Here is a 57671-nt window from a genome sequence, read left to right on the forward strand (position 1 = left end):
CGGCGGACGTCCAGTACGGCCTCGTACAGCTCGGGCCCGAGCGCCTCCCGCAGCACTGCCGACTCAGCCAGGAAGGGGATATGGCTACGACCAAGGCTTTCTGTCAGGTGCTCTTACGCATGGGCTTCTACGCCTGCCGCGTGGTAGCCATTGAGCCGTGATCGGTCGCCTCCCGCTCGACGAGCAGCTCGCTGCCCTGAAGTCCGTGCTGTCCCGCAACGAGGTGCTGTTGGAGGTGCTGAACCGCACGGCAGCGCTGGGGCTGCCCGGCTGGTACCTGACGGCGGGTTGCCTGTTCCAGACTGTCTGGAACGTGGTCACGGACAGGCACCCCACCAGCGGCATCAAGGATTACGACGTCTTCTACTTTGACAACCACGACCTCTCGTGGGAGGCGGAGGACGTGGTGATCAAGGCCGCCGGCGAAGCCTTCGCCGGGCTGCCGGCAGAGGTCGAGATTCGTAACGAGGCCCGCGTCCACCTCTGGTACGAGCAGAAGTTCGGCGTCCCGTGCACTCCCTATACCTCCACGGAGGCTGCCATCGACAGCTTCGCGGCCACCACCTGTTGCCTGGGCGTGCGCTTTGAGCCGGACGGGCAATGGCGCGTCTATGCGCCGCACGGGCTCGCCGACGTGTTCAATCTCGTCGTCCGTCCCAATCCGGTGCTTGCCCCGCGCGAGGTGTACGAGACCAAGACGGCCCGATGGCGACAGCAGTGGCCCGAACTGACCGTACTCGGCTGGCCTTCGGAGTCCACCGTCCTGACCCCTTCCTCATCCTGATGGGCACTCATCCTGATGGGCACAGCCGACGCAGGCAGACAATGCTGCACGCGAGTTGAAGCAGACCGACGTGGAGATCAGCACGCCGCGACACCTCGTCGGGCGATCACCGGTTCGATGCCGCGCTCCCACAGTAGGCGGCGGTACTTGTCGAAGTCATAGCCCCCGACCGGCCTGCGGGTCCCGGCCGTGGTGGTCTCGAAATGCCATGTCTCGGACGGTGCCCGGTCGTTGATACCCCAGGTCAGTTCGACGTGACCACCGGAGCGGTGCTCCGCCGAGAGGGTCAGGTCGTAGGAGAGGGAGTGCCAGGTACGCACTCCTTCCCAACCCCGGAAATCTTCGGAAGTCGAGCGTTGGCTCGTCGATCACGTGGACAGACTAGCGGTGAGTGCCCGTCAGTACGGGTGGTGGTTCGGCTTGTTCTGCCAGGTCTGGTAGGCCTGGGCGCCCAGTTCGGGGTACATCTGCTGGAGGCTGATGCTCCGCTGGTCCGGCGGCCGCTGGAAGTCCTCGTACTGGAAGTCGTCGCTGAACCCGATCTCCTGAGTGGCTTTCCAGTCGCAGCTGTAGTAAACGGCTTCGATTCGCGCCCAGTAGATGGCGCTCATGCACATGGGACAGGGCGCGCCGCTGGTGTAGATCGAGCATCCCTGGAGCATGCGGGCACGCTCCGGCAAGATGTCCGGGGACCCTTCGGGACGGGGCACCAACTCCAGCGTGTACTCGTTCTGGTGGTCCTCCGAGACCGTGGGGGCATCAGGGTTCAGGTACTGCACGGCCTTGCGTATGGCCTCCACCTCGCCGTGCGCGGTCGGGTCCGCCGTGAGCAGCACGCGGTTCTGGCCGCGAGCGATCACTTCGTCACCATGGGTGATCACCGCGCCGAACGGGCCTCCCCAGCCGTTCTCGACCGATTCGGTGGCCAACTGCGCCGCTTCGGCCAGGTGCTCCCTGTGTCCCATCCCGGCGCCTCCGATCCCACGCAACTTTTGCGGCACTTACGCCTTTTATCTACTCTAGGAGGCGTGAGTCCTCGTGCAACTCCTGGCTCCCACGATGACAGCGCGACCGTGGTGATCTCGCAGAAGGTCCGGCCGGGATGCGAGGACGACTACCGTCGCTGGCAGGATCGGACCAACGAGGTCGCAGGTGAATTCGACGGGTTCGAGGGCGCGGAGCAGTACCCTCCGCCCTCCGCCGAGGGAAACGAGTGGATCGTCGTCTTCCGCTTCTCCCATCTGGATCAGCTGACCGCATGGATGGGCTCTGACACGCGCCGTGAACTCCTCGAACAGGGGCGCGACCTGTTCGAGGAGGCCCCCACACAGGAAGTTCTCGCGGGCGGCACGCCCGTCCGTGACGCCGTCACCGCGGTGGTCTCGCACGACGTGCGACCCGACCAGGAGCGGGTATTCGTGAGCTGGCAGGAGAAGATCCTGTCGGCTCAGCGGAAGTTCCCTGGCTTCATGGGCTCGGAGTTGTTCCGGCCCGTGAAGGGGGTCCAGGACAAGTGGGTCGCCGTCTTCCGCTTCGACACCCGTCAACACCTGGACAGGTGGCTCGAGTCCACCACTCGTCGAAAGCTCCTCGACGAAGGGCGGGAAACCTTCGTCTCCTACGACGTGCGCAAGGTCGGATCCGCGTTCGGCAGCTGGTTCCGCTTCGAGCAGGGTACGGAAGAGGGCGCTCCGCCCAACTGGAAGCAGGCCATGTCCGTGGTGCTGGCCCTCTATCCCACCGTCGAGATCCTCAACCTCGTGGTGGGCCCCCGACTTGCCGCTCTCGGCCTGCCCGGATACGCCGCCTTGTTCATCTCGAACGTGTTGAGCGTGAGCATCCTGACCTGGCTGCTGATGCCGTTGGTGAACAGAGCCCTCGCCTTCTGGCTGATGCCCGGCAAGGCACGATCCCTGCGCATCGACGTGGCAGGTGCCGCACTGGTGGCGATCTGCTGGCTGGCATTCGTCGTGATCTTCGGCCTGACCACCGGCTGACAGCCGGCCCCGGGAGATGCTCACGACGAGGAGGCCGTCATGAGCGAACACACCTGGCGCTCACGTATCGAAGGCACGCTCAGTTCAGGAAGCCGTCAGGCAGGCCGTGTCCAGCGGACCGCGACTGGCCTACCGCGGGCGGACACAGCTGGTGCGGTTCACCCCTGAGGGACGGCGGCGTAGCCGTTGACGCCCTGCGTCCGCTGCGGAACTGCCCTCTCTGCCTCGCAGGAGGACGAGTTGCTGCGGAACATGGCGTTCTCCGTACTCGGGGAGAGCTATGTCGTTCCCTACGCCGTCTGGGCCGATCCCGTGCATGATGACGTCAACGTGTACTGGCTGCGCGACGCCATGCGCACGTTGGAGCCGTTCGGGACCGGCCACTGCATCGCCGAAACCAACCTGACCGCCGACCCGTCGCGTGCCAGGCGATCGTTCACAGCCGCCGATTGGGATCGTCTGCGATCCCTGCGAGCGGAGTACGACCCGCGGAGTGATCGTCCCCGGCGGTCAGCCGGCGCAGCAGTTTGGGCAGAGCGGTGCCGATCGGCTCGCGCACGATCTCGTCGGCGATGTCGTCGTACGGGGTCGGCTCGGCGTTGACGATGATCAGCCGTGCGCCGTGGTCGGCGGCCACGCCCGCGAGTCCGGCGGCCACGCCCGCGAGTCCGGCGGCCACGCCCGCGAGTCCGGCGGCCGGCTGTACCTGGAGGCTGGTGCCGACCGCGATGAACACCGTGCAGGCCTTGGTGATCGCGACCGCCTCGCCGAGCACCACCGGGTCGAGCCGCTCGCCGAACATCACGGTGGCCGACTTCAGGATCCCGCCGCAGTCCAGGCACGGCGGATCGTCCTCGCCGGCGTCGACGCGGGCGAGGGCGTCCTCCATGGGCCCGCGTGCATGACACCGCGTGCACACCACACTCCGCACGCTGCCGTGCAGTTCCAGCACTTAGCGGGCGGGCATCCCGGCGAGCTGGTGCAGTCCGTCGACGTTCTGTGTGATCACCCTGACCGGGACCCCGGCCCGCTCGAGCTCGGCCACGGCCCGGTGCGCGGCGTTCGGCTCGGCGGCGAGCGCGCGGTTCTTCCGCCGCATCTGCCAGGATCGCCGCCGGATCTCCGGATCGCCCATGTAGTACTCGTACGTCACAAGCTTCTCGGCCTCGGGATCCCGCCGCCACAGCCCGTTCGGCCCGCGGTAGTCAGGGATCCGCGAATCGCAAGGCATCGGTGGGTGTAACGCAACAGAGTCGGGTCTCTGCAGCCGACGTCGACCGCTGGTCCCCATACCGATGGTGGCGCGCTGCCGGCGAGGTCGGGGAACCCGCATCCGCCAATACCGCCGGACGATGAAACGGCGGCTCGCTCGGATGGCTTGAGCTCGATCTGTCCGCTGCGTCGGTGGAGGCGATTGCCGGTCAGCTGTCGGGGTCGTACTGAAAGGCGCGCACCTCCTGCGCGCATCGGCAGGCGACCGCGATCTTCGCTGCCCACTCCAACGCCGCCTCGCGGGAGGGCAGCTCCAGCACCGAGTAGCCGCCTTCGATCTGCTTCGTCTGATCGTAGGTGCCCTCGGTCACAGTCCCGTCGCCACCGACCATGACAGGCGGCACGCTCTCGTCGATGCCACCACCGAACACCCACACGCCGGCGTCCTTCGCCTCCTTCACGACCGCGTGAGCCGCATCCGAGACGGACTGCAGATCCTCGTCGGGAAAGACCATGGCGGCACTGGGGAACGAGATGAGGTACTTCGTCATCGCCTCGACTCCTTCTTCGCGTTTCGGGGATCGGACTCGTTCTGACGGACGCCGTCGCGCTGAAGAGTCGGCAATGATGCCAACCGCAAAGTGCGGCCCGCCGGAACCAGAAACCTAAAGGGATTATTTACTCTCCGGGCTCAGTCGACGCAGAAGTTGGGGCAGGGCTGTGCCGATTGGTTCGCGGATCACCTCGTCGGCGTGATCGTCGTACGGGGTCGGCTCGGCGTTGACGATGATCAGCCGTGCCCCGTGGTCGGCGGCCACGCCGGCGAGCCCGGCGGCGGGCTGGACCTGCAGGCTGGTGCCGACGGCGATGAAGACCTGGCATGCCTTGGTGATCGCGACCGCCTCCCCGAGCACCTGCGGATCGAGGCGCTCGCCGAACATCACGGTGGCCGACTTCAGGATGCCGCCGCATTCCCGGCAGGGCGGGTCCTCTTCTCCGGCTTCGACCCGGGCGAGGGCGTCCTCCGTGGGTCCGCGTGCGTGACACTGAGTGCACACCACACTGCGTACGCTGCCGTGCAGTTCCAGCACCTTGCGGGCGGGCATCCCGGCGAGCTGGTGCAGTCCGTCCACGTTCTGTGTGATCACCCTGACCGGCACCGCGGCCCGCTCCAGCTCGGCCACGGCCCGGTGCGCGGCGTTCGGCTCGGCCGTGAGCGCGCGGTTCTTCCGCCACATCCCCCAGGACCGCCGCCGGATCTCCGGATCGCCCATGTAGTACTCGTAGGTCACGAGCTTCTCGGCCTCGGGATCCTTCCGCCACAGCCCGTTCGGGCCGCGATAATCAGAGATTCCGGAATCAGTGGAAATGCCTGCACCGCTGAGGATTGCGACGAGTGGCCCATTCATGTGCCGAGAGTAGGACGCTTGCCCGTTCGGGGCGAACGGATACCCGGCATGCCCATCTGGCGACACCGTGACGAGACGCTTCGCGGAAGAATCACGACTTTTGCCTCGGAGAGCTGTACCACCAGCAGTACCTTTCGGACAGCGAAAACCCAGGCGGGTACTGCGGGCTGGGCGGGACGGGGGTCAAGCTAAGTGACCCCTTCGAGACGAACTGGGGGGCGTCCTGCCCGACGGGCCTAGCTCCGGCTCCCACTGAGGAATAACAGGCCGCCAGGGACCTTGGTCGTTCCCTCAACGCCAAGGTCCTGGCACATCACACGCTGCAGCAATGCGGTTGCGGCCGACGCGGCTACGCGTACTGGGACCCGTTGTCAGTCCCCGATCGACGCTGGACTCTTCATACCAACTGCCTCGTGAGCATAGGGGACTCCGCGAGGAACTCGGCATCACCGACGTCACCCTCGGCCCCGAGCTCGCGATCCGGACCAAGGAGCACTTGGTCGGGGGCAAGCCGGCGCGCCTGCGAAATGATCTATGCGAAGCTCTGCGTGAACTCGTCGTGCGTGAGCAAGCCGCACAAGTCGTCCGACAGGGTAGATCGTCTTTGAGGCCCTGCGGATGTCGGTGATGGTCCACCAGTGCCAGGAACGGATCGCATCCGGCTGGGTGGCAAGCGCGGGATCGACGGTGTCCGGCGCCACAACCGTCACAAAGTAGCGTTCGATCTTGAGTTCACTGCCTAAGCGTTGCCCGTAATCGATCTTCGAGTTGGGGTGAACGCGGTCGGCCGGGGGGTGGCAGCTACGCTTCCACCGGCGCAGCCGATGATGAGCATGGCAGGGGGAGACCGTGAGCCGACCACTCTTGTTCCTCGATGTGGACTTTACCGACCGCGGGTAGTGCTGCCCGTGATGTCCGTCTGGGCCTGTGACTTGGGCGTCATGGGCTCGTTTACCGACCGGGACCGTGACGTCAGTCATGTTCCGGAGTCGGTACGGAGGACAAGTGGTACGGCACGTCGTGGTCGGGGACTTGAGGGTCCAGCGGATCGAGAGGAAGGACGGGCGGAGATCATGGACGATCGTCTGGCCCGAGGGCACGCTGCACACGGAGGCGGACCGGTTCCTGCGTGAGCACGAGGGCTCGGGCACGCAGAAGACCTACGCGTACTACCTGGTGGACCACCTGCGGTGGCTGGAGCGAGAGTGCCTGGCCTTCGAAACGGTCCAACTGCGCGATCTGGAAAGGTACATGGGGATCGTCGGTGCCGAGGTCCGCATGCCTCTCGGAGAACCGTGGCGGGTGGGTAAGCGCCCTTACGGCCGCTCGGCGCTGTCGACCGCGGCGGCCTGCTTGAAGGGCTTCTACCTGCACCAAGCCGCGCTCGGCGTAAACGGCGAACTCGGCAAGAAACTCGACAGGTCCCGGCTGCCGTCGCGGGTGGACCGCCGTCGCTCGTTCCTCGGTCATGTGAAGTCGCCGCTGCCCACGAATCCGCTGGCGCCGAAGGGGGCGCACCGCCGGCACCCGAAGATGTTGCCGGACGGGGCGAGGGAGAGGCTGCTGGAGACGGTGAACGCCGCCCGGGACCGGCTGGTCGTGGACTGGCTCGCTGACGGGGGCCTGCGGATCGGCGAGCTGTGCGGGCTGCACTTGGTCGACCTGCACCTTCGGGAGAACGCTGCCTGCGGCGAGTGCCGCACCCCGCATCTGCATGTCTGCCACCGGCCTGGCAACCCGAACGGGGCAGAGGCCAAGACCAAGCACCCGTGGCGGGTCGAGCGCGGGATGGTCACCGGCGGGCTGATCAAGCGTGTCAGCCCGGCGATGGTGCACTCCTACTTTGAGTACATCACCACCGAGTACCCGCGCAGCGTCCGGCACGGGATGCTCCTGGTCCAACTGCACGGCGCCGATACGGGCCAGCCGTGGACCCCGGTCGGCGCCCGCCGGATGCTCGGCCGGGCCGGGAAACGTGCTGGGCTGGGGCTGGTGAAACCCCATGCCTTCCGGCACACCTTTACCTCGGCGGTTCTCGACGCCGCGGGCGGCAACACCCTGATCGCCCGGGACGCGGGCGGCTGGGCCTCGGCTGCGATGGTCGACGAGGTCTACGGGCACGTCGACATCCACGATCCGGTCTTCGACGCCGCTCTGCGCACGGTCTGGGGTGAGGACCGGTGAAGCGCCGGGACGCGTTTCTGCTGCCCTTGCTGAACACGCACCAGGACCACACGCGAATCGGCAGGGATCGCCTGGAGATCCTCACCGCGCTGACGAGCTCGCCCTCCTTCGACCCTCTGTTCCGCGACGACATCGTCCAGATCCCGCGAGGGCACCAGACCTACCGGTGGTTCTGCCGGGTCACCGACTGCCAGCGCGTCACCGGTCTCGGCGACTTCTGCCACGCCCATCGCCAGGAGTGGCTCACGGCCGCAAAAGAAGGCGTCAGCAGGTCAGCATTCCTCAGCGCTGCTGAACCATTGAGCCAGACAACCGAGCATGACGGGAATCTGGCCTGTCTGATCTGCCCCGGACGACCCGCGCGGGCAGGCCAGTACCGTCTCTGCAAATATCACCTCCAGAAATGGAGTCGGACGCGAGCCGGGGGCGCCACACCCGACTTCGATGGGTGGGCCGCCGAGCAAAGCCCTGTTCCGGGGTTCGGGACCTGCGCGGTGCTGGTCTGTCCTCTGCTGGCAGAGTCGCCGCTGGGACTGTGCCAGCGACACGCTCACGCCTACCGGAGGGCGGGTTCTCCCGGCGGCGCGTCCATTCCGGGCGGATCGTGGCGCGAAGGGCGAGTCGCTGTCAGCTACATCGACCACGTCCAGTTCCGTGCGTGGTGCGCCAGGGAGATCGCGGCCTCTGTGCCCGCTCAGCTGAACTTGCGCGGGCTGAGGCCGCTGCCGCGAGCGGAAATCCAGTGGGGGTTGTTCACTCATACACAGCGACCGCGTCCGGCCCGCTGGGATGTCACCGCGCTCCGCATGGTGGTGAACGCCTGCCGCGAGCAGGATGCGACCTCGATCGTCGATCTGGACCTTGCTTGCCTGTCCAAGGCCGCCAGCGGGATCGCGAAAGAGATCCTCCACGAGTTGCGCCTGGTCTACTTCACACCTGAGGAGGCCAAAGAGGCCGGATTCCTCGAAACGAGGCACTTCGGTATCAGTTACGAGAACCGGCTCGGGCACATCAGCCTCACCGCGATCTCTCAACGGTGGCTGCGGGACATCACGTGGGACTACTTCGCGGAACTTCTGCGCTCCCCGCGCTGCCCCAACAGTGCCCACACGCTTGACCAGATTCGTCGAGCGATGATCGAGTTGAGCGCTTTCATCGAGGCCGACGCCCCCGGCGGGGGCCACGACCCCGCAGTCCTGGCGAAGGAACACGCCGACCGCTTCGTCGCAGATCAGCGACATCGCGAGCGCCACGCGCTCCCGTCTTTGGCCATGGTCCGGGTCGATGGGAAGGCGAGCATCGTCACGACCGGCACGCGATCGTTGGTCTTCAACCACACCCGCAGGATCCTCCGCAAGGCGATGGACGATGGCGTGACCGGCGCCATCGGTCTGGCCAGGGAGTTCGTCATCGCGTTGCCGAACGCCGGCGGCACCGCCTACCAGAAGCGGCGACGCCCCTTCGCCGACGAGGTGGCACGCGCACTGGCCGACGAACACAATCTCGCCGAGTTCACACGCGTCCACGATCCGGATGACGAGGGCGCCCGGGACATCTGGGAGACCCTCGTGGTCACCGGACGGCGGTTGGGGGAGGTCATCGAGCTCCGCTGGAACTGTATCGGTCGGCTCAGCGGGCTCGCGATGCTCTGGCACGACCAGACCAAGGTAGGCAACTACGACGCGGCTATCCGCATCCCCGAGTCCCTCTACGCCCTCATCGCCGACCGGCAGCGCAAAACGCTCAGCCGGTTCGCCGACGAACACGGCTACACCCCCACGGGCAAGGAACGCGAGGGACTTGCGCTGTTCCCCACCAGCTACCGCAGCACCGACGGAACGGTCGCGCTGAGCAGACCGTGGTTCTACAGCCGTTTCCGTCCCTGGGTCGACGCTATGGACATCGGCCATTGCGTCCCCCACCAGGCCCGCCACACGCTGGCCACCAGCCTCCTGCGTCAAGGCGCCACCCTCACCCACATCCGCCGCTACCTCGGACACGTCTCGGACCGGATGGCCGAGCACTACGTCCACCTCTCCAACACCGATCTGGAGAACGTGCTCCAGCACGTCTGGGTCGCCGGCCCCGGCACGACCGCTCCTGGGGAGCTCCTTGCAGGGGACTCAGCCGAGGCGCTCACGAAGGAGCAGGCCCTCGCCATCGCCGTCGACCTCGCCCGCCGCAGCACCCCGGCCGAGGGTGGCTTCTGCACCTTCCAGCCGGTCGTCGACGGCGGTGCCTGTCCCTGGAACCTCGACTGCCACAACTGCGACAAGTTCGTCCTCTCCGGCGCGGATCTCCTCTACTGGCGGCGGAAACGGGAACAGTGGCGGCAACTGGCCGAAGGCGCCTCGGACGACGCCACCGCCGACTACCTCCACCGCTACTTCGAGCCGACCGCCCGCGCCATCGACGGCTTGGAGAAAGCCCTGGCCGGCCTCGGGCTGCTCGATGACGCCCTCGCCCTGGACCTGCGCAAACCGCAGGACTACTTCCACCGCGTGTGGTCCACCGCCTTCCGCGCCGCCGACCTCGCCGCCGCGGGCAGCGAAGACGAGCAGAGCGAGTACAGCGATACGCGTACAACCGACAACGACCCTGATCAGGACATCGCATGAAGACCGCTGCCGTCCCAGAACCCCGCACGGCCGCCGCCCTGGCGGCCCGCCGCCACAAGACCGAGACCGCACTCCAGCGGGTCCGCGAAGCCATCATCCGACTCCAGCGCGAGAAAACCCCGGTCAGCGTCGCCGCCGTCGCCCGGCGCGCGGACGTCTCGCGCACCTTCCTCTACGACAACGCCGAGGCCCGAGCCACGATCACCAGCGCGATGGCCGAGTCCGGAAGCCGCCGGGCACAGTTGCTCGCCGACCAGGACGACGAGCGCGAGGCGACCTGGCGCGAACGTGCCCTGAACGCCGAAGAAGGTCTCAAGGCCGCCCAGGCCGAGATCCTCACCCAGCGGACCCGAATTGGCGAACTCCTTGGCCAGATCCGGGACTTGGAAGCCGAGTGGACCGAGGAAGCCATCCAGCGGATCACCACTGAGAACACCACCCTCAAACAGCGGGTCCGCCAACTCACGACCGACAACCGCACCCTCGACGAGCGGCTCAAGGCCGCCCGCTCCAACCTCCGCTTCCAGGACCGGCGCGTCGCCGACCTCGAAGCCCAGATCACGGCCACCTGACAACCCGGGGATGCCGCTCAGTCCGGTCCGGTGACCAGGGGAAACCCGTGGTCACCGGACCATCCCGTATGCCAGGCTCCGGCATATGGAGCCCCACAACGAGCAGGCCGCAGGCGAGGTCCTGCGTCAACGCGGCTGGCGCAAGGCATTCACCGTCCGAGAGATGATCGACAAGTGGGCCTGGCTCGTGGACAAAGTCGAGGACGGTTACAGCGACCTGGTGGACGAATACACCAACGACCTCTACAGCCGGAACTGGCTCCATGAGGCGTGGCCGATCCTCACTGAGCGTGTGATCGTCCTATGGACCCCCCAGGTCAAAGCCCTCGACGATCGTTTCCGGGCCGCCACCGTCTTCGACGACGGCATCTCGTTGTCACAGTTCCACCGGATCAGCGGATTCGACCCCATCGACATGTGGTGGTGGCGGCGCCACCCTCGTCTACTCGTCGGCGATCTCGGCCGTTCGCTCCGCTCGGCGGGCGCTACCGACTGATCCTCGACAGGACAAGGCACGAGAACCCACCGAGCCGTGGTTGCCCCGAGTGTCTTCGTTGACTCCGCAACGGAGCCCTCTACAAATCGCGGCCGGTGGCCGCAATCACCTGACCAGTGGCTCAGCCAAGAGTGCGACGCGATCGGCCTCGATATCGAAGCCGAGTACCGGATGGCCACGATCACCCTCCGGGTCCATCAGCACCGGCTTGCCCAAGTATCGCCCGATCTCCCGCAAGAAGTCACAGAACACATCAAGTCGCTCTTGGCCCTGCAACTCCCGCAGGTCGACATCGAAGTCGATTTCATCATCGTCATGGAAGCGGAAGATCGCCAGAACATCAACAGTCGGCCACACCCGCAGGTTCGGGCACTCAGCGTCCTCCGGGCGAGACAGCACGGTCTCCGCCCGAGGGACCGGCAGCACGGTCTCACCTTCGGAGTACTGGCGCTGCCAACCTCTCGCCTCGACAAGATCGAGGACCGCCTGCCAGTCCTCCACCGAGGCGTCTGGGGGACACGCAGGTCCGGCAGAGACCCCATCAGGTCCGGGTCGAAGAAACAGCTCACGTCATCCCACAGCAGATCAGCCACACCGTCATGCTGCCCGGCTCCCCGATCCAACGCAGCCTCGTTTCCCTTGGCCACAGACACGGGGCCAACGTTCCCTCGGACGGACGACATTATCGATCCCAACTCGCCGTCACGGACATGTACTCTATGAATCGTCGCAGTTCAGAGCCGATATCCAAGCTCCTGCGGTCGGTAAAGTGGACGGGCCCCTCAACCCTTACGCGGCCAAGCCGGAGAAGCGCCCCGCCGGCTACACCACCCTAAGAGTGCCGCGAGACGGCGGGGCCCCAGAGGAACACCGAGCACTCTCGTTCCGTCAGCGGCCCCTGCGGGTCTGGCTCAACCCAGAGCACGGACGAGACCTGCTCCGGCTCGACTACGAGCTGTGCTGGGCCACCACATGGATGGCGGATGCCAATCGGTGGATTGCCCCGGTGCTCGGCCTTCCCGAACTCCCCTTCGTCGACTTCGGTGACGTTTTGCTTCAAGACCGCCCCGACGGAGTTCATTGGAAGACTGCTCCCCTGGTGGACTACGCCAACGGCCGCGCCTTCGCGTGGGTGGACGACGAACAGAGCGACCTGGACCAGGCGTACGTGACCACCCACCACCGCGCACGTGGCCTTCTGCACCACGTCAACCCGCGGATCGGCCTGAGAGAGGTCGACTTCCGGTCTCTTGCCAACTTCGCCCGTTCTTTGGGTACTTCACAAGCCACCGGCTGAGCCTGTCCTCAGCCCATCGGGGAGCTCTGCCCCGGACTCCGTGATCATTGCGAGACAGCCCTTAGAGGCCCTTAGAGGTTGTCTCACGTGGCAAGTTCCGCGAGCTTCTTGTAGCAGGTCAGGGCGGCGGCCATGGCCAGGCCGCGGCTCTGCCAGTCGTTGCGGACCATGTACGGGATCTTGAGACCACGAGCAGCCCATGGCAGGCTCATGCCGCATGATCGATGAATTCGCGAAAGGCAACCTGCACGGGAGGCTGCGGCGGGACCGCAAGGCGCTGCTCTGGAAACTCGACGGCCTGTCCGAATACGACGCCCGCCGGCCTTTGACAGCGACCGGGACCAACCTCCTCGGCCTGGTCAAACACGTGGCCAGCGTCGAGGCCAGGTACTTCGGCGAGGTCTTCGACCGCCCTTCCCCGGAACCGCTGCCCCGGTGGCAGGACTCCGACGGCAGCGATCTGTGGGCGACAGAGGACGAGACCCGCGATCAGATCATCGGGTTCTACCGGCGCACGTGGGAGCACTCGGACGCGACGATCAACGAGCTTCCCCTGGACGCCCCCGGCCACGTGCCGTGGTGGCCGGAGCCTTATGCCGACACGAACCTGTTCGCCGTCATGGTCCATGTCCTCGGCGAATCCATCCGGCATGCCGGGCACGCCGATATCCTGCGCGAGGGCCTCGACGGCCGGACCGGGCTGCGCGCCGAACACGAGAAGCAGATCGACGAGGAAGCCCGTGCCGCCTACCGCGCGAAGATCGAGCAGGCCGCCAGGTCGGCCGCACCAATCAAGGCTCAGTCCTCGCCCCGGTAGATGGGCGTGAGCCGGTTCCAGACCGGGCCGCCGGGCCTGACCGCTGGACCGACCAGGACCGTCAAGATCGTTATTTCCACGTACGCGCGCTGCTCCACGAAGTCGGGACCGGTTCGGGGGCGGCGGGTGGTCAGCCGGGGCGGTGGCCGTTCTCCAGTTCCGCCGTGCCCGTGCCGTCGGCGAGGACGTCGAGGGCGATCAGGACGCGGCGGCCCAGGGCGCCCGGCAGGTGGGCGGCGAGGTCGTCGCGGGCGACCAGGCGCCAGGACAGGAGTTCCTCCTCCTGGAGGCGGATCGCCTTGAGGTCGTCGTCGGTGAGGAGCCCGCCGTCGTAGACGTACGCCACCAGCGGCGGCCGTCCGGTCCCGGGGACCCAGTCCACGGTGAGCAGCCGCCCCGGCTCGCGGTCGAGACCGATCTCCTCCAGCGTCTCGCGGCGTGCGCCCTGGCGCGGGGTCTCCCCGTCGTCGGACTCGACGGTGCCGCCGGGCAGCGTCCAGCCGTCCCGGTAGTTGGGCTCGACGAGGAGCACGCGCCCCTCCGCGTCACGGAAGACGCAGGCGGCGCCGGCGAGGACTCGGGGGAGGCCGGCGATGTACGTGGCGTAGTCGGCAGTGGTCATCCAAGAAGGGTAACGAGCCTCGTGACAGTCGGTGCGACGCGCCGAAGCGCCGGTCCCGCACCCCAGGCGCCGGGACCGGCGCTTCGGCGTGCTCACATGCGGGCGGCGACCTTTCGGGCCAGCTCCTCCAGACGCCGGTCGTTGTCCGCCCGGTCCGCCACCACGGTCATCGCGACCCAGGTGCCCGACTTGCGGAACAGGAGCCCGAACGTCCCGTGGTCCTTGTCGTCGTAGGCGGTCGCCTCGTCGCCGATGCCGGCGAGCGGCTTGCGATCGGCTGCCCGGAGCATGTCGTCCATGAACTGCCGGGCCTCGTCCCCCTGGATGGTGGACGCGATCGGAACCCCCTCGTGGATGTATCTGCAGCCGCCCGCGGTGTCCTCGCTCTTCTGTCCCTCGACGGATGTGCCTCCCAGCTCCTTTGCCTCCTGAAGGGAGATGAGCGCGCAGGGGTCCGCCGGGGCCTTCTTCGGCGGAGCGGAGGGGGCGGATCCCTCCTGTGAAACGGTCGCGGAAGGCGCGGTGCCGGCCGCGGGCGCCTTCTCGCCGGAGCCGCCGCAGCCTGCCAGGCCGAGGACGGCGAGCAGAGTCGTGGACAGCAGTGCCGAGCCTCGGTGCACACGGGTCAGGGTCATGGCGTTCTCCTGGTTTCTGGCGTCGTTTCTGGAGTCGCTGCGCGTTTCTGTGTTTCTGCCGACCGTCAGGGCTGGTGGGGACGTTGCCGGACCAGGATCCCGGCTCGCGGGGTGAGAGTCCGCGTGTGTGCGGATTGGTGACCATGGCGTGTTCATGTTGTGAAGAAGGGTGAGAAGACCGGACGGAACGCACCATGCCGTAGCAGAAGTCGGCGGGAACCGGGCTCCGCCTGTCCGGTTCCGTCAGGCGTCGAGGAGGGCCAGACGCAGGGTGCGTTCGGCGAGTTCGCTGACGCTGATGCCGTCGAAGCCGAAGACCGCGCTGCGGACCGTGTCCTCGAGCGGGTCCTTCCACTGGGCCGGGACGGCCGCCGCGCCCGTCATGACGCCGGCCACCGAGCCGGCCGTCGCGCCGTTGGAGTCGGTGTCCAGGCCGGCGCGGACGGTCAGCGCGAGGGTGCGGGTGAAGTCGCCGCCGCCGTAGAGCAGACCGGCCGTGATGACGGCGGCGTTCGGGACCGTGTGGATCCAGCCGAGGCCCGCGGTCTCGTCCGCGAGCACGTCGAGCGTGTCCTCCCAGGGCAGGCCGGCCTCGTGCAGGGCGACCGTCCGGCGCACCGTGCGGGCCAGGCGGCTGCCGGCCGGGATCACCGTCAGCGCGGTGTCGACGGCGGCGCGGACGGTCGGCGTGGTGAAGGCCGCCGCGATCAGTGCCGCCGCCCACATGGCGCCGTAGACGCCGTTGCCGGTGTGCGACAGCACCGCGTCGCGGCGGGCCAGCGAGGCGGCGCGGCGCGGGTCGCCGGGGCTGGTCCAGCCGTGGATGTCGGCGCGGATCAGGGCGCCGATCCACTCCTGGTACGGGTTGCCGTACGTGGCCGTCAGGGGCGGCTTGAGCCCGTTGGCGAGATTGCGGTACGCGGCCCGCTCCGCGGTGAACGTCTGGAGGTACGGCAGGCGCAGCAGCCACAGCTCGCCTACCTGTTCGGTGGTGAAGTCGAAGCCGTGCGTCTCCAGGAGGTCCAGGCCCAGGATCGCGTAGTCGACGTCGTCGTCGCGGCAGCTGCCGTGGATCCGGCCGCGTACGCAGCTCCGCCACTCGGGGCGCAGCGGCGGGCCGTCGTGGTCGACGGCCGGTTCGGGGAGGTAGTCGGTGAGCGGCAGCGCGCCGGCCGCGCGCAGATAGCGGTCGATGCGGTCGCGCGTCCACACCTCGCCCTGCTCCACCGGCTTGCCGAGCATGTTGCCGGCGATCCGGCCGAGCCAGCCGCCGAGGATGCGGTCGGCGAGCCCCTGTCCGGCGTCCACGGCGGTGTCCACAGCGCTCATGGAAACCGGTCTACCGGATTCCGGGGGTGGTCGCGCGGGGTTCACCGGCACGTCAGGGGCTTCTCACGGTCCGGTCGGGGCATGACGGCGGGGGCGGTCGCCGGTTAAGGTCGCAGCGGCGCGACTGGCCCTGACGTGCGGGGCCCCGGAGAGCAAGGGGATGTCAAGGTGGCGGACGCTGCAGTGCGAGGCACCCGGAGGGTGCTGGTCGCCGCGGACAAGTTCAAGGGCTCGCTGACGGCCGTGCAGGTCGCCGAGCGTGTGACGGCCGGGTTGCGCCGGGTCGCGCCGGACGTGGAGGTGGAGGCGCTGCCCGTCGCCGACGGCGGCGACGGGACCGTGGACGCGGCGGTCGCGGCCGGGTTCGAGCGCCGGGAGGTACGGGTCGCGGGTCCCCTCGGGGACGAGGTGACCGCCGCGTTCGCGCTGCGCGGCGATACGGCGGTCGTGGAGATGGCCGAGGCCAGTGGGTTGCAGCGGCTGCCCGCCGGGGTGTTCGCGCCGCTCACGGCCTCCACATACGGCTCCGGGGAGCTGCTGCGGGCCGCGCTGGACGCGGGGGCGCGCACGATCGTGTTCGGCGTGGGCGGGAGCGCGACGACGGACGGGGGAGCGGGGATGCTGTCCGCGCTCGGGGCGCGGTTCCTGGACGCGCACGGGGAGCCGATCCCTCCGGGGGGTGGGGGGCTGGCGGAACTCGCCCGGGCCGACCTGTCCGGGCTCGACCCGCGGCTCGCCGCGGTGGAGCTGGTGCTCGCCAGTGACGTCGACAATCCGCTGACCGGGCCGAAGGGCGCGCCGGCGGTCTACGGGCCGCAGAAGGGTGCGTCGGCGGAGGACGTGGCGACGCTGGACGCGGCGCTCGCGCACTTCGCGAAGGTGCTGGAGGGTGTGGGCGGGGCCGGGGCCGGGGCTGGGGCCGGGGCTGGGAGCCTGGCCGCCGAGTACGCGGCGTCGCCGGGGGCGGGTGCGGCGGGTGGAATCGGGTTCGGGGCGATGCTGCTCGGGGCGCGGTTCCAGGCCGGGATCGAGGTCATGCTCGATGTGCTGGGCTTCGCCCCCGCGCTGGAGCGGGCCTCTTTGGTGATCACCGGTGAGGGATCCCTGGACGAGCAGACGCTGCACGGGAAGGCTCCGGCCGGGGTCGCGGCGGCGGCGCGGGCTGCGGGGAAGGATGTCGTCGCGGTCTGCGGGCGTCTTGCGCTGGCGCCGGAGGTTCTGGAACGTGCCGGGATTCGGCGCGCGTACGCGCTGACGGAGATCGAGCCGGACGTTGCCACGTGCATCGCGGAGGCGGGAACGATCCTGGAGCGGGTCGCCGAACGAATCGGCAGCGACTGTCTGGGCTGAGCCGCGCCCTGCCCACCGGCCTGTGGGAGCCCCTTGTCCGGGGCTCAGCCCCGGTTCTCGCCCACCCGCCCGCCCGACTCGGTGGGTGCGGGGGTGCCCGTTCCCTGGGGCTCCGCCCCAGACCCCGGCGGGGCTGCGCGCCGATTCTCGCCCGCCGCCCGCCCGGCTCGGTGGGCCGAGGGGGCCGTGCCTTGGGGCTCCGCGGCAGCCGCGCCGGGGCTCCGCCCGGGTTCTGGCCCACCCGCCCGCCCGACTCGGTGGGTGCGGGGGTGCCCGTGCCCTGGGGCTCCGCCCCAGACCCCGGCGGGGCTGCGCCCCTGCACCCCCGGGGCGGGGCTCCGCCCCAGACCTTGGCGGGCTCCGCCGCAGTCCGCGCCGGGGTTCCGCCCGGGTTCTGGCCCACCCGCCCGCCCGACTCGGTGGGTGCGGGGGTGCCCGTTCCCTGGGGCTCCGCCCCAGACCCCGGCGGGGCTGCGCCCCTGCACCCCAGGGCTCCGCCCCTGCACCCCGCAGGGGTGCGCCGTGCCCTGGCGGGGCTTCGTCCCAGGCCTCGGCGGCTCCGCCCCCTGTGCCCCGGCGGGGCTCCGCCCCAGGCCTTGCCCCTGCGGGGATCCCCCCCCCGCAGGGATGCGCTCCCTCCGTCGCCTCCCCCCAGCCCCCTGCGCCCGGTCCGCGCCCCCGGCGTCCCGCCTCACAGCGAAGGGCCCCGAACCTCTCGGTTCGGGGCCCTTCGGTGTTCCGTGGGTGCAGCGGAGCGTTACGGCTGGGCCGCTCGTGCCTCGCGGCGGTTGTCGCGGAAGTTGTTCACTCGGCGGGCCGTGGCGAAGAGGGGGATCACCGCGCCCATGACCAGTTGCAGGGCGCAGCCGGTCTGGAGGAGGAGCTGGCCGCTGGGGGCGTCGAAGGCCCAGGCTGCCAGGAGGCCCATCGAGAGGACGATCCAGGACAGCATGGCCACCGCGAGGCGGCCCCTCGGCTTCGGGTACTCCACGCGGCTCACCATCAGCCATGCCGTGCCGAGGATCGCCAGCAGCGTGGCCACGAAGGGCAGCTCCAGCAGGACGATGGAGACCACCGTCAGCGCGCCGAAGGGTGAGGGCATGCCCTGGAACATGCCGTCCTTCAGCGTCACGCAGGAGAACCTGGCAAGCCGCAGGACCACCGCCAGCAGCACCACGATCGCTCCGAGGGCCGCCACCCTCTGGTGGGCGTCGTCCGCGACCATGCCGTACACGAGGACGAAGTACGCCGGCGCCAGGCCGAAGCTGATCAGGTCGGAGAGGTTGTCCAGCTCGGCGCCCATGGGGGAGGAGCGCAGCTTCCTCGCGACCAGGCCGTCGAACAGGTCGAAGACCGCCGCGCACAGCATCAGGATGACCGCCGTGGCGGCGCTGTGCCGGGCCATGCCCGCCGACTCGTCGTTGCCGGTCAGGTGCGGGATCAGGATGCCGGTGGTGGTGAAGTACACCGCCATGAAGCCGCAGGTCGCGTTGCCCAGGGTGAGGGTGTCCGCTATCGACAGCCGCAACGAGAGGGGCATCTCCTCCTCTTCGTCCACCTCGTCCGCCTCCGGCACCCAGCCGGCCTGGGTCTCGGGATCAATCACGGTCAATGCGAGTCACCCCAGCCACGGTCTTCTGGCCGACCTCGACCGCGACGTCCACACCCTCGGGCAGGTACAGGTCGACGCGCGAGCCGAAACGGATCAGACCGACCCGCTCGCCCTGCTCGACCTTGGTGCCGGACGGGATGTAGGGGACGATGCGGCGGGCCACCGCGCCGGCGATCTGCACCATCTCGATGTCGCCGAGCTCGGTGTCGAAGTGCCAGACGACCCGCTCGTTGTTCTCGCTCTCCTTGTTGAAAGCCGGAACGAAACCGCCGGGGACGTGCTCGACCGACGTGACCGTGCCGGAGAGCGGGGCGCGGTTGACGTGGACGTTCAGCGGGCTCATGAAGATCGCGACGCGCGTACGGCCGTCCTTCCACGGCATGATGCTCTGCACCACACCGTCGGCCGGCGAGATGACGCGACCCTGGGCGATCTCGCGCTCGGGGTCCCGGAAGAACCACAGCATTCCCGCCGCCAGCGCGGTGGCGGGAACGGCTACGGCCTTGGCGGCACCCGAGCGGCGGGCGCGCAGCAGGCTGACGGCCGCGGTGGCGACGGTCGGGAGAAGCCACGGCGATGCTCCGCGCGCAAGGCGTACGCCGGCCAGGCTGTCACGATGTGCAGGGGTTTGGCTGTGGGGCATGGATGACCTTTGTAAGCGGATGATGCCGCGCTTTCGACGGGGGACGGCGGCTTTCCGCGATCGTAGCGGTTAAGGGCCACAACTGGGTAAGCCGAGCTGCCGAGTCGGCTGTCGAACACCGTTGACGGGGTGTGATCTTCTTCTCGAAGAAAACACCCCGTAGACGGACATTCAGCCCTGGAACCGATACTCTTCGAGCAGTCTGCGGCCGATGATCATTTTCTGGATCTCGGCGGTGCCTTCACCGATGAGCAACATGGGGGCCTCACGGTACAGGCGCTCGATCTCGTACTCCTTGGAGAAGCCGTACCCGCCGTGGATGCGGAACGCGTCCTCGACGACCTCCTTGCAGTATTCGGAGGCCAGGTATTTTGCCATGCCTGCCTCAAGGTCGTTGCGCTCGCCCGAGTCCTTCTTGCGGGCGGCGTTGACCATCATGGCATGGGCGGCCTCGACCTTGGTGGCCATCTCCGCCAGTTTGAACTGGATGGCCTGGTGCTGGGCGATCGGTTTGCCGAAGGTGTGGCGCTGCTGGGCGTAGGCCACGCCGAGCTCGAAGGCGCGCTGGGCGACGCCGCAGCCCCGGGCGGCGACGTTCACCCGGCCGACCTCGACGCCGTCCATCATCTGGTAGAAGCCGCGCCCCGTGGCGCCGCCGAGCACCCGGTCGGCGGGTACGCGCAGGCCGTCCATGATGAGTTCGGTGGTGTCGACGCCCTTGTAGCCCATCTTGTCGATCTTGCCGGGGATGGTGAGGCCGGGGCGGACCTCGCCGAAGCCGGGCTCCTTCTCCACCAGGAAGGTCGTCATCGACTTGTGGGGCGCGGTGCCCTCGGGGTGACCCTCGTCACTGCGGACCAGGACGGCGACGAGGGAGGAGGTGCCGCCGTTGGTCAGCCACATCTTCTGGCCGGTCAGGACGTACTCGTCGCCGTCCTTGACCGCCTTGGAGGTGATCGCCGACACGTCGGAGCCCAGGCCCGGCTCCGACATGGAGAAGGCGCCGCGGATGTCGCCGGCCGCCATCCGGGGCAGGAAGTGGTCCTTCTGTTCCTGCGTGCCGTGCTGCTTGAGCATGTACGCGACGATGAAGTGGGTGTTGATGATGCCGGACACCGACATCCAGCCGCGGGCGATCTCCTCCACGCACAGCGCGTAGGTGAGGAGCGACTCGCCCAGGCCGCCGAACTCCTCGGGGATCATCAGGCCGAACAGGCCCAGTTCCCTCAGGCCGTCCACGATCGCTTGCGGGTACTCGTCGCGGTGCTCAAGGCCGGTGGCGACCGGGATGATCTCCTTGTCGACAAAGTCACGGACGGTGGAGACGATCTCCTGCTGCACGTCCGTCAGACCGGCGGTCTGGGCGAGTCGGGCCATGGCCTACTTCTCCGTCTTTTCCGAAGGGGCGTTCGGCTCTGGGCGGCCGGGCTGCTCGCCGCCGCGCTCCTTGGTGTACGTCTCGGTCGGCACCATCACCTTGCGGCGGAAGGTGCACACCAGCGTGCCGTCCTGCTTGTAGCCCCTGGTCTCGACGTGGACGATGCCGCGGTCGCTCTTCGACTTCGACGGCCACTTGTCCAGCACCGTCGTCTCGCCGTAGACCGTGTCGCCGTGGAAGGTCGGCGCCACATGTCTGAGCGACTCGATCTCCAGGTTGGCGATGGCCTTGCCGGAGACGTCCGGGACGGACATGCCGAGCAGCAGGGAGTAGATGTAGTTGCCCACGACGACGTTCCTGCCGAAGTCGGTCGTCTTCTCGGCGTAGTTGGCGTCCATGTGGAGCGGGTGGTGGTTCATGGTGAGGAGGCAGAACAGATGGTCGTCGTACTCCGTGACCGTCTTGCCCGGCCAGTGCTTGTAGACCGCACCGACCTCGAACTCCTCGTAGGTCCGTCCGAACTGCATGCCGCTCAGGCCTTTCTAGTCGGTGGGCATCTCGAACTTCGACGTGCGCCGCATGCCGGCCGCGCGGCCCTTGCCCGCGACCACCAGCGCCATCTTCCGGCTGGCCTCGTCGATCATCTCGTCGCCGAGCATCGCCGAGCCCTTCTTGCCACCCGCCTCGGACGTGCAGTACTCGTACGCGTCCAGGATCAGCTCCGCGTGGTCGTAGTCCTGCTGGGAGGGCGAGAACACCTCGTTGGCGGCCTCCACCTGACCGGGGTGCAGCACCCACTTGCCGTCGAAGCCGAGCGCGGCGGCCCGCCCCGCCACCTCACGGAAGCCCTCGACGTTGCGGATCTGCAGGTAGGGACCGTCGATCGCCTGGAGGTCGTTGGCGCGCGCGGCCATCAGGATCTTCATCAGGATGTAGTGGTAGGCGTCCGCAGGATAGCCGGGCGGCTGCTCGCCCACGACGAGCGACTTCATGTTGATCGACGCCATGAAGTCGGCCGGGCCGAACACGATCGTCTCCAGCCGCCCGGAGGCCTGCGCGATCTCGTTGACGTTGTTCAGGCCCCGGGCGTTCTCGATCTGCGCCTCGATGCCGATGCGGCCCACCTCGAAGCCCATCGCCTTCTCGATCTGCGTCAGCAGCAGGTCCAGCGCCACCACCTGCTGGGCGTCCTGCACCTTCGGCAGCATCACGCAGTCCAGGTTCTGCCCCGCGCCCTCGACCACCGTCACGACGTCGCGGTACGTCCACTCCGTCGTCCAGTCGTTGACCCGCACCACCCTGGTCTTGCCCGTCCAGTCGCCCTCGTTGAGGAACTTGACGATGGTGTGCCGCGCCTCCGGCTTCGCCAGCGGCGCGCAGGCGTCCTCCAGGTCCAGGAACACCTGGTCGGCGGCCAGCCCCTGCGCCTTCTCCAGGAAACGGGGGTTCGAGCCCGGTACGGCCAGACAGGAGCGCCGCGGGCGGAGACGGTTGACGGGGGTGCTCGTCATGCGGGGACCTCCAAGGGGTCGAGCTTGTTCGCTTTCCGGATCTCGTCGACGATACGGCCGATGATCCCGGTGATGTCGAAGTCCTTCGGGGTGAACACCGCGGCCACTCCGGCGGCCCTGAGCTGCTCGGCGTCGCCGTTCGGGATGATCCCGCCGGCGATCACCGGGATGTCGGCGGCGCCGGCCCGGCGCAGCCGCTCCAGCACGTCCGGTACGAGCCGGGCGTGCGAGCCGGACAGGATGGACAGGCCGACCGCGTGCACGTCCTCGGCGAGGGCCGCGTCCACGATCTGCTCGGGGGTGAGCCGTATGCCCTGGTAGACCACCTCGAACCCGGCGTCGCGGGCCCGTACGGCGATCTGCTCGGCACCGTTGGAGTGGCCGTCCAGGCCCGGCTTGCCGACCAGGAAGCGCAGCTTGCCCACACCGAGGTCACGGGCCGTCAGTTCCACCCGGCGGCGCACCCCGGCCATCGCCGAGCCCTCCTCGGCGGTGACGGCGACCGGCGCCGACGACACGCCGGTGGGCGCCCGGAACTCGCCGAACACCTCGCGCAGGGCCCCGGCCCACTCGCCGGTCGTGACACCCGAGCGGGCGCACTCCAGTGTGGCCTCCATGAGGTTGCCGGTGCCCTTGGCCGCCTCCTTCAGCCGTTCCAGCGCCTTGCAGGGGCGCGGGTGGTTGAACGGCGGCTGGTAGCGGGTGTCGCGCCAGCGCAGGAGCGAGTCGGTCACGCGGTCCTCGACCGCCGGGTCGACCGTCTGGATCGCGGTGTCCAGATCGGCGGTGAGCGGGTTCGGTTCGGTGCCCTCGAACACGTTGACGCCGACGATCTTCTCCTGGCCCGACTCGATCCGGGCCCGGCGCTCGGCGTGCGAGGCGACCAGCTGCGACTTCAGGTAGCCGGACTCCACGGCGGCCATCGCGCCGCCCAGCTCCTGGATGTGCTCCATCTCGGCGAGCACCGCCTCGACCAGGTCCGCCACCTTCGCCTCGATCACCTTCGAGCCCTCGAAGATGTCCTCGTACTCCAGCAGGTCCGACTCGTAGGCCAGCACCTGCTGGATGCGCAGGGACCACTGCTGGTCCCAGGGCCTGGGCAGGCCGAGGGCCTCGTTCCAGGCCGGCAGCTGCACGGCACGCGCGCGTGCGTCCTTGGAGAGGGTGACGGCCAGCATCTCCAGAACGATCCGCTGGACGTTGTTCTCCGGCTGCGCCTCGGTCAGGCCGAGGGAGTTGACCTGGACGCCGTAGCGGAAACGGCGGTGCCTGGGGTCCTCGATGCCGTACCGCTCGCGGGTGATCCGGTCCCAGACGCGGCCGAACGCCCGCATCTTGCACATCTCCTCGACGAAGCGGACGCCCGCGTTCACGAAGAAGGAGATCCGTCCGACGACGTCGCCCATGCGCTCCTGCGGCACCTGGCCGCTGTCGCGCACCGCGTCCAGGACGGCGATCGCGGTGGACATCGCGTACGCGATCTCCTGCACCGGTGTGGCGCCCGCCTCCTGGAGGTGATAGCTGCAGATGTTGATCGGGTTCCACTTGGGCATGTGGGAGACCGTGTACGCGATCATGTCCGTGGTCAGCCGGAGGCTCGGGCCCGGCGGGAAGACATGGGTGCCGCGGGACAGGTACTCCTTGACGATGTCGTTCTGCGTCGTGCCCTGGAGCTTGGTGATGTCCGCGCCCTGCTCCTCCGCGACGACCTGGTACAGCGCCAGCAGCCACATGGCGGTGGCGTTGATGGTCATCGAGGTGTTCGTCTGCTCCAGGGGGATGTCCTGGAACAGCCGGCGCATGTCGCCGAGGTGCGCGACCGGCACGCCGACCCGGCCGACCTCGCCGCGGGCGAGGATGTGGTCGGGGTCGTAGCCGGTCTGCGTCGGCAGGTCGAACGCCACCGACAGACCGGTCTGGCCCTTGGCGAGGTTGCGCCGGTACAGCTCGTTGGAGGCCTCGGCCGTGGAGTGGCCCGCGTAGGTGCGCATGAGCCACGGCCGGTCTCTGTCCCCGTGGGCCCTGGGTGTCTGACGCTCACTCATGTGCGCCTCTCAGATGTTCCGGAAGCGGTTGATGGCGTCGATGTGCCGGGCGCGCATCTCCTCGTCGCGCACGCCGAGGCCCTCCTCGGGCGCCAGGCACAGCACACCGACCTTGCCCTGGTGCAGGTTGCGGTGCACGTCGTACGCCGCCTGACCGGTGTCCTCGAGGGAGTAGACCCGGGACAGCGTGGGGTGGATCTTTCCCTTGGCGATGAGGCGGTTGGCCTCCCAGGCCTCGCGGTAGTTGGCGAAGTGGGAACCGATGATGCGCTTCAGGGACATCCACAGGTAGCGGTTGTCGTACTCGTGGGTGTAGCCCGAGGTGGAGGCGCAGGTGACGACGGTGCCGCCCTTGCGGGTGACGTAGACGCTCGCGCCGAACGTCTCGCGGCCGGGGTGCTCGAAGACGATGTCGACGTCCTCGCCGCCGGTGAGTTCGCGGATGCGCTTGCCGAAGCGCTTCCACTCTTTGGGGTCCTGGGTGTGCTCGTCCTTCCAGAACCGGTAGTTCTCGGCGGTGCGGTCGATGATCGCCTCGGCGCCCATGGCGCGGCAGATGTCCGCCTTCTGTTCGCTGGAGACGACGCAGACGGGGGTCGCGCCGCCGGCGAGGGCGAACTGTGTGGCGTAGCTGCCGAGTCCGCCGCTCGCGCCCCAGATGAGCACGTTGTCGCCCTGCTTCATGCCGGCGCCGTTGCGGGAGACGAGCTGGCGGTAGGCGGTGGAGTTGACCAGGCCGGGGGCGGCGGCCTCCTCCCAGCTCAGATGGCCGGGCTTGGGCATCAGCTGGTTGGACTTGACGAGCGCGACCTCGGCGAGGCCGCCGAAGTTGGTCTCGAAGCCCCAGATGCGCTGCTCCGGGTCGAGCATCGTGTCGTTGTGGCCGTCGCTGGACTCCAGCTCGACGGAGAGGCAGTGCGCGACGACCTCGTCACCGGGGTGCCAGGCGTTGACGCCGGGGCCGGTGCGCAGGACGACGCCGGCCAGGTCGGAACCGATGATGTGGTACGGCAGGTCGTGGCGCCTGGTGAGTTCGCTGAGCCGGCCGTAGCGCTCCAGGAAGCCGAACGTCGACAGCGGCTCGAAGATCGAGGTCCACACCGAGTTGTAGTTGACCGAGGAGGCCATGACGGCCACCAGGGCCTCACCGGGGCCCAGCTCGGGCACCGGCACCTCGTCCAGGTGCAGGGACTTGCGCGGGTCCTTGTCGCGGGTGGCGAGCCCGGCGAACATCTCCGTCTCGTCCTTGTGCACGGTGATCGCGCGGTACGACTCGGGCAGTGGCAGGGCGGCGAAGTCGGCGGACGTGGCGTCCGGCGACTGGATCGCCTCCAGGATGTCCTTCACGGTCACGGTGTTGCCTCCGGCGTCGAGCGCCCCGGGGGAGGGGCGCTGAGGGTTACGTCGGTGCTGCTGAGGGGCGGTGAGGGGGCCGGCGGTCCGGCCGGGTGCCGTCGGTTCGGCGGGCGGGGCTTTCGGCAGCGCTTTGTGGCGCGGGAGGTTGCCTGTGACGCAGGCGTCCGGGCGTGCGAGCCGCCATTGGCTTGCTGGGACAGCCGGCGCGCGTGCGGTTCTGCCGCCCGCCGGCCGCCCGGACACCTTCAACGTATGACACCGCGTGTCATCCCGCAAGGCACTCAGTGCCAGAATTTTCGCTCAGACGAAAACTTTGCGCAACAGATGAGCGATGATCGATCGAAGGGGGTCGGCGGTCCGGCGGAAAAGGGGCTCCGACATGCCAGAACGGCCACCCCGTGGGGTGGCCGTGAGTACGTGCGCGTGCGTGGTCCTCGCTGCCGCGAGGCCTCTCAGCGCTCTTTCAGCGCCTCCTCGATGGTGCGCATGACCTCTTCCAGCGGGGCGTCGGTGCGGGCGACCGCCACCAGCACCTCGCCCTGCTGGGACACCGCCGCCGAGGGCGCGGGACCGGACCCGGGCGCCGCCGCGCGGCCGGCCCCGATACCGGTGCCGAACGTCTTGCGCACGATTGCGAAGGCGTGGTCGAGCTGTGCCTCGACGTCTCCCCGGCCCTCGGCCCGCAGCCAGCGCCGCAGCACGTGGTTGTGCGCGGTGACCACGGCGGACGCGGCGACCTCCGCGAGCAGCGGGTCGTCGTTGGCGTCGTCGGCGTGCACCCGCTCGTCGAAGTGACCCAGCAGATAACGCGTGAACAGGCGCTCGTAGCGGGCCACGGAGGCGATCTCCGCCTCGCGCAGGGTGGGCACCTCGCGGGTCAGCCGGTAGCGGGCGACCGAGATCTCCGGCTGCGCCGCGTACATCTTCATGACTTCCTTGATGCCCCGGCACACCGTGTCGAGCGGGTGCTCGTGCGCGGGGGCCGCGTTCAGGACGGCCTCGGCGCGGATCAGGGTGTCGTCGTGGTCGGGGAAGATGGCCTCTTCCTTGGAGCGGAAGTGGCGGAAGAAGGTGCGCCGGGCGACCCCGGCCGCCGCGGCGATCTCGTCGACCGTGGTCGCCTCGTACCCCTTGGTGGCGAACAGCTCCATCGCGGCGGCCGCCAGCTCCCGGCGCATCTTGAGCCGTTGGGCGGCCGCGCGGGAGCCCGCGGCGCTCTCCGGCGCGTCGGGCGTGGCGGGTGTACGTGTGGACCTGGCGGGCTGGGGCATGACCCGAACGTACTGCATGTGCGCGGCCTGGTGCGCACGTCCCCGCCTTCCTCCGTCCCCGGTGGACGGGGGAGCGGCCGCCGGCTCCAGCAGGCCGCCCCACTCCCGTCCGTCCGCGAACCGGTCGCCGGAGCGGTCAGCGCCGGGCATATTCGCGGAAGCCGCGGCCCGTCTTGCGGCCGAGGCAGCCCGCGGCCACCAGATGCTCCAGGAGCGGGGCCGGGGCCAGGCCCGGGTCGCGGAACTCGCGGTGCAGGACCCTCTCGATGGCCAGCGAGACGTCCAGGCCGACGACGTCGAGCAGTTCGAACGGGCCCATGGGATAGCCGCCGCCGAGCTTCATCGCCGCGTCGATGTCGTCCAGGGACGCGTAGTGCTCCTGCACCATCTTGACGGCGTTGTTGAGGTACGGGAACAGCAGGGCGTTGACGATGAAGCCCGCGCGGTCCCCGCAGTCGACGGCGTGCTTCTTGACCCTGGCGCACACCTCGCGGACCGTCGCGTGGACGTCGTCCGCCGTCAGCACCGTGCGGACGACCTCGACGAGCTTCATCGCCGGCGCCGGGTTGAAGAAGTGCATGCCGATCACCTCGTGCGGGCGCGAGGTGGCGCGGGCGCAGGCGACCACGGGGAGCGAGGAGGTGGTGGTGGCCAGGATCGCGCCCGGCTTGCACACTTTGTCCAGCGCCGCGAACAACTGCTGCTTGACCGCGAGGTCCTCGGCAACGGCCTCGACCGCGAGATCCACGTCGGCGAAGTCGTCGAGGCTGCCGGTCGCCGTGATCAGGTCCAGGGTCCGCGCGGCGGCCTCGGCGGTCAGCCGGCCCTTGTCGACGGAGCGGGAAAGCGACTTGCCGATACGGGCCTTGGCGGTCTGCGCCTTCTCCGCGCTGCGGGCGGCCAGCACGACCTCGTACCCGGCCTTCGCGAACACCTCCGCGATCCCGGAGGCCATGGTGCCCGAGCCGGCGACGCCGACGGAGCGCACCGGGCGGCCGGGGCCGAGGACGTCGCCGGACGGCGGGGTCAGCGCGTCCCGCACGACGGCGCCGCTGCCCGGTGCCTCGTAGGTGTAGAAGCCGCGGCCCGCCTTGCGGCCCGTGAGGCCGGCCTCGCTGAGCTGCTTCAGGATCGGCGCGGGCGCGTGTAGCCGGTCGCGGGACTCGGTGTACATGGCCTCCAGGACCGTGCGCGCGGTGTCGACGCCGATCAGGTCGAGCAGCGCCAGCGGGCCCATCGGCAGTCCGCAGCCGAGCCGCATCGCGGCGTCGATGTCCTCGCGGGAGGCGTACCTGGCCTCGTACATCGCTGCGGCCTGGTTGAGGTAGCCGAACAGCAGCCCGTCGGCGACGAATCCGGGCCGGTCGCCGACCGCGACGGGCTCCTTGCCGAGTTCCAGGGCGAGGTCGGTGACCGCCTGCACGGCCTGCGGGGCGGTCAGCACCGAGGAGACGATCTCAACCAGCCGCATGGCCTGCGCGGGGTTGAAGAAGTGCACTCCGAGCACCCGCTCCGGGTGGGCGGAGTCGGCGGCCAGGCGGGTCACCGACAGGGCGTTGGTGCCGGTGGCCAGGATCGCCCCCGGCCGCACGATGCCGTCCAGCTCCCGGAAGATCTGCTGCTTGGTCTCGTACGACTCCGGCGCCACCTCGATGACCAGGTCGGCGCCGGCCGCCGCGGTCAGGTCGGTGCACGTGCGCACGCGGGCGAGCGCGTCCGTGCGCTCCCGCTCGGTCAGGCGCCCGCGTTCCACGGCGCGGGCGGTGGAGTGCTCCAGGGCGGCGACGCACTGGGCGGCCGCCGCCTCGCTGATGTCGATGCCGACGACCTCGCGGCCCGCACGGGCCAGGACCTCGGTGATGCCGGTGCCCATGGTGCCGAGGCCGACGACGGCGATCGTCTTCAGCGGGGACAGGGAGGTGTCGGAGAGGGGAGCGGCCATCGCGGGACTCCAGGAATGAGAGTGACGACTGGGAACGCGTCCCGGGGACGCCGAGGGGCGTACCGGGTGCGGAAGGAAGGAATCTGCGGGTGTTGCCGGGCCGGGAGCGCACGCGCCCGGCGCCGGTCGCCGCGGGCGCCTGTGCGCCCGGCAGCCGGTGAAGGCCGACCGGCTCTGTCCCGAAGCCGGGTCGTACTGCGGTACTCGGGGTACCGAACCGACAACACTCGCCGTGGCTGCGTCACCAGGCCACTGCGAGAGGATTGCGAGAGGGTGTCTCGCTCGTCTGAGCTTAACCGGTGGGTAACGAGCGCGCCACCCCTTTGGGTCAGTGACGTGGTCCCGCGCGGCCGGCCGCGCACCCGGGAGACCGACTGCGGGGGCTCAGACGGACTTGACCTCGCCGCCGTCCATGCGGAGGGCCGAGCCGGTCATCCAGCGTGCCCCCGGTGAGACGAGGAAGGCCATGAGTTCGGCGATCTCGTCCGGTTCGCCGTAGCGTGCGATGCCCGCCTCCTGGGGGAACTTCGCGGTGGCCTCGTCGACGGTCATGTCGTGAAGTGGCGCCCAGTGTTCGAGGTACGAGCGGCGGCGGCCGGTCATCACGGGTCCCGGCAGGACGCTGTTGACCTGGACCCCGTCCGTGATGCCGCGGTCGGAGAACGCCTTGGCCAGTGCGACGATCGCGGCGTTGATCGTGCCCACCGCGGCGTACGGGGCCTTGGGGAAGAGCGCCGAGTTGCCCGACATCAGGACGACGGATCCCTTGGCCTCCCTCAGGGCCGGCCAGGCGGCGACCGTGAGGCGGCGAGCACCGTGGAGCTTGAGCGCGAGCCCGTGGTCCCACTGTTCGTCGGTCATGTCGAGCACGTCGATCTGCGGGACGGCGCCCGCGATGTTGAGCAGCGCGTCGACACGTCCGAACCTGGTCAGGGTCGTGTCGACGACGGTGCGGGCCGCGGCGGGGTCGGACAGGTCCACGTCGATGACGAGGGGGTCGGCGCCGGCCGTACCGACGGCGGCCGCCGTCTCCTCGAGATGGGCATGGTTGCGGGCGACGAGTGCGATCGCGTCGAAGTCACGCGCGAGCCGGATCGCGGTCGACCGGCCGATGCCCTGACTGGCACCGGTGACGATGGCCACTGACTGGGGCATGCTGATTCCTTCTCCTGCGCTGAGGGCCGATTACGCGGACGCCGCCACATCCCGCACGGCGTCGAGGACGATGTCCACGACCTCCTGAGGCGCGGTGACCAGTGGCGTGTGGTCCACCGGGTGCGGGCGGGCGCGTGCACCCATCCGCTCGGCCATGAAGCGCTGCGTGTCCGGGGCGATCATGCGGTCCTGCTCGGCGATCAGGAACCAGCTCGGGCGGTCCTTCCACAGAGGCCGTCCGACCGGGACACCGATACTGGCCGCGGCGATGGGGCGCTGCACGGCGGCCAGCAGCGCCTGCTCCTCGGCAGGGGCGTGCTGTGCGAAGGCGCCGGCGAAGGCGTCCTCGGGCAGCCAGACCAGCCCGTGGGCGTCCGGCTGGAGCTCCGGCGTCCTCGGGTGCGGCCGACCGCGATGGAAGACGTCGCCCACGGTCTCCCCTTCGTCGGGCGCGAGCGCAGCCACGTAGACCAGCGCGGCGGCCTTCGGGTCGCGTGTCGCCCCGATCACCGCTCCGGCATACGCGTGCCCCACCAGGACGACCGGGCCGTCGAGCCGCTCAAGAACGCGGTCGAGGGCCGCGACGTCGTCGGCCAAGGAGGTCAGTGGCAGGGGTGCCGCGACGACTTCGACGCCCTCGGCCTTCAGCGGGCCGATCACCTTGCTCCAACTCGATCCGTCCGCCCAGGCACCGTGCACGAGCACGACACCGACGTGGTTGGTGGCCATGGTGCGTTCCTCTGTTTCCGTGGTCCCAGCGGATGAGTAGCGTCGATGGCCGGGCCCGACCGGCCAGGGCCCGAGGACGGGGCACGGCCAACCTGTCACAACGAGGACTCGTACGAATCTCCGGACACCCCACGCTCCGGCCGAAGGACACGAATGGCTCAGCGACTAGGCTGGCCGTCGTGGACGAAGAGTTGCGATCACTCACGGACCGCTTACGGCAGGAGTCGGGCGGATCGGTGGCGTACGAGCACCTGGTCGCCACTCCGGACATGGACGGACTGGCCGAGGTGCTGACGGCTCCCGGACAGCCGCTGTGGGCCAGGGAAGTGGCCGCGTTCCGGTTGGGTCTCGCGGGCGACCCGCGGGCCTTCGAATCCCTCGTCCTGCTCCTGAACCACCGTGACCCGCAGCGCTGCGCCTCCGCCGCCTACGCCCTGGCCCGCCTCGGCGACCCCCGCACCGCCCGCGCGGCGGCGGCCCTCGCCACCAACGAACTCCGCGTCGCCTACGCCCTGCATCCGGTGCGCCTGCTGGTGGAACTGCGCGCCCCCGAGTCAGTCCCCGCCCTGATCACCACCCTGGAGCGCCGGCTCCACCCGCACGACCCCTACCGCCGGGTGGCCCTCGCCTGCGTCGAGGGCCTGGGTACGCTCGGCGACGTCCGGGCCCGTCCCGTCCTCACCGAGGCCCTCGCCCACCCGGCGCTGGCGGAGGCGGCGGTGGCAGCCCTGGCCCGCGTACCGAAATCCGGGTGAGCGACCGGGCCCCGCGAGAGGACCCAGCATTCGGGCGCTGCGACGGGGAACGGCTCACTCGGGCGGTACGCCTCATTCGGGCAGTACGGCGAACGCCTCGACCTCCATCAGGAACTCCGGGCGGACCAGGCCCGCGACCTGGACGGCCGAGGAGGCGGGCAGGCGGTCGTCGGGTATGTGGGGGGGCGCGGGCGGCACGGAGCGCCGGGAGGTGGGCCGTGTCCGTGACGAAGTAGGTGAGCTTCACGACGTGGTCGAAGGTCGTGTCGGCGGCGGCCAGGCAGCGGCGGAGGTTCTCGAAGACCTGCCGGGCCTGCGCGTCCGGGTCGCCCTCGCCGACGAGTTCGCCGTTCTCGTCCAGGGCGACCTGCCCGGAGATCGCCACGAAACGGCCGGTGCCCATGACGACATGGGAGTAGTGCGCGGCGGGGGCGACCCCGTCGGGGGCGGGGATCCTGGTGGGCTCACTCATGCGTCCATGGTGGACCACGGGTGGAACATCCACGATCAGGTCACCGCCCCCGACGGGCCGTCAGGCCGCCTGCCGCGCACGGGCCGAGACGGCTCGGCCGCTCAGCCGCGGAAGCCGACGAGGTCGTGCAGCGCCGTCCCGCGTGCGGCACCCGCCGGGGAGGCGGCCGACGGGGAGGCGGCCGCGGCGGACGGCGCCGCGCTCGCCGGCTTCGGGTCGGGCAGCCGCTGGCACACCGCGTCCGCGACGCCCTTCCCGCGCGGCACCTTGCCGTTGGTCAGATACGTCGTCAGGTGCTTGTCCAGGCAGGCGTTCCCGCTCAGCGTGATGCCGTGGTTGCCGCCGCCCTGCTCGACGACGAGGCTGGAGTTCCGCAGCAGCCGGTGCACCGTGACACCGCCGTGGTACGGGGTGGCCGCGTCGTCGGTCGCCTGGAACAGCAGTACCGGTGGCAGCTTGCTGTTGGCGACGTTCACCGGGCGCTTGGCGGGGACCGGCCAGAAGGCGCAGGGTGCGTTGTACCAGGCGTTGTTCCAGGTCAGGAACGGTGCCTTGGCGTGCACGGCCCAGTTGTCCTTGCGCCACTGCCGCCAGTCGCGCGGCCACGAGGTGTCACTGCACTGCACGGAGGCGTAGACGCTGTAGCCGTTGTCGCCGGAGGCCCCCACGGCGCCGAAGTTCGCGTACGCCTCGACCAGCGGTCCGGTCTCCTTGTCGTTCGCGTACGCCGCGAACGCCTGGGCGAGGTAGGGCCAGTAGCCGTTGTAGTAGCCGCCCGGGACGAAGATGTCCTCCAGTTCGGAGGCGCCGACCTTGCCGCCGGCGGGCTTCTTGGCGAGCGCCGCCCGCATCGCGTACCACTTGGCCTCGATCCGGGCCGGGTCCTTGCCCAGCCTGTAGGTCGAGTCGTTCTTCGCGATCCACGCCAGGAAGGCCTGCTGGCGGCCCTCGAAGGCGTAGTCCTGCTGGATGTTGTTGTTGTACCAGACGCCCGTCGGGTCGACGATCGAGTCGAGGACCAGCCGGCGCACCCGCTCGGGGAAGAGCTTGGCGTACACCGCGCCGAGGTAGGTGCCGTAGGAGTAACCGAAGTAATTGAGCTTCTTGGCGCCGAGGGCCTCGCGGATGGAGTCCATGTCGGTCGCCGCGTTGACCGTGTTGATGTGCGGCAGCACGTTCGCGTACTTCTTGCCGCAGGCGGCGGCGAAGGACTTCGCGCGCGCCAGGTTGGCGTTCTCGATCGCGGTCGTGCTCGGCACCGAGTCGGGGCGTACCGGCTTGAAGGAGCCGGGCTTGCAGTCGAGCGCCGGGGAGCTCTTGCCCACCCCGCGCGGGTCGAAGCCGATGACGTCGTACTGGGCCGCGACCTCCTTGGGCAGGGAGGAGGCGACGAAACCGGCGAGCGAGAGACCGCTGCCGCCGGGACCGCCGGGGTTGACCAGCAGGGGGCCCTGGTAGGTCTTGGCGGTGTGGGGGACGCGGGACAGCGCCAGTGTGATCATCCTGCCGGAAGGATGCCGGTAGTCGAGCGGTACCTTCACGGACCCGCACTGCAGGGTGGGGTGACTGGCGGTGCCGCACTTCTTCCAGGTGACCTTGGCGGCGGACACGGCGGCTGCGGAGTGCGGCGTGCTCGCGTCGGCGGGGACGGCCGTGAGGGATCCGGCCATGACGACGGCGGCACCGCACAGTGCGGCAGCGCTCTTTCTCATAAGTCCTCCCAGGACGGAGAGGCTGCGGACCGCGGTCTCGCGATCCTCGCCGCATCGTCCCGGAAAGACCTAGCGGAAGAACGTGTTCTGACAATTCTTGACCCAATTGGTCCGAGTGTTGCGCTCGAACGATCTCAAATGAGCGTGAGTTGCGTCGGTTCGGGCAGCGTGGGCGGTTTCGGCTCGGCCGGCTGGATGCGACGGGCCGCTCCCGCACGTGCGGGTCCGATCCCGTACTCCCTTGCCAGTTCGTGCACCTGACGGGTGATCCGGCGCTGGTACCACTTGGGGGCATAGGCGCCCTCGGCGTACAGCCGCTCGTAGTCGCGCACCAGACGCGGATGGTGCTGTTCGAGCCAGGTCATGAACCACTCGCGGGCGCCGGGCCGCAGATGCAGTACCAGCGGGGTGACGGAGGTGGCCCCGGCCGCCGCTATCGCCCGTACGGTGTCGCGCAGTTGGTCCGGCCGGTCGCTCAGGAACGGGATCACCGGTGCCATCAGCACCCCGCAGCCGATGCCGTGCTCCCCGAGGGTCCGCACGACGTCCAGGCGCCGCTCGGGCGCGGGGGTGCCCGGCTCGACGGTGCGCCACAGCTCCGTGTCGGTGAAGCCCACCGAGACGCAGACGCCCACGTCGGTGACCTCGGCGGCCTGGGTGAGCAGGTCGAGGTCGCGCAGGATCAGCGTGCCCTTGGTCAGGATCGAGAACGGGTTCGCGTGGTCGCGCAGCGCGCTCAGGATGCCCGGCATCAGCCGGTAGCGGCCCTCGGCCCGCTGGTAGCAGTCCACGTTCGTGCCCATGGCGATGTGCTCGCCGTGCCAGCGGCGCGAGGCGAGCTGGCGGCGCAGCAGCTCCGGCGCGTTCACCTTGACCACGATCTGGGTGTCGAAGCCGATGCCCGTGTCGAGGTCCAGATAACTGTGCGTCTTGCGCGCGAAGCAGTACACGCACGCGTGCGTGCAGCCGCGGTACGGGTTGACCGTCCACTCGAAGGGCATGCGCGAAGCGCCCGGCACCCGGTTGATGATCGAACGGGCCCGGATCTCGTGGAAGGTGATCCCGCGGAACTCGGGAGTGTCGAAGGTACGTGTGGTGACCGCGTCCGCCCCGAAGAGCGCGGCGTCGGCGGCCCGGCCGTGACCGGGGTCCCCGGAGTTCTCCGGGTCCACGGTGAGGTTGTCCCAGCGCATGGCGCCTCCTCCGGTAGTGCTGGCCCCAGAATAGAACACATGTTCCCTTGATCGTGCGGCTGACCGTACGGGCGCCGTTCCCGATCACTCGCTGTGCCGGATCCGATCACTTGAGGGCCCCGATTTGGGGGGCCGGGCGGCGGGGTGATTGGCTTGGCCCAAGCCTGAGAACGGATGTCCTGGAGGAAGCCATGGCGCAGGTCGAGGCCACTACGGAGCGGGTCGTCGCCGCCGACGCGGAGACGGTGTTCGACGCGGTCGCCGACTACAGCGGCACCCGTCCGAAGGTGCTGACCGAGCACTTCAGCGAGTACGAGGTACGCGAGGGCGGTGACGGCGAAGGCACCCTGGTCCACTGGAAGCTCCAGGCCACCAGCAAGCGGGTCCGCGACTGCCTGATGGAGGTCTCCGAGCCCACCGACGGCGAGCTGGTCGAGAAGGACCGCAACTCCTCCATGGTCACCGTCTGGCGGGTCACCCCGGCCGGCGAGGGCGCGTCCCGTGTCGTGATCACCACCACCTGGAAGGGCGCCGGGGGCATCGGCGGCTTCTTCGAGCGGACGTTCGCCCCCAAGGGCCTCGCCCGGATCTACGACGGGATGCTCGCCAAGCTCGCCGGCGAGGTCGAGAAGTAGCCCGACCGGAGCAACTCCGCTACCGACGGCCCCCGTTGGCTCCTCACCGGTTCGGGTGGATCTCTCCGCGGACCGGACGCCCGCCGTAACCCGTCGCCTTGCCCACAGTTGTCGCTTTGCGCGGCAATCGTGCGGCAGGTGCGACGAGGGAGCGGTACGTGGGCGGGATCACTCTGGTGCAGGACGAGCCGGTCGCGGCGCCCCCCAGGATCCCCTTCCCGCCGCCCGTCCCCGCCGCGTCGCTCGCCCCCCGCCGGGTGCGGCTGGTCTTCTTCGGGCTGATGCTCGCGCTGCTGCTGGCCGCCCTCGACCAGATGATCGTCGCCACCGCGCTGCCGAAGGTCGTCGGTGAGCTGCACGGCCTGGACCGCATGTCCTGGGCGATCACCGCCTATCTGCTCACCGCCACGGTCGGCCTGCCCGTCTACGGCAAGCTCGGCGACCTGATCGGCCGCAAGGGCGTCTTCCAGTTCGCCATCGCCGTCTTCGTCGCCGGCTCCGCGCTCGCGGGGCGGGCGCAGACCATGGACCAGCTCATCGCCTTCCGCGCCGTGCAGGGCATCGGCGCGGGCGGGCTGATGATCGGTGTGCAGGCCATCATCGCGGACATCGTGCCGCCCCGGCAGCGCGGCCGGTTCATGGGGCTCATCGGCGCGGCCTTCGGACTCGCCTCCGTCGCCGGACCGCTGCTCGGCGGCTACTTCACCGACCATCTGTCGTGGCGGTGGTGCTTCTACATCAACGTGCCCTTCGGCCTGATCACCTTCGCCGTGATCACCGCCGTGCTCAAGCTGCCCCGGCCCCGGATCAGGGCCCGCTTCGACGTGCTCGGCGCGCTGCTGCTGGCCGCGGCCTCCACCTGCCTGGTGCTGCTGACCAGTTGGGGCGGCACCGAGTACGCCTGGGGCTCGCGGGTCATCCTGGGCCTGGGCGCCGGCGCCGCCGCGGCCACCGCGCTCTTCCTCGTCGCCGAGCGCTTCGCCGTCGAACCCCTCATCCCGCTGCGGCTGTTCCGCGACTCCGTCTTCAACGTCAGCGCCCTGGTCGGGCTCGTCGTCGGCGTCGCGCTGTTCGGCGCGGCCAGCTACCTGCCCACCTTCCTGCAGATGGTCGACGGCGCCTCGGCCACCGAGTCCGGACTGCTGATGCTGCCCATGATGGGCGGCATCGTGGGCGCGTCCATCGTCTCGGGTCAGCTCATCAGCCACACCGGCCGCTACCGGATGTACCCCCTCCTCGGCACCGCCCTGTCCGCCCTCGGCATGTGGCTGCTGTCCCGGCTCGAAGTCGACACGCCCCGGCTCCACTACAGCGTCTGGATGGCCGTACTCGGCGCCGGGATCGGCCTGGTGATGCCGGTGCTCGTGCTCGCCGTGCAGAACTCCGTGCGCCCCGCCGACCTCGGCACGGCGACCAGCGCCAACAACTACTTCCGGCAGATCGGCGGCAGCGTGGGCGCCGCCGTCTTCGGCACCCTGTTCGCCGGCCGGCTCACCGACGCCCTGCGCCACCGCGTGCCCACGCGCGCGGGTGCCGCCCTCCCCGACCCCGAGTCGATCACCCCGCAGGCCGTGCGGGCGCTGCCGCCGGACCTGCGCGACGCCTATGTGCGGGCGTACGCGGACGCCATGCCGCGGATCTTCCTCTACCTGGTGCCGGTGCTCGTCCTCGGCCTGCTCATCGCCTTCTTCCTCAAGGAGAGACCACTGGTGTCCCACAACGCCCATGTCACCGACCCGGAGACCGCGCCGCTGAACCCCGGCGTGCCGCAGGCCCGCTCGCCCTTCGCCGCCGGTGTTCCCGTCTGCGGCACCGTGCAGCACCCGGACGGCACCGTCGTGCCCCGCGCGGCGCTCACCCTGATCGACGTCGCGGGGCAGCAGATCGGGCGGGGCGCGAGCGGCGACGACGGGCGGTACGCGCTGTCGACGCCGGGCACCGGTTCGTACGTCCTGATCGCGGCGGCCGGCGGGCACCAGCCGCAGGCCGTCTCCGTGACCGTCGGCGAGCGGCCGGTCGAACTCGACGTCGTCCTCGGCGGCGCCGGCCGCCTCACCGGCACCGTACTCACCGCCGACGGCAGCCCCGTGCGCGACGCCACCGTCACACTGACCAACGTGCACGGCGAGGTCGTCGCCAGCACCCGCAGCGGACGCGAGGGCGGCTACGCCATCACCGAACTCGTCGCCGGGGAGTACACCCTCGCCGCCAGCGCCCCCGCCTTCCGCCCGGCCGCGCTGCCGGTCAGCGTGCAGGCCGCGCGGGAGACCCGCCAGGACGTCGAACTCGCGGGCGGGGCCGTGCTGCGCGGCACCGTCCGGGCCGGCGGCGGGCGGCCCGTCGAGGACGCGCGCGTCACCCTCCTCGACGCCGCGGGCAACGTCGTCGACACGCTCACCACCGGACCCGACGGAACGTTCCGGTTCGTCGACCTGTCCTCCGGCGAGTACACCGTGATCGCGGCCGGCTACCCGCCCGTCGCCACGGTCCTCCAGGTGGCGGGCGGAGGCCGCACGGAACGCGATCTCCAGCTCGGACACGAGGACTGACCAGCGTACAAGGGGGAGCGCACCACCGCGCGCCGGCGCGCTCCTCCTGACGCCAATTCGGGTATTGCCGCACATCGTGACGGGCCGTCCCCGTACCGTGGTCCCCGGGGGAACAGATCTTGCGGAGCCGTGGGGAGAGGGGCCTGGGGTCATGGACCGTGGCACCGAAAGGGACGTACCTCCGGGCCGCGGGGCCGTGAACCGCGCGGTGGAGGACGTCCCCGCCGGACGGGTCCCGCTGGCCGTGGTCGTGGTCGACGACGACGGTCTGGTGTCGCACTGGAGCAGCGGCGCGCGGCGGCTGCTCGGCAAGGCCAAGGAGGAGGCGATCGGCCGGCCGGCGGCCGACCTGCTGCCCGTCTCCGGTGTCCTGCCCGACGAGGCGGACGGCGTCCCGCACAGGTTGCACGGCGGCTACGACGGGCTCGGACCCGGTCTGGAGCCGTCCCTGGGCGGACGGCTGTCCTACCCGGCCGCCGGACGGGCCAGGCTCGCCGTGCCGGAACGGGACCGGGTGGACCTCCTGTGGTGGGCCTACCCGCTGGTCGGCCCGGGGCGGGAGCGGCTGCTGGTGCTCGCCGCCGACGCGGAGGCGCTGCGCCGCGGCGACGGGCCCGAGGAGGCGTTCCGGGAAGGGGAGGCAGGCGCCTTCGAGCGGGTCGCACCGGCCTTCGCCCTGCACACCGACTTCCCCGGCGCCGAGGAACTCGCGCGCCGGCTGCCCGAGATCCTGCCCAGCATGAGCGTCGGCGAGAGCGCCCGCATCGCCGGGCAGGTGCTCGAACTGGGCTATCCGGTCATGGAGTTCAGCCGGAACGACCGGGTACCCGTCACCCCCGACTGGGGTGTGCCGCGGCGAGCCGGGCGCAGGGCGCGACGCGAGCGTGCCGCGCGGGCGGTGGCCCAGGGGCTGCCCTTACCGGAGCACGGGGCCGACGACGAGGGCGAGGACCTGGAGTACGCCGCCGTGCGCGAGCGCCTGGAGTTCCTCAACGAGGTCAGCGGCAGGATCGGCACCTCGCTCGACCTCGCCCGGACCATCGTCGAGGTCAGCAGGGCCGTCGTGCCGCGGTTCACCGACGTCGCCGGTACCTACCTGCGCGAACAGGTCGTCGCCGGCGAGGGCTTCCCCGAGGGGGTGCCGGACACCAGGACCATGTGGCACCGGGTGGCCCTCGAACACACCGACGAACCCGGCCGCTGGGACGACGTGGTGCCGGTCGGCGAGGCCATGCCGTTCCCGGCGCACACGCCGTTCTTCCAGTGCATGACCTCCGGCGAGCCCGTGCTCGTGCCGCGGATCAGCGAGGAGATGGGCCATGCCATCGCCTCGCAGTTCGAGAAGCGGGACATCCGGCCGCTGATCACCCACCGCTCCATGCTCGTCGTCCCGCTGAAGGCGCGCGACGTCGTCCTCGGCTTCATGATCCTGCTGCGCCATCCGGAGCGGGCCGAGTTCAACGACATGGACCGGGTCACCGGAGCCGAACTCGCCGCCCGGGCAGGCCTCGTGCTCGACAACGCGCGCATGTACACGTACCAGGAGAGCGTCGCCGAGACCCTTCAGGACAGCATGCTGCCGAGCATCCCGGCGCGGATGGCGGGCTGCGACATCGCCACCCGCTATCTGCCCGGCACGCTGCTCGGCCGGGTCGGCGGCGACTGGTTCGACTCGGTCAAGCTGCCCGGGGCCCGTACCGCCCTGGTCGTCGGCGACGTCATGGGGCACGGCCTGAACTCGGCGGCGATGATGGGGCAGTTGCGGACGGCCGTGCAGACCATGGCCGCGCTCGACCTGCCGCCCGCCCAACTGCTGCGCAATCTGGACGACCTCGCGCAACGGCTCGGCGACACCTACCTCGCGACCTGTCTGTACGCCGTGTACGACCCGATCGCCGGCGAGGTGCACCTCGCCAACGCCGGCCACATCCCGCCGGTCCTGGTGCACGCCGAAGACGGCCGCAGCGAACTGCTCGACCTGCCCACGGGTGCGCCCATCGGCGTCGGAGGGGTGCCCTTCGAGGCGGTACGCGTGCCCGTGAGGCCCGGTGACCGGCTGGTGATGTGCACCGACGGCCTGGTCGAGGTGCGCGGCGAGGACATCGGTGTGGGGCTCGCCACACTGTGCGCGTCCGCCGCCCATCCGGCCGCGTCCATGGACGACGCCTGCGACACCATCATCCGCGCCCTGAACACACGCGGTGGCCGCAAGGACGACGTGGCGCTGCTGCTGGCCCGCCTGAACGGCATCGGGCCGGACGACGTCGCCGAGTGGCGTCTCGCCCGCGATCCGGCCGAGGTGGGCCGGGCCCGCGCCGTGGTCCGCGAGCAACTGCACGACTGGGGCCTGGCCCGGCTCGCCGACCCCACCGAGCTGATGGTCAGCGAGCTGGCCACCAACGCGGTACGGCACTCCCACGGCCGCCCCGTGGCACTGCGCCTCGTCCGCGGCGACACCCTGCTGTGCGAGGTGGACGACGACGACCACGACCTGCCCACCCTGCTGAGCGCCGGCCCGGCCGACGAGTCCGGTCGCGGCCTGCGTGTGGTCAGCACCCTGGCCCGCGAGTGGGGCACCAGCCGTACGAACACCGGCAAGACGGTCTGGTTCGAACTCACCCTGCCCCGCCGCTGACCCGCCCCGTTCGGGACCCCGCGTTCCCCGCGTTCCCCGGGTCCCGTTCCGACTCCCCGTGGTTGTGGGGCCGGGCCTCGGCAGGTAGACCGGAGAAACCCGAACAGGGCTGTTTCTCAGAGGAGTTGGGCATGAGTGCGACGAGTCGGTACCGGCAGGCGTGGGAAGGGTTCTGGAGCGAGGCGCCCGAGGAGCCGGGTGCGGTGTTCTGGGACGCCGAGCCCGAGATGACCGCCCAGCTCCATCTGCCCCTGCTGCGACCGCACCTGGCCGATCCGGCGCTGCCCCTGGTCGACCTGGGCTGCGGCAACGGCACGCAGACCCGTTTCCTCGCCGGACACTTCGGGCGCGTCGTCGGCGTCGACATCGCCGCGGCGGCCGTCGAGCGGGCCCGGCGCGGCGACCCCGCGGGCCGGGCCGCGTACCAGGTGCTGGACGCCGCCGACAAGAGCGGGACGGAGGCGCTGCGCGCCGAGCTGGGCGAAGCGAACGTGTACATGCGGGGCGTGCTGCACCAGTGCGATCCGGACGACCGGCAGGCACTCGCCGACGGGATCGCCGCCCTCCTCGGCACGCGCGGCCGGGCCCTCCTCGTCGAACTGTCCGAGTCGGCACGCCCGGTCCTGGGCCGGCTCGCGCAGGACCCCGCCGGTCCGCCGCCCGGACTCGCCCCGGTCCTGCGGCACGGCATCGCGCCCGGCGAAGTCGCCGACGCCGCGGTGCCGGAGTACCTGCGCTCTGCCGGCCTCACCGTTCTGGCGGACGGCGAAATACCCTTGACCACCAACGAGTTCACCGCGGACGGAGTCCGTGTCGAGCTGCCGTCGAGGTGGTTGGTGGCCGGCCGCACCCACTGAGCGGCACAGTCCGGTGGTTGTGCTCTGCGTGTCAGTGGGACGGCGTATTGTCGCATTGGCGTAGTTTGAAGGTGGTGGGGGCCGGAGCGACCCCTACACGCTGTAGGGTTACGCCCACCCCCCACGGAACGAACAGAGACGAGAGGTGGCCGTGTCGATCGTCGCGCCCGAGCCGGACGTCAGCGTCGTCGTCATCGTCTACAACGACGAAGAGCGACTTCCGACAGCCGTTGGTTCCGTCCTCGAGCAAACACTCCGCAATGTCGAGGTGATCATCGCCGACGACTGCTCGACGGACGGCTCCCACGAGGTCGCGAAGGCGCTCGCCGCGGCCCACCCCGACCGGGTGCGGGCGATCCGGCTCCCGGAGAACAGCGGCGGCTGCGGAGAGCCCCGCAACCAGGGCGTCAAGGTGGCCCGCGGCCGGTACGTGATGTTCCTGGACAGCGACGACACGCTGGAGCGGAACGCCTGCCGCAACATGATCGAGGCCGCCGACCGCACCGGAGCAGACCTTGTCTCCGGCCTCTGTGTCCGGGTTCACACCGACAGCCGGCACGACAAGCGGGTGCTCTGGTACCCCTGGCTGTACCGCGGCACCCGCACGCTGGACTCCGTCGCCGAGCTGCCGGACCTGTTCGTCTTCGACACCCTGTCGACCAACAAGTGCTACCGGCGCGAGTTCCTGATCGACAACGGCCTCGCCTTCCCCCGGGGCATCCACTACGAGGACCTGCTCTTCTCCGCGCAGGCCTATCTGGCCGCGCAGCGGATCACCCTCATCCCCAACACGGTCTACCACTGGAACGTCGTCCAGAAGACCACCGTCAAGTCGATCAGCAACCGGCGCGGTGAGATCAGCAACTTCGCCGACCGGGTCGAGATCCACCGCCGTATCGACGCCATCCTGGACCGCCAGGGCCAGGACGAGCTGAAGCTGCGCAAGGACATCAAGTTCCTCAAGCACGACCTGGTGCTGTACCTGCGGGAACTCCCCTTCCTCGACGACGACTACCGCCACCGCTTCGCCGAACTGGCCCGCTCCTACGTCCAGGGCTTCCCCGAGGCGGCCTACGCCGAGCTCGACCGCGTCCACGCCATCTGCGCCCAGCTGCTGCTGCGCGAGGACTGGACCGACCTGATGCCGGCCATCGACACGCTCATCAACCGGCACAAGATCTCCGCGCCGCTGGCCGAGCGGAGCGGCCGGATCTACTGGACCGACCGCTACCTCGACGACCCCGAGATGCGCTCCGTCCTCGACGTCACCACCCTCGGCTACCACGCCAGGCCGCTCAACCGGATGGCCCTGCGCAACCGGCTCACCGAGTACGCGGTGCGCGGCGGCGACGTGGTGCTCGCCGGCGAGATCGTCAACCCGCTGCAGACCATCGACCCGGGCGTCGAGCTGAGCGCCGAGCTGGAGTTCCGGGCCCGCCGCCGCAGCCTCCAGACCTTCCGCTTCCCGGTGCCCGCCCCGCGTCACGAGGGCGACGCCATCGCCTGGCGGGCCGAGGTGCCGCTGGCCCGGCGGCTCAGACCGCTCGGCATCGTCGACGACGTCTGGGACGTCCGGCTGCACCTGACCGCCGGAGGCAAGCGCACCACCAGCCGGCTCACCGTCGGCGCCGTCGACCTGGAGAACGCCGAGTCCCTGCCCGTCCGGCCCCGCCTGACCCGGCTCATGGCCGACCGGCTGGAGGCGCAGGTGTCCGCCAAGGGCCACCTCGCCTTCCGGCTCGCCCAGCAGGGCCGGCTCGCCCGCACCGGCCGCGCCGCCGTGGAACGCAATCTGCACGGGCGTCCCGCGCGGGCCGCCAAGCGCGCCTACCGCACGCTGCGGGCCGTGCGCCGCGACCTGAACTCCGGCGCCCGCAAGATCCAGGTGTACGACCGGATGCTGCGCAGGCTGCCCGTCCGCAAGGGCACCGTCGTCTTCGAGAGCCACCTCGGCAAGCAGTACAGCGACAGCCCGCGCGCCGTCTTCGAGGAACTGCGCCGCCGCAAGGCGCCGATCACCTCGATCTGGTCGTACGCCGGCGAGCGCCCCACCGGCTTCCCGAAGGACGTGGAGCTGGTGCGCCGCTGGTCCTGGCGCTACCTCAAGGCGCTCGCCCAGGCGGAGTTCTGGATCGACAACCAGGGCTACCCGCTGCGGCTGGCCAAGCGCCCGGAGACCACGTACATCCAGACCTGGCACGGCTCGGCGCTGAAGCGGATGGGCTTCGACGAGCCCACCCACCGGATGATGTCCGAGCCGGAGCAGCGCTCCTACCAGCAGGCACTGGACCGCTTCGACCACTTCGTCGTCCGCGGCGAGCACGATGTGCGCACCCTCGCCCGCGCCTACCGCATCCCCGAGGAGAAGCTGCTGCGCACCGGCTACCCGCGCAACGACGCCCTGGTGCGGGTCCGCGAGGGGGCGCCGCTGCCCGCCGAGGCGCAGCGGCTGGCCAAGCGGCTGGGCCTCGACCCGGAGCGGCGCGTGCTGCTGTACGCGCCGACGTTCCGCGCCCATCCTGACGGCCGTGTACGGGACTTCGAGTTCCCCTTCGACATCGAGGACTTCGCCGCCCGCTTCGGCGACGACCACACCCTCCTCGTCCGCGCGCACTACCTGAACAAGCTCACCCTGCCGCCGTCGGTCGCCGGGCGCGTGATCGACGTCAGCGCCGAACCGGACATCACCCCGCTGCTGCTGCTCGCCGACTGCCTGATCACCGACTACTCCTCGGTGATGTTCGACTACGCGCTGCTCCGCCGCCCCATCGTCTTCTACGCCCACGACTGGGAGGAGTACGCCAAGGACACCCGCGGCACCTACTTCGACCTGCTCGCCGAGGCACCGGGCCCCGTCCCGCGCACCGGGGACGAACTGTTCTCCGTCATCGGCGACCTGAGCACCGTGCGGTCGACGTACGAGGCCCGCCTGAAGGAGTTCGTGGACAAGTACGGCGAGTACGACCGCGGGGACGCCGCGGCGCAGATCGTGGACCGCTTCTTCGGCCCCGCGGGAGAGACCCGATGACCCAGCGCGACATCTTCTTCGTGGCCAACGAGGTCGACGAGCTCGGCGGCGTGGGCCGCTGGCAGGCACAGATGGCCGGACTGCTGGCCGGCCGCGGCCACCGGGTCACCGTCATCGGCATCGCCCCGGCCAACCATCCGATGGACCTCGGCGAGGAGCCCCCGTTCCGGACCGTGACCCTGTACGCCCGCCGGCCCCCCGGCCGCCCCCGGGCGCGCCGCTTCCTCGGCCGCGCCGACCCCGCAGTCCGCCGCCACGAGACCCACATGCGCACGGCGGCGAGCCGGCTCACGGGCCTGTTCCGCGCCGCCCGGCCCGGTGCGGTGATCATCGTCGGCCAGGTCTGGGCGATGGAGTGGGTGGCGCTCGCGGACACCGCCGGGCACCAGGTGATCGGCATGACCCACGAGTCCTTCGAGACGGCCCGCAAGTCGTCGCGGTTCGGACGGGTGAATCGGTACTACAAGGACGTCGACCGCCTGCTGGCGCTCACCCAGGAGGACGCGGACCGCTGGGTGTCCGAGGGCATGAACAACGTCGGCTTCATGCCGAACCCGCTGCCCATCGCGCCCGGCACGCCGTCGCCGCGCACCGAGAAGGTCGTGGTCAGCATCGGCAGGCTGTCCCACGAGAAGGGCGTCGACCTGCTCCTGGAGGCCTGGGCCGAGGCCGCGCCGAAGCAGCCCGGCTGGACCCTGCGCATCCACGGCAGCGGAGAGTCCGAGGCGCTGCTCAGACGGCAGTGCGCGGAGCTGGGGCTGAAGGACTCGGTGGACTTCGCCGGGCAGACGGACGACGTGCCCGGCGCGCTGCGCGCCTCCTCCGTCTTCGTCCAGTCCTCCCGCGGCGAGGGCTTCCCGCTGGTCCTCCTTGAGGCCATGGCGACCGGGGTGCCGTGCGTGGCGTTCGACTGCGCGCCCGGCGTCCGCGAGATCGTCACCCACGAACGGGACGGTCTGCTGGCCCGCCCCGGCAACACCTCCGAACTCGCCCGCCACCTCGTCCGGTTGATGTCCGACGAGCAGGCGCGCGACACGATGGGCGACCAGGCCCTGCGCAGCGTCCAGCGCTTCGACCCGGACGTCATCACCGGGCGCTGGGAAGAGCTCTTCGCCTTCCTGGAGCGCTGAGCCCGGACCGCCCGCCGCCCGCGCCCCGGCGCCCCTCGGTGCCCGGGGCGCGGGCGGTGGGCGGGGCACGTCCCCGCCCCTGGGCCGACTCGCCGACTTTCACCGCTTCTCCGTAGCCGGTTCGCTGATCGGCGCGTAACGTGACGCTCCATGAAGATCCTCATCAGCGCCGACATGGAGGGCGCCACCGGTGTGACCTGGCCCGCCGACGTGCTGCCGGGCACTCCGCAGTGGGAGCGGTGCCGGACGATGTTCACCTCGGACGTCGACGCGGCCGTGCGCGGCTTCTTCGACGGGGGCGCCGACGAGGTCCTCGTGAACGAGGCGCACTGGAGCATGCGCAACCTGCTCCTCGAGCGGCTGGACGAGCGGGCACAGATGCTCACCGGACGGCACAAGTCGCTGTCCATGGTGGAGGGCGTGCAGCACGGCGACGTGGACGGGGTCGCCTTCGTCGGCTACCACGCCGGCGCCGGCATGGAGGGCGTCCTCGCCCACACCTATCTCGCCAACTCCATCACCGGCGTGTGGCTGAACGACGTACGCGCCAGCGAGGGGCTGCTCAACGCGCATGTGGTCGCCGAGTACGGGGTGCCGGTCGTACTGGTCACCGGGGACGACCTGGCCTGCGAGGACGCCCTCGGGTACGCGCCGGAGGCGCTGAAGGTCGCCGTGAAGGACCACGTGTCGCGGTACGCGGCCGCGTGCCGTACGCCGTCCCGCACCGCGGCCGACATCCGCGCGGCCGCCAAGCAGGCGGCCGGGCTGGCGGTCCGCCACGAACCGGCCGACGGCGGCCCGTTCACCGTCGCGGTCGAGTTCGACGCCGAGCACCTCGCCATGGCCTGCACCGTCGTGCCGGGAGTGGGCCGGGCCGGCGAGCGAAAGATCGCCTACACCAGCGCGACCATGTACGAGGCGATCCGCACCTTCAAGGCGGTCACCACGATCGCCTCGTCCGCGATCGAGGAGCAGTATGGCTGACGCGCAGGCGCTGGACGAGGTCGTCGGCTTCACGTCCGACCTGATCCGCATCGACACCACCAACCGGGGCGGCGGCGACTGCCGGGAGCGCCCGGCGGCCGAGTACGCCGCCGAGCGGCTCGCCGGGGCGGGCCTGGAGCCCGTGCTCCTGGAACGCACCCCGGGCCGGACCAACGTCGTGGCCCGGATCGAGGGCACCGACCCGTCGGCGGACGCGCTGCTCGTGCACGGTCACCTGGACGTGGTGCCGGCGCGCGCCGAGGACTGGAGCGTGCACCCGTTCTCCGGCGAGGTCCGCGACGGGGTCGTGTGGGGCCGGGGCGCGGTCGACATGAAGAACATGGACGCGATGATCCTCGCCGTGGTCCGCGCCTGGGCCCGGCAGGGGCTGCGGCCGCGGCGGGACGTGGTGATCGCCTTCACCGCCGACGAGGAGGCGAGCGCCGAGGACGGCTCCGGCTTCCTCGCCGACCGGCACGCGGGACTGTTCGAGGGCTGCACCGAGGGCGTCAGCGAGTCGGGGGCGTACACCTTCCACGACGGCGCCGGACGGCAGATCTACCCGATCGCCGCCGGTGAGCGCGGCACCGCCTGGCTGCGGCTGTCCGCCCGCGGACGGGCGGGCCACGGCTCCCGGGTCAACCGGGAGAACGCGGTGACCCGGCTCGCCGCGGCGATCGCCCGGATCGGCGCCCACGAATGGCCCGTTCGGCTCACCCCGACCGTGCGCGCGGCCCTCACCGAACTCGCCGCCCTGTACGGCATCGAGACGGACCTGCGGGACGTGGACGCGCTGGTGGACAAGCTGGGCCCGGCGGCCCGGCTGGTCGAGGCGACCCTGCGCAACAGTGCCAACCCCACCATGCTGGAAGCGGGTTACAAGATCAACGTGATCCCGGGGGAGGCCGTCGCCCACGTCGACGGGCGGTATCTGCCCGGCGGCGAGGAGGAGTTCCGCGCCACCCTCGACGAACTGACCGGCCCGGACGTGGACTGGGAGTTCGAGCACCGCGAGGTGGCGCTCCAGTCGCCGGTCGACTCGCCGTCCTTCGCGGCGATGCGGGCCGCCGTCGAGGAGTTCGCGCCGGAGGGCCATGTCATGCCGTTCTGCATGCCCGGCGGCACCGACGCCAAGCAGTTCTCGCGGCTGGGCATCACCGGGTACGGATTCTCGCCGCTGAAGCTGCCCGAGGGCTTCGACTACAACGCCCTGTTCCACGGAGTCGACGAGCGCGTCCCCGTCGAGGCGCTGCACTTCGGCGTCCGCGTCCTGGACCGCTTCCTGCGGACCGCCTGAGCCCATGGGGGAAAACGTGCGAACCCTGCCCTGCGGATCCTGGCCCTCGCCCATCGACGCGGCCCTCGCGGCCGCGCACGACGGCAGGCCGGAGTTCCCCGGATTCGTCGGCGACGAGGTGTGGTGGACCGAGCCGCGGCCCGCCGAGGGCGGCCGCCGGGCGCTCGTGCGGCGGAACGCCGACGGCTCGCAGTCCACGGTGCTGCCCGCACCGTGGAACGTGCGCAGCCGCGTCATGGAGTACGGCGGCCGGCCCTGGGCGGGAGCCGTCGTGGACGGCATACCGCTCGTGGTGTTCGTGAACTTCGCCGACCAGCGCCTGTACCGGTACGAACCCGGCGGCGAGCCCCGCCCGCTCACCCCACTCTCCGCGGTCGGCGGCGGACTGCGCTGGGTCGAACCGCAACTGCGCCTGGAACACGGCGAGGTGTGGTGCGTGCTGGAGGAGTTCACCGGGGAGGCGCCCACCGACGTACGGCGGGTCCTGGCCGCGGTGCCGCTGGACGGCTCGGCCGCCGAGGACAGGGCGGCGGTGCGTGAACTCACCGACGAACGGCACCGGTTCGTCACCGGCGCCCGGCTCTCGCCCGACGGGCGGCGGGCGGCCTGGCTGGCCTGGGACCACCCGCGGATGCCGTGGGACGGCACGGAGCTGCTGGTGGCCGAGGTGCTCGCCGACGGCACGTTCGGCGCACCCCGGACGGTGGCCGGCGGCCCCGAGGAGTCCATCGCCCAGGCGGACTGGGCCGCCGACGGCTCCCTGCTGTACGCGAGCGACCGCAGCGGCTGGTGGAACCTCTACCGCGACGGCGAGCCCCTGTGCGTCCGCGAGGAGGAGTTCGCGGGCCCGCTGTGGCGGCTGGGCCAGCGCTGGTTCGCGCCGCTGGACTGCGGCCTGATCGCGGTCGTGCACGGCCGCGGCACCACCGCCCTCGGCGTGCTCGACCCGGAGACGGGCGAGGTCGTCGACGCGGCGGGCCCCTGGACCGAGTTCGACGCGGCGCCGGTGGTGCACGGCGACCGGGTCGTCGCGGTGGCCGCCGGCCCCCGCAGCGCCTACGAGGTCGTCGAGCTGGACACCCGGACCGGCCGGGCGCGGGTGATCGGCGCCGCCCACGACGACCCGGTCGACCCCGCCTACTACCCCGAGCCGCAGATGCGCACCTTCACCGGGCCGGACGGCCGGGAGGTGCACGCCCACATCTACCCGCCGCACCACCCGGAGTGCGTGGCGCCCGCCGGCGAGCTGCCGCCGTACGTCGTGTGGGTGCACGGCGGACCCACCAGCCGCACACCCCTCGTGCTGGACCTGGAGATCGCCTACTTCACCTCGCGGGGTATCGGGGTCGCCGAGGTCAACTACGGCGGATCCACCGGGCACGGCCGCGAGTACCGCAACCGGCTGCGCGAGCAGTGGGGCGTCGTCGACGTCGAGGACTGCGCGGCCGTCGCGCTCGCCCTCGCCGACGAGGGCACCGCCGACCGTGCCCGGCTGGCGATCCGCGGCGGCAGCGCGGGCGGCTGGACCACGGCGGCCTCCCTGACCACGACCGACGTGTACGCCTGCGGCACGATCAGCTACCCGATCCTCGACCTGACCAGTTGGAGCACGGGGGAGACCCACGACTTCGAGTCGCAGTACCTGGAGTCCCTGGTCGGGCCGCTCGCCGAGGTGCCGGGCCGGTACGCCGAGCGCTCGCCCGCCGAGCACGCCGACCGGATCACGGCGCCCTTCCTGCTGCTCCAGGGCCTGGACGACGTGATCTGCCCGCCGGTCCAGTGCGAGCGGTTCCTCGCCCGGCTGGCCGGCCGGCGGCTGCCGCACGCGTACCTCGCGTTCGAGGGCGAGGGGCACGGCTTCCGCCGGGCCGACACCCTGGTACGGGCGCTGGAGGCGGAGCTGTCGCTGTACGCTCAGGTCTTCGGCCTGGACCCAGCCGGCATCCCGACCCTGGAGCTCGGCACGTGAAGGAACTCGTCCGCCCCGCCCGGCTCGCCCCCGGCGCCCGCGTGGCCGTCGTCGCGCCCAGCGGGCCCGTGCCCGAGGAGCGGCTGCAGGCGGGCCTGGACGTGCTGCGCGGCTGGGACCTGGATCCGGTGGTGGCGCCGCACGTGACGGCACGACACGCCACGTTCGACTATCTGGCGGGCGCGGACCGCGACCGCGCCGCCGATCTCCAGGGCGCCTGGTGCGATCCGTCGGTGGACGCGGTGCTGTGCGCCCGCGGCGGCTACGGCGTGCAGCGCATGGTGGACCTGCTCGACTGGGAGGCCATGCGGGCGGCCGGCCCGAAGGTGTTCGTGGGCTTCAGCGACATCACCGCGCTGCACGAGGCGTTCGCCACCCGCCTGGGCCTGGTCACACTGCACGGGCCGATGGCCGCCGGTGCCGACTTCGTCAAGAACGACCGGGCGCAGCGGCATCTGCGGGCGACCCTGTTCGCGCCCGAGACGGTCCGCACGATCGCCTCCGGCGGCCCGGCGCTGGTCGCCGGGCGGGCCCGGGGCGTGACCCTCGGCGGCTGCCTGGCCCTGCTCGCCGCCGACCTCGGCACCCCGCACGCGCGGCCCGGCGCGGCCGGCGGTCTGCTGTGCCTGGAGGACGTGGGCGAGGACGTCTACCGGCTGGACCGGTACCTCACCCAGCTGCTGCGTGCCGGGTGGCTCGACGGGGTGCGCGGGGTGCTGCTCGGCTCCTGGGAGGACTGCGAGACCCCGGACCGGGTGCGGGCCCTGCTCGCCGACCGGCTCGGCGGGCTCGGTGTACCGGTCGCGGAGGAGTTCGGCTTCGGGCACTGCGAGGGCGCGGTGACGGTGCCCTTCGGCGTGGCGGCCGAACTCGACGCCGACGCGGGCACGCTGACGCTCGACGAGCCCGCGCTGCGCTGACCAGGTCCGGGCCGGCTCCGTGGCACGCGATCTGCCGTCGACCGCGCGGCGGCGGGCCCGCGTCGACTGCGCGGCGGCAGGGTGCGTGGGCCGCGTAGGGTGACGGCATGCCGCACACCGCAGCCCGCTTTCTCGCCGAGGGGCCCCGCGTGGGCATCCGCCCCTTCACCCACGAGGACGGCCCCGAGTTCACCGCCCGCGTCCGGGAGAGCGAGGACCTGCACCGCCCGTGGCTCTTCCCGCCGGACACGGTCGAGGCGTACGCCGGCTACGCCCGGCGGCTTCTCGAGGACCCGGCGAGGGCCGGCTTCCTGGTCTGCGAGAAGGACACCGGCGCCCTCGCCGGGTTCGTGAACATCAACAACATCGCGCACGGCGCCTTCCGGTGCGGCGCGCTCGGCTACGGCGCCTTCGCGCACGCCGCCGGGCGCGGACTGATGCGCGAGGGCCTCGACCTCGTCGTCGGGTACGCCTTCGGCCCGATGCGGCTGCACCGGCTGGAGATCAACGTGCAGCCGCTCAACACCGCCTCGATCGCGCTGGCCCGTGCCTGTGGCTTCCGCCTGGAGGGCTTCTCGCCGGACATGCTGTTCATCGACGGGGCCTGGCGCGACCACGAGCGGTGGGCGCTCACCGCCGAGATGCGCGCTTGACGGTGACCTTCATGGTGTTCAGGTCCGTCACGGTCGACCGCAGGTCGCGAAAGCCGTATCCGAGGCCGCGCAGGGCGGTCTCCGCGCGGTCCTCGGCGATCGCGGCCGCCATCTCCTCGCCGTCGTCGGCGTCGCCGACCACGACGTAGCGCATCGAGAAGTGCTTCAGCGGGGACGGCTCGTACGACAGCGAGCCCTCCTCGGTGAACCGCATGCTGAGCATGCCGTGCTCGTCCGCCTCCGCGCGCAGCCGCTGCCGTGCCTCGTCGGTCAGTGCGTCCCAGGTGCCCCGGACGATCACCCGGTAGGTGTGCTGCTCGCTCATCGGATCTCCGTACTTCTCCATGTTCGGCCGTGGCCCACAGGGGCCGACCGGCCGACTCTACGGCGCCCGCGACGCGCTGCCCACGGAATATCGCCGCGCCGCCCGCTCAGCCCCGGCGGTCCATGTACTCGTACACCGTGCCGTCCGGGTGCAGGGCGATCAGGTTGCGGCCGACCGGGGTCGGTACCGGCCCGGCCACGATGCGCGCGCCGAGTCCGGTCAGCACGCGGTGGGCCTCGTCGACGTCCTCCACGGCTATCGTCGCCGCGACCTTGCGCAGCACCTCCAGCTGCGACTCGGGGCCGCTCATCAGCAGGAAGCAGCCGACCGCGGCGACCTGGACGCCGGCCTGTTCGAAGCGGAGGGCTTTGGCGCCCGCGAGGCCTTCGTAGAAGGGGACGGCGGTGTCCAGATCGTTGACGCAGACGCGCAGGCTGGTTCCCAGAATCTCCATGCGTACGAGCGTAGTTGGGGGTGGCCCGGCAGGTGATCCTTTCACCGGATCGCCCGCGGGACCCACCTGCTCCGCCACATCCCCGGGCGGTGTTATGCGTACGCGTGTGCGGGTACCCGCGCTCCATGAAGGGCTTGGATCACTTGGAGCACTTGGACAAGCAACTGGTCGACGAACTGGCGCAGGTGGCGCGCGAGACGGTGCGCGACGAACTGCGCGAGCAGACGCGCAGGCAGCGTCGCACCGCGACGCTGTACGCCGCGTCCGGCGCCGTCGCCCTGTACGCGGGCGCGGCTCTCGCGCTCGCCGTGGGGCTGGCCCTCGCGATCGGTCTGCCCGGCTGGGCCGCCGCGCTGATCACCGCGGCGATCCTGGGCGCTGCGGCCTACGCGCTGCGCGAGGCCGCCCGCCCGTCGGCGTCGCACCCCGCACCGGGTCCCGGCACGGACTTCGCGTCCGGCCCCGACACGGGCGCCCAGCGGACGGGCGGCACCGGCGCAGCGAAGGGCGCGGCCGGCCGGGCAACGGGCGCGGCCGGTGGGGCGGCGGGTGCGGCATACCCGCCCACACCGCCGGTGCCGCCGGTCCCGCCCGCGCCTCCGGCCGGGACGACCCGTCCGGACCACCCCGGCGAGACCGACCCGGGACCGCAGCACCGGGCCTGAACCCCGTCCCGTTCCCCGTGGGCGGAGCCCGGGACACATGTCACCGGGCGCCCGCCCGCGAGGCCGGCCCGGGTTCGCGGGGCGGTGCCCTGCGGGCGGCCGGCCGGCCGGGACCGCCGGCCGTGCGGGTTCTGCGCCCGCACGGCCGCCGTCGGCCTCCGGCGCGGGTCACGCCCACGGGCGGTCGCCGGGCCGGAGCGTGGCGCGGTGAGGCACTGCTCGCGCTTCAGGGCCGGCGTGCAACAGGCCGCGGTCCGCCCCGGGGCCTCAGTACCGGGCCGAAAACCCGCTCGCGGCGTTCCCGTGGCCGGAGCCCGGATGAATGTCACCGGGCGCCCGCTCGCGAGGCAGCTCGGGTTCGGGGGCGTGCTCTGCGGGCGGACGGCCGCCGTCGGCCTCCGGCGCGGGTCACGTCCACGGGCGGTCGCCGGGCCGGGGCGTGGCGCAGTGAGGCACTGCTCGCGCTTCAGGGCCGGCGTGCACCAGGCGGCGGTCCGATCCGGGGCCTCAGCATCGGGCCTGACAACCCTCGCCTTCCCGTGGGCAGAGCCCGGGAACGTGTCACCGGGCGCCCGCTCGCGAGGTCGGGCAGGGTTCGCGGGGCGCGGTCTGGAGGCGGACGGTTGGGCCGGACACGGCTCGGATCGCCTTGGGGCAGCGCGTCGGCTTTGTGGGCTTTGCGCCCGGCGGCGACCTGTCGTGTTGGCCTGCGGGCGGTGCGCCGGACGACTGACGCCTGTCCCACCGTGATCTTGGTCGGTGGGGGCCGTCCGCGTTCAGCCGTAGGCACCGGGGCAGCGGGAGCGTGTCTGCGGCCCCCCGACGCGGAAGTTTGGGGGTTTCGGGCAGGGGGACGCGGAAGGTCCCGTACCAGGTATGCGACCGCGCCGGAGGCGAACCGTGAGTCGACCCCGCATCGTGATCGTCGGTGCCGGCTTCGCCGGCTACCGCACGGCCCGGAACCTGTCGAGGATGTCCCGGGGCAAGGCCGACATCACCCTGCTGAACCCGACCGACTACTTCCTGTACCTGCCCCTGCTGCCCCAGGTCGCCGTGGGCCTGCTCGAGCCGCGCCGGACCGCCGTCTCACTCGCCGGCTCGCTGCGCCACGTACGGCTGGTCCTCGGCGAGGCCGACGGCATCGACCTGGACGCGCGCACCGTGCACTACACCGACCCCGAGGGCGACGAGGGCGCACTGGCCTACGACCGGCTGGTGCTCGCCGTCGGCAGCGTCAACAAGCTGCTGCCGATCCCCGGCGTCGCCGAGCACGCGCACGGCTTCCGCGGTCTGCCCGAGGCCCTGTACCTGCGGGACCACATGACCCGCCAGATCGAACTGGCGAGCAGTGAGGACGACCCCGAGGCCTGCGAGGCCCGCTGCACCTTCGTCGTCGTGGGCGCCGGCTACACCGGCACCGAGGTCGCCGCGCACGGCAGGATGTACACCGACTCGCTGGTGCGCCGGCATCCGCCCCGGCGGGACATCCGGCCGCGCTGGCTGCTGCTGGACGTCGCGCCCCGTGTACTGCCCGAGCTGGACGAACGGCTCTCGGCCACCGCCGACCGCGTGTTGCGGCGGCGCGGCGTCGAGGTGCGCATGGGCACCTCCGTGAAGGAGGCCACGCACGAGGGCGTGCTGCTGACGGACGGCGAGTTCGTCCGCAGCCGCACGCTCGTGTGGTGCGTCGGCGTACGGCCCGACCCGCTCGTGGAGAACACCGGGCAGCCGCTGGAGAGGGGGCGGCTCGTCGTCGACCCCTTCCTCCAGGTGCCGGGGCGGCCGGAGGTGTTCGCGTGCGGGGACGCCGCCGCCGTGCCCGACCTGGACAACCCCGGCCGGCACACCCCGATGACCGCCCAGCACGCCTGGCGGCAGGGCAGGACCGCCGCGGTCAACGTCGCCGCCTCCCTCGGCGTCGGCGAGGCCCGCCCCTATCGCCACCGCGACCTGGGCTTCGTCGTGGACCTGGGCGGTGTGCAGGCCGCCGCGGACCCGCTCGGCGTTCCGCTGTCCGGGCCGGTGGCCGGCGCTGTCACCCGCGGCTACCACCTCGCGGCGATGCCCGGGAACCGGGTCCGGGTGGCCGCGGACTGGCTGCTGGACGCCGTACTGCCGCGCCAGTCCGTCCAGTTGGGCCTCGTACGGTCCTGGTCCGTGCCCCTGGACACGGCCTCCCCGGAGCTGGCGCGCGTGCCGGGCGGCCCCGAGCAGCGGGCGAGGCCGCCGGCCGCGTCCGCTCCCGCGTCCGCGCGGAGCAGCCCGGCCGGTGGGCCCGCGAGCGGCGCTCCCGGCGACGGGACCACCGGGAGCCACCTCGCCCCCGGCCCGGTCAAGCGAGACGACATACCTGCGGAAGGAGACTCATGAACACCGACGAACTCGTCGAACTCGGCCAGCAGCTGCGCGTCGACAGCGTGCGTGCCGCCGCCGCGGCGGGCTCCGGGCACCCCACGTCCTCCATGTCCGCCGCCGACATCATGGCGGTCCTGCTGGCGAACCATCTCCGCTACGACTTCGACCGGCCCGAGCACCCCGGCAACGACCGCTTCGTCCTGTCCAAGGGACACGCCTCCCCGCTGCTGTACTCCGCCTACAAGGCGGCGGGCGCCATCGACGACGAGGAACTGCTCACCTTCCGCAAGCTGGGCAGCCGCCTGGAGGGGCACCCCACCCCGCAACGGCTGCCGTGGGTGGAGACCGCCACCGGATCCCTCGGCCAGGGCCTGCCCATCGGCGTCGGGATCGCGCTCAGCGGCAAGCGCCTCGACCACGCCGACTACCGCGTGTGGGTGCTGTGCGGGGACAGCGAGCTGGCCGAGGGCTCCATCTGGGAGGCCGCCGAACACGCCGGGTACGAGCACCTGGACAACCTGACCGTGATCCTCGACGTCAACCGGCTCGGCCAGCGCGGCCCCACCCGGCACGGACACGACCTGGACGCCTACGCCCGCCGCTTCCGCGCCTTCGACTGGCACACGATCGAGATCGAGGGCCACGACGTGGACGCCGTCGACCGTGCCCTCGGCGAGGCCGTCTCCACGAAGGGGCAGCCCACCGCGATCATCGCCCGCACCCTCAAGGGCAGGGGCGTCAGGGACGCCGAGGACCGCGAGGGCCTGCACGGCAAGCCGCTGAAGGACCCCGACGAGGCGATCGAGGAGCTCGGCGGCGTCCGGGACATCCGCGTCCGCGTGCACGAGCCCGGCTCGGTTCGTTCGCTGCACGCCGTGGGCGACGGCAACCTCGAACTGCCCCGCTGGGGCAAGGGCGAGGAGGTCGCCACCCGCGACGCCTACGGGCAGGCGCTCGCCGCGCTCGGCACCGCTCGCGGCGACGTCGTGGCCCTCGACGGCGAGGTAGGCGACTCCACCCGCACGGAGTTCTTCGCCAAGGAACACCCCGAGCGCTATTTCGAGTGCTACATCGCCGAACAGCAGATGGTCGCCGCCGCCGTCGGGATGGCCCGGCGCGGCTGGGTGCCGTACGCCTCGACGTTCGCGGCGTTCCTGACCCGCGCGCACGACTTCGTGCGGATGGCCGCCGTCAGCGGCTCGGGCATCAACCTCAACGGCTCCCACGCGGGTACGGCGATCGGCCAGGACGGGCCAAGCCAGATGGGTCTTGAGGACCTGGCGATGATGCGCGCCGTCCACGGCTCGACCGTGCTCTACCCGTGCGACGCCAACCAGACCGCCGAGCTCGTCGCGCGGATGGCCGACCTCGACGGCGTCGGCTATCTGCGCACCTCGCGCGGGGCCGGCCCGGTGCTCTACGGGCCCGAGGAGGAGTTCCCGGTGGGCGGCAGCAAGGTGCTGCGCTCCTCCGCGCGGGACCGGCTGACCGTCGTCGCCGCGGGCGTCACCCTGCACGAGGCGCTCGCCGCCGCGGACACCCTCGGCCGGGACGGCACCGCGGTCCGGGTGATCGACCTGTACTCCGTCAAGCCGGTCGACCAGGAGACGCTCCGGAAGGCCGCCGAGGACACCGGCTGCCTGCTCACCGTGGAGGACCACCACCCGGAGGGCGGCATCGGCGACGCCGTGCTCGACGCCTTCACCGACGGACGCCCGGTGCCGCGCCTGGTGCGGCTCGCCGTCCGGGACATGCCGGGCTCGGCCTCGCCCGCCGAGCAGCTGCACGCCGCGGGCATCGACGCCGAGTCGATCGCGGCCGCCGCGCGGCTGCTCGTGGAGGAGGCGGTCCTGCGATGAGTGACGGGAGTGACGGGCCGCACACGGTGCGCACCGGCCGCGGTTCCCGGGGATCCCGCCCTGTGTGTGAGGGACGTCCGCGCTCGCGCAGGTTTGGCCGTGGAGGTTGCGGCCACCCGAAGGAGAAGAGGTGGCCATGGTGAAGAAGGACAATACCGCGGAGTCGCAGGGCTCGGGAGAGCCGGTGTCCCGGCCGCGGCCGATGGAGGTGCTGCGTGAGGCGCGGGCCCAGTTCGCCGAGCTGACGGGTCTGACCCCCG

The 57671-nt window shown here is 70.9% G+C and carries 48 protein-coding genes and 5 pseudogenes (2 of these 53 running past the window's edge); 26 read left to right on the forward strand and 27 right to left on the reverse strand.

Annotated features, from left to right (window positions below; translation table 11 throughout):
- A protein-coding gene (locus tag CG719_RS37045) for a hypothetical protein (protein ID WP_267895313.1) crosses the window boundary here: on the reverse strand, positions 1-56 show its beginning. 70 nt of this gene lie to the left of the window's left edge; 56 of the gene's 126 nt are visible here — the first part of the coding sequence; the start codon lies at positions 54-56; the stop codon falls past the left edge of the window.
- A 101-nt stretch (positions 57-157) separates the two neighbouring features.
- On the opposite strand from CG719_RS37045, the gene CG719_RS01345 reads away from it, so the two are divergent.
- The gene (locus CG719_RS01345; protein ID WP_100566572.1) at positions 158-784 is read left to right on the forward strand and encodes a nucleotidyltransferase family protein; all 627 of its coding nucleotides are present in this window, start codon (positions 158-160) and stop codon (positions 782-784) included.
- A 77-nt stretch (positions 785-861) separates the two neighbouring features.
- Here CG719_RS01345 and CG719_RS37495 read toward each other — a convergent pair.
- Both CG719_RS37495 and CG719_RS01355 read right to left on the reverse strand, forming a co-directional pair.
- Positions 862-1119 (reverse strand): annotated as a pseudogene (locus tag CG719_RS37495) (DUF6228 family protein); the annotation flags it as partial.
- 63 nt (positions 1120-1182) lie between these two features.
- Positions 1183-1749, reverse strand: coding sequence for a nucleoside deaminase (locus tag CG719_RS01355; RefSeq protein ID WP_100566573.1), 567 nt, complete (start codon positions 1747-1749; stop codon positions 1183-1185).
- Positions 1750-1812: 63 nt separating this feature from the next.
- Between CG719_RS01355 and CG719_RS01360 the strand changes: the two genes are divergently transcribed.
- Entirely contained in the window at positions 1813-2781 is a 969-nt protein-coding gene (locus CG719_RS01360) for an antibiotic biosynthesis monooxygenase (protein WP_234375365.1), read from the forward strand.
- 436 nt (positions 2782-3217) lie between these two features.
- On the opposite strand, the pseudogene CG719_RS01365 reads toward CG719_RS01360, so the two are convergent.
- The 3 genes and pseudogenes from CG719_RS01365 to CG719_RS01375 form a co-directional block, all read right to left on the reverse strand.
- Positions 3218-4012: pseudogene (locus CG719_RS01365) on the reverse strand (SIR2 family NAD-dependent protein deacylase).
- Between the two features lie 190 nt (positions 4013-4202).
- Positions 4203-4544 carry a YciI family protein gene (locus CG719_RS01370; RefSeq protein ID WP_100566574.1) on the reverse strand — a complete coding sequence of 114 codons (342 nt, stop codon included), beginning with the start codon at positions 4542-4544 and terminating at the stop codon, positions 4203-4205.
- A gap of 123 nt (positions 4545-4667) precedes the next feature.
- A complete protein-coding gene (locus tag CG719_RS01375) occupies positions 4668-5402 on the reverse strand; it encodes an SIR2 family NAD-dependent protein deacylase (RefSeq protein WP_100566575.1) in 735 nt (244 codons plus the stop codon).
- Positions 5403-5500: 98 nt separating this feature from the next.
- Here CG719_RS01375 and CG719_RS36090 point away from each other — a divergent pair.
- The 5 genes and pseudogenes from CG719_RS36090 to CG719_RS01400 all read left to right on the forward strand — a co-directional run.
- Positions 5501-5665 (forward strand): annotated as a pseudogene (locus CG719_RS36090) (peptide-methionine (S)-S-oxide reductase MsrA); the annotation flags it as partial.
- A gap of 742 nt (positions 5666-6407) precedes the next feature.
- Positions 6408-7586 (forward strand): tyrosine-type recombinase/integrase, encoded by a 1179-nt coding sequence (locus tag CG719_RS01385; protein ID WP_234375366.1) that lies wholly within the window; start codon positions 6408-6410, stop codon positions 7584-7586.
- Complete coding sequence (locus tag CG719_RS36095) at positions 7583-10204, forward strand: tyrosine-type recombinase/integrase (RefSeq protein WP_234375367.1); 2622 nt, start codon at positions 7583-7585, stop codon at positions 10202-10204. The genes CG719_RS01385 and CG719_RS36095 overlap by 4 nt, the downstream gene beginning before the upstream one ends.
- On the forward strand, positions 10201-10776 hold the full coding sequence (locus tag CG719_RS01395; protein WP_100566577.1) for a DUF6262 family protein: 576 nt from the start codon (positions 10201-10203) through the stop codon (positions 10774-10776). Before CG719_RS36095 ends, CG719_RS01395 begins: the two co-directional genes overlap by 4 nt.
- Before the next feature lie 85 nt (positions 10777-10861).
- A complete protein-coding gene (locus CG719_RS01400) occupies positions 10862-11272 on the forward strand; it encodes a hypothetical protein (protein ID WP_100566578.1) in 411 nt (136 codons plus the stop codon).
- 105 nt (positions 11273-11377) lie between these two features.
- On the opposite strand, the pseudogene CG719_RS01405 reads toward CG719_RS01400, so the two are convergent.
- A pseudogene (locus CG719_RS01405) lies at positions 11378-11865 on the reverse strand (hypothetical protein).
- Positions 11866-12041: 176 nt separating this feature from the next.
- Here CG719_RS01405 and CG719_RS01410 point away from each other — a divergent pair.
- Entirely contained in the window at positions 12042-12569 is a 528-nt protein-coding gene (locus CG719_RS01410) for a hypothetical protein (RefSeq protein WP_199836456.1), read from the forward strand.
- 83 nt (positions 12570-12652) lie between these two features.
- Here the strand turns inward: CG719_RS01410 and CG719_RS37050 are convergent, their stop codons facing one another.
- A complete protein-coding gene (locus CG719_RS37050) occupies positions 12653-12781 on the reverse strand; it encodes a hypothetical protein (protein WP_267895314.1) in 129 nt (42 codons plus the stop codon).
- Positions 12782-12786: 5 nt separating this feature from the next.
- On the opposite strand from CG719_RS37050, the gene CG719_RS01415 reads away from it, so the two are divergent.
- Complete coding sequence (locus CG719_RS01415) at positions 12787-13386, forward strand: DinB family protein (protein WP_100566579.1); 600 nt, start codon at positions 12787-12789, stop codon at positions 13384-13386.
- A gap of 130 nt (positions 13387-13516) precedes the next feature.
- On the opposite strand, the gene CG719_RS01420 is transcribed toward CG719_RS01415, so the two are convergent.
- The 3 genes from CG719_RS01420 to CG719_RS01430 form a co-directional block, all read right to left on the reverse strand.
- Positions 13517-14008, reverse strand: a complete 492-nt coding sequence (locus CG719_RS01420; protein ID WP_100566580.1) for an NUDIX domain-containing protein — start codon at positions 14006-14008, stop codon at positions 13517-13519.
- 92 nt (positions 14009-14100) lie between these two features.
- The gene (locus CG719_RS01425) at positions 14101-14643 is read right to left on the reverse strand and encodes a DUF3558 family protein (protein WP_100566581.1); all 543 of its coding nucleotides are present in this window, start codon (positions 14641-14643) and stop codon (positions 14101-14103) included.
- Positions 14644-14886: 243 nt separating this feature from the next.
- Entirely contained in the window at positions 14887-15972 is a 1086-nt protein-coding gene (locus tag CG719_RS01430) for an ADP-ribosylglycohydrolase family protein (RefSeq protein ID WP_100566582.1), read from the reverse strand.
- A gap of 183 nt (positions 15973-16155) precedes the next feature.
- Here CG719_RS01430 and CG719_RS01435 point away from each other — a divergent pair, with 183 nt between their 5' ends.
- Positions 16156-17322, forward strand: coding sequence for a glycerate kinase (locus tag CG719_RS01435; protein ID WP_100566583.1), 1167 nt, complete (start codon positions 16156-16158; stop codon positions 17320-17322).
- 757 nt (positions 17323-18079) lie between these two features.
- Here CG719_RS01435 and pssA read toward each other — a convergent pair.
- The 11 genes from pssA to CG719_RS01490 all read right to left on the reverse strand — a co-directional run bounded on the left by pssA (position 18080) and on the right by CG719_RS01490 (position 30964).
- Entirely contained in the window at positions 18080-18898 is an 819-nt protein-coding gene (gene pssA / locus CG719_RS01440) for a CDP-diacylglycerol--serine O-phosphatidyltransferase (RefSeq protein ID WP_100566767.1), read from the reverse strand.
- 22 nt (positions 18899-18920) lie between these two features.
- Positions 18921-19577 carry a phosphatidylserine decarboxylase gene (locus tag CG719_RS01445; protein WP_100566584.1) on the reverse strand — a complete coding sequence of 219 codons (657 nt, stop codon included), beginning with the start codon at positions 19575-19577 and terminating at the stop codon, positions 18921-18923.
- Between the two features lie 171 nt (positions 19578-19748).
- Positions 19749-20954 (reverse strand): acyl-CoA dehydrogenase family protein, encoded by a 1206-nt coding sequence (locus CG719_RS01450; RefSeq protein ID WP_100566585.1) that lies wholly within the window; start codon positions 20952-20954, stop codon positions 19749-19751.
- 3 nt (positions 20955-20957) lie between these two features.
- Positions 20958-21482: a MaoC family dehydratase gene (locus tag CG719_RS01455; protein ID WP_100566586.1), complete on the reverse strand. Its 525-nt coding sequence runs from the start codon at positions 21480-21482 to the stop codon at positions 20958-20960.
- 15 nt (positions 21483-21497) lie between these two features.
- A complete protein-coding gene (locus tag CG719_RS01460) occupies positions 21498-22466 on the reverse strand; it encodes an HpcH/HpaI aldolase/citrate lyase family protein (protein ID WP_100566587.1) in 969 nt (322 codons plus the stop codon).
- On the reverse strand, positions 22463-24511 hold the full coding sequence (locus CG719_RS01465) for a protein meaA (RefSeq protein WP_100566588.1): 2049 nt from the start codon (positions 24509-24511) through the stop codon (positions 22463-22465). Before CG719_RS01465 ends, CG719_RS01460 begins: the two co-directional genes overlap by 4 nt.
- Positions 24512-24520: 9 nt before the next feature.
- Positions 24521-25858: a crotonyl-CoA carboxylase/reductase gene (gene ccrA / locus CG719_RS01470; RefSeq protein ID WP_199836476.1), complete on the reverse strand. Its 1338-nt coding sequence runs from the start codon at positions 25856-25858 to the stop codon at positions 24521-24523.
- A 461-nt stretch (positions 25859-26319) separates the two neighbouring features.
- Positions 26320-27138, reverse strand: coding sequence for a TetR family transcriptional regulator (locus tag CG719_RS01475; protein WP_234375368.1), 819 nt, complete (start codon positions 27136-27138; stop codon positions 26320-26322).
- Between the two features lie 136 nt (positions 27139-27274).
- A complete protein-coding gene (locus tag CG719_RS01480; RefSeq protein ID WP_100566591.1) occupies positions 27275-29080 on the reverse strand; it encodes a 3-hydroxyacyl-CoA dehydrogenase family protein in 1806 nt (601 codons plus the stop codon).
- A gap of 384 nt (positions 29081-29464) precedes the next feature.
- Complete coding sequence (locus CG719_RS01485; protein ID WP_100566592.1) at positions 29465-30235, reverse strand: SDR family oxidoreductase; 771 nt, start codon at positions 30233-30235, stop codon at positions 29465-29467.
- Between the two features lie 30 nt (positions 30236-30265).
- On the reverse strand, positions 30266-30964 hold the full coding sequence (locus tag CG719_RS01490) for an alpha/beta fold hydrolase (protein WP_100566593.1): 699 nt from the start codon (positions 30962-30964) through the stop codon (positions 30266-30268).
- A 179-nt stretch (positions 30965-31143) separates the two neighbouring features.
- Between CG719_RS01490 and CG719_RS01495 the strand changes: the two genes are divergently transcribed.
- Positions 31144-31719, forward strand: a complete 576-nt coding sequence (locus tag CG719_RS01495; RefSeq protein ID WP_100566594.1) for an adenylosuccinate lyase — start codon at positions 31144-31146, stop codon at positions 31717-31719.
- 72 nt (positions 31720-31791) lie between these two features.
- Here the strand turns inward: CG719_RS01495 and CG719_RS01500 are convergent.
- From CG719_RS01500 to CG719_RS01510, 3 genes and pseudogenes are all read right to left on the reverse strand, one after another.
- A pseudogene (locus CG719_RS01500) lies at positions 31792-32191 on the reverse strand (RidA family protein).
- Between the two features lie 101 nt (positions 32192-32292).
- The gene (locus CG719_RS01505) at positions 32293-33903 is read right to left on the reverse strand and encodes an alpha/beta hydrolase (protein ID WP_100566595.1); all 1611 of its coding nucleotides are present in this window, start codon (positions 33901-33903) and stop codon (positions 32293-32295) included.
- A gap of 134 nt (positions 33904-34037) precedes the next feature.
- Positions 34038-35096: an Rv2578c family radical SAM protein gene (locus CG719_RS01510; RefSeq protein ID WP_100566596.1), complete on the reverse strand. Its 1059-nt coding sequence runs from the start codon at positions 35094-35096 to the stop codon at positions 34038-34040.
- 191 nt (positions 35097-35287) lie between these two features.
- Between CG719_RS01510 and CG719_RS01515 the strand changes: the two genes are divergently transcribed.
- The 11 genes from CG719_RS01515 to CG719_RS01565 all read left to right on the forward strand — a co-directional run bounded on the left by CG719_RS01515 (position 35288) and on the right by CG719_RS01565 (position 51753).
- Complete coding sequence (locus tag CG719_RS01515) at positions 35288-35731, forward strand: SRPBCC family protein (RefSeq protein ID WP_100566597.1); 444 nt, start codon at positions 35288-35290, stop codon at positions 35729-35731.
- A 158-nt stretch (positions 35732-35889) separates the two neighbouring features.
- Positions 35890-38280, forward strand: coding sequence for an MFS transporter (locus CG719_RS01520; RefSeq protein ID WP_100566598.1), 2391 nt, complete (start codon positions 35890-35892; stop codon positions 38278-38280).
- A 151-nt stretch (positions 38281-38431) separates the two neighbouring features.
- A complete protein-coding gene (locus CG719_RS01525) occupies positions 38432-40915 on the forward strand; it encodes an ATP-binding SpoIIE family protein phosphatase (RefSeq protein WP_100566599.1) in 2484 nt (827 codons plus the stop codon).
- Between the two features lie 131 nt (positions 40916-41046).
- Complete coding sequence (locus tag CG719_RS01530) at positions 41047-41772, forward strand: class I SAM-dependent methyltransferase (RefSeq protein WP_100566600.1); 726 nt, start codon at positions 41047-41049, stop codon at positions 41770-41772.
- Positions 41773-41923: 151 nt separating this feature from the next.
- Positions 41924-44800: a bifunctional glycosyltransferase/CDP-glycerol:glycerophosphate glycerophosphotransferase gene (locus tag CG719_RS01535; protein WP_234375369.1), complete on the forward strand. Its 2877-nt coding sequence runs from the start codon at positions 41924-41926 to the stop codon at positions 44798-44800.
- Complete coding sequence (locus CG719_RS01540) at positions 44797-45930, forward strand: glycosyltransferase (protein ID WP_100566602.1); 1134 nt, start codon at positions 44797-44799, stop codon at positions 45928-45930. The genes CG719_RS01535 and CG719_RS01540 overlap by 4 nt, the downstream gene beginning before the upstream one ends.
- 150 nt (positions 45931-46080) lie before the next feature.
- Positions 46081-46914 (forward strand): M55 family metallopeptidase, encoded by an 834-nt coding sequence (locus CG719_RS01545; protein WP_100566603.1) that lies wholly within the window; start codon positions 46081-46083, stop codon positions 46912-46914.
- Positions 46907-48211: a M20/M25/M40 family metallo-hydrolase gene (locus CG719_RS01550; RefSeq protein ID WP_100566604.1), complete on the forward strand. Its 1305-nt coding sequence runs from the start codon at positions 46907-46909 to the stop codon at positions 48209-48211. The genes CG719_RS01545 and CG719_RS01550 overlap by 8 nt, the downstream gene beginning before the upstream one ends.
- A 4-nt stretch (positions 48212-48215) precedes the next feature.
- Entirely contained in the window at positions 48216-50180 is a 1965-nt protein-coding gene (locus CG719_RS01555) for an LpqB family beta-propeller domain-containing protein (RefSeq protein ID WP_100566605.1), read from the forward strand.
- Complete coding sequence (locus CG719_RS01560; RefSeq protein WP_100566606.1) at positions 50177-51100, forward strand: S66 peptidase family protein; 924 nt, start codon at positions 50177-50179, stop codon at positions 51098-51100. Before CG719_RS01555 ends, CG719_RS01560 begins: the two co-directional genes overlap by 4 nt.
- Positions 51101-51207: 107 nt before the next feature.
- Positions 51208-51753: a GNAT family N-acetyltransferase gene (locus CG719_RS01565; protein WP_100566607.1), complete on the forward strand. Its 546-nt coding sequence runs from the start codon at positions 51208-51210 to the stop codon at positions 51751-51753.
- On the opposite strand, the gene CG719_RS01570 is transcribed toward CG719_RS01565, so the two are convergent.
- Entirely contained in the window at positions 51731-52078 is a 348-nt protein-coding gene (locus CG719_RS01570) for a DUF6204 family protein (RefSeq protein ID WP_100566608.1), read from the reverse strand. The two genes, CG719_RS01565 and CG719_RS01570, sit on opposite strands and share 23 nt — an antisense overlap.
- A gap of 106 nt (positions 52079-52184) precedes the next feature.
- Positions 52185-52532 carry a VOC family protein gene (locus CG719_RS01575; RefSeq protein WP_100566609.1) on the reverse strand — a complete coding sequence of 116 codons (348 nt, stop codon included), beginning with the start codon at positions 52530-52532 and terminating at the stop codon, positions 52185-52187.
- A 125-nt stretch (positions 52533-52657) separates the two neighbouring features.
- On the opposite strand from CG719_RS01575, the gene CG719_RS01580 reads away from it, so the two are divergent.
- The 4 genes from CG719_RS01580 to CG719_RS01595 all read left to right on the forward strand — a co-directional run.
- Positions 52658-53197, forward strand: coding sequence for a phage holin family protein (locus CG719_RS01580; protein ID WP_100566610.1), 540 nt, complete (start codon positions 52658-52660; stop codon positions 53195-53197).
- An 876-nt stretch (positions 53198-54073) separates the two neighbouring features.
- Positions 54074-55567 carry an NAD(P)/FAD-dependent oxidoreductase gene (locus tag CG719_RS01585; protein WP_199836458.1) on the forward strand — a complete coding sequence of 498 codons (1494 nt, stop codon included), beginning with the start codon at positions 54074-54076 and terminating at the stop codon, positions 55565-55567.
- Positions 55564-57411, forward strand: coding sequence for a transketolase (locus CG719_RS01590; protein ID WP_100566612.1), 1848 nt, complete (start codon positions 55564-55566; stop codon positions 57409-57411). Before CG719_RS01585 ends, CG719_RS01590 begins: the two co-directional genes overlap by 4 nt.
- A 136-nt stretch (positions 57412-57547) precedes the next feature.
- Positions 57548-57671, forward strand: the 5' end (the start) of a protein-coding gene (locus tag CG719_RS01595) for a gas vesicle protein GvpO (RefSeq protein ID WP_100566768.1). It continues 203 nt past the right edge of the window; the window shows 124 of its 327 coding nt (coding positions 1-124); its start codon is at positions 57548-57550; its stop codon lies beyond the right edge, outside the window.

The organism is Streptomyces sp. CB01373 (assembly GCF_002803075.1).
Classification (GTDB): domain Bacteria; phylum Actinomycetota; class Actinomycetes; order Streptomycetales; family Streptomycetaceae; genus Streptomyces.

Bases quoted from the DNA above. Each gene is read 5' to 3' on its own strand.
- CG719_RS01355 (WP_100566573.1), bottom strand. From the start codon at position 1,749: ATGGGACACAGGGAGCACCTGGCCGAAGCGGCGCAGTTGGCCACCGAA.
- CG719_RS01370 (WP_100566574.1), bottom strand. From the start codon at position 4,544: ATGACGAAGTACCTCATCTCGTTCCCCAGTGCCGCCATGGTCTTTCCC.
- CG719_RS01375 (WP_100566575.1), bottom strand. From the start codon at position 5,402: ATGAATGGGCCACTCGTCGCAATCCTCAGCGGTGCAGGCATTTCCACT.
- CG719_RS01395 (WP_100566577.1), top strand. From the start codon at position 10,201: ATGAAGACCGCTGCCGTCCCAGAACCCCGCACGGCCGCCGCCCTGGCG.
- CG719_RS01400 (WP_100566578.1), top strand. From the start codon at position 10,862: ATGGAGCCCCACAACGAGCAGGCCGCAGGCGAGGTCCTGCGTCAACGC.
- CG719_RS37050 (WP_267895314.1), bottom strand. From the start codon at position 12,781: ATGAGCCTGCCATGGGCTGCTCGTGGTCTCAAGATCCCGTACATGGTC.
- CG719_RS01415 (WP_100566579.1), top strand. From the start codon at position 12,787: ATGATCGATGAATTCGCGAAAGGCAACCTGCACGGGAGGCTGCGGCGG.
- CG719_RS01420 (WP_100566580.1), bottom strand. From the start codon at position 14,008: ATGACCACTGCCGACTACGCCACGTACATCGCCGGCCTCCCCCGAGTC.
- CG719_RS01425 (WP_100566581.1), bottom strand. From the start codon at position 14,643: ATGACCCTGACCCGTGTGCACCGAGGCTCGGCACTGCTGTCCACGACT.
- CG719_RS01430 (WP_100566582.1), bottom strand. From the start codon at position 15,972: ATGAGCGCTGTGGACACCGCCGTGGACGCCGGACAGGGGCTCGCCGAC.
- CG719_RS01445 (WP_100566584.1), bottom strand. From the start codon at position 19,577: ATGCCCCACAGCCAAACCCCTGCACATCGTGACAGCCTGGCCGGCGTA.
- CG719_RS01450 (WP_100566585.1), bottom strand. From the start codon at position 20,954: ATGGCCCGACTCGCCCAGACCGCCGGTCTGACGGACGTGCAGCAGGAG.
- CG719_RS01455 (WP_100566586.1), bottom strand. From the start codon at position 21,482: ATGCAGTTCGGACGGACCTACGAGGAGTTCGAGGTCGGTGCGGTCTAC.
- CG719_RS01460 (WP_100566587.1), bottom strand. From the start codon at position 22,466: ATGACGAGCACCCCCGTCAACCGTCTCCGCCCGCGGCGCTCCTGTCTG.
- CG719_RS01465 (WP_100566588.1), bottom strand. From the start codon at position 24,511: ATGAGTGAGCGTCAGACACCCAGGGCCCACGGGGACAGAGACCGGCCG.
- CG719_RS01475 (WP_234375368.1), bottom strand. From the start codon at position 27,138: ATGCCCCAGCCCGCCAGGTCCACACGTACACCCGCCACGCCCGACGCG.
- CG719_RS01480 (WP_100566591.1), bottom strand. From the start codon at position 29,080: ATGGCCGCTCCCCTCTCCGACACCTCCCTGTCCCCGCTGAAGACGATC.
- CG719_RS01485 (WP_100566592.1), bottom strand. From the start codon at position 30,235: ATGCCCCAGTCAGTGGCCATCGTCACCGGTGCCAGTCAGGGCATCGGC.
- CG719_RS01490 (WP_100566593.1), bottom strand. From the start codon at position 30,964: ATGGCCACCAACCACGTCGGTGTCGTGCTCGTGCACGGTGCCTGGGCG.
- CG719_RS01505 (WP_100566595.1), bottom strand. From the start codon at position 33,903: ATGAGAAAGAGCGCTGCCGCACTGTGCGGTGCCGCCGTCGTCATGGCC.
- CG719_RS01510 (WP_100566596.1), bottom strand. From the start codon at position 35,096: ATGCGCTGGGACAACCTCACCGTGGACCCGGAGAACTCCGGGGACCCC.
- CG719_RS01515 (WP_100566597.1), top strand. From the start codon at position 35,288: ATGGCGCAGGTCGAGGCCACTACGGAGCGGGTCGTCGCCGCCGACGCG.
- CG719_RS01525 (WP_100566599.1), top strand. From the start codon at position 38,432: ATGGACCGTGGCACCGAAAGGGACGTACCTCCGGGCCGCGGGGCCGTG.
- CG719_RS01530 (WP_100566600.1), top strand. From the start codon at position 41,047: ATGAGTGCGACGAGTCGGTACCGGCAGGCGTGGGAAGGGTTCTGGAGC.
- CG719_RS01540 (WP_100566602.1), top strand. From the start codon at position 44,797: ATGACCCAGCGCGACATCTTCTTCGTGGCCAACGAGGTCGACGAGCTC.
- CG719_RS01545 (WP_100566603.1), top strand. From the start codon at position 46,081: ATGAAGATCCTCATCAGCGCCGACATGGAGGGCGCCACCGGTGTGACC.
- CG719_RS01550 (WP_100566604.1), top strand. From the start codon at position 46,907: ATGGCTGACGCGCAGGCGCTGGACGAGGTCGTCGGCTTCACGTCCGAC.
- CG719_RS01555 (WP_100566605.1), top strand. From the start codon at position 48,216: ATGGGGGAAAACGTGCGAACCCTGCCCTGCGGATCCTGGCCCTCGCCC.
- CG719_RS01565 (WP_100566607.1), top strand. From the start codon at position 51,208: ATGCCGCACACCGCAGCCCGCTTTCTCGCCGAGGGGCCCCGCGTGGGC.
- CG719_RS01570 (WP_100566608.1), bottom strand. From the start codon at position 52,078: ATGAGCGAGCAGCACACCTACCGGGTGATCGTCCGGGGCACCTGGGAC.
- CG719_RS01575 (WP_100566609.1), bottom strand. From the start codon at position 52,532: ATGGAGATTCTGGGAACCAGCCTGCGCGTCTGCGTCAACGATCTGGAC.
- CG719_RS01580 (WP_100566610.1), top strand. From the start codon at position 52,658: ATGAAGGGCTTGGATCACTTGGAGCACTTGGACAAGCAACTGGTCGAC.
- CG719_RS01585 (WP_199836458.1), top strand. From the start codon at position 54,074: ATGCGACCGCGCCGGAGGCGAACCGTGAGTCGACCCCGCATCGTGATC.
- CG719_RS01590 (WP_100566612.1), top strand. From the start codon at position 55,564: ATGAACACCGACGAACTCGTCGAACTCGGCCAGCAGCTGCGCGTCGAC.